We start from the raw sequence: 50,396 nt of genomic DNA on the forward strand, positions 1-50,396 counted from the left end.
GCGAAAGCTCGTAACGCAGTAATGAAAACATTGAAACGAACCCGAAGGGCCGCGCTTCTTGGTTATTTTGACTGTGTTGTAGGTTATTTGTGAAGAATGACTAAACGACATAGCCTCCGCCTTGTTAAAATAGCCAATAAACTGCGGCAAAAACAATGTTGAAAGCTCAACAGCCCTCAATCATTAGAGCAATCATCCATCTAGCACAACCACAACAGACAGCTGCATCACACCCACGCAACAACAAAACCTCATACCAGCCACACCATTCACACACCTAGAGCTCATATGTGATGAACTGGTTAACAGCCTTGTTATTCATTCATCTCAAAAAATTGACGTAAATCAAAGTTACTCTCGAAATCAACCAATACTTTCAGGTAAGTTTAAGCTTTCTACCGCCAAGCTTAACTGAGTATTAAATGCATACTCCTTAGACTCCTAACTCTTTATAAACAATGACTTTAATATCTAGTTAACATCTAAGAGTAAGGTGGTGGGTATAACTCACACTTACTCTATCTATTTTATTGCCTACTACCTCTTTTGGGTAAGATCGTGTTGAGGAAGCTCCTCACGCTGTAAGAGGTAAAAACCTCACAGCAGATAAAAACTATGCAGGGAATAAAATGATGATAAATAAATATAAACTCGCTACCGCTGTAAAATCAGCAATCGGCATTGGCGCACTTTCTTTCGTGCTCGCTGGCTGTGGCAGTGATGGTAAAGATGGCGAAGATGGCAATAATGGTGAAATTGCAGTACATATTGACAGTGTTACTGCAGTCAAAACTGAAGTTGACCTAGCAAGTTACGACGATGCAAGTGGCACGCTAACTGTAGAATTTAACCTAACTAACCTAAACGGCGTCGCCGTGACTGGTCTTGAAGATTTAACCGACCCTCTACGCCTTAGCTTTGGCCGAATGGGAACGAAAGCAGAAGCTTTCTTGCCTTATGATATTATCGACTCAGAGGGTAATAGCACAACGGTTGATTCTCGTGGCGATGGCGAACGTGAAATTTGGTTATCTTACCGAAATAAACAGAATGATGACCTAGTCACAGGTACTGATAACTGGCGTCCAAACCGTAACTGTCCTGAAGGTCAGCAGTGTTTAGAATATCTTGGCAGCGGTAAATACCGTATTACAGCACCTGATGTCATTGACACTAAGAGCTTAGATTACGGATATGATTCTGCGCAGGTTCAAGGCATTTACTTAATGACTTATGGCGCTGGCGCTAACAAAGTTAAAAATGTCGAAGCTTATTACTGGGAGCCAGCAACAGAGCGCCCTGTTAGCTCACCAAAATCAGTATTAGAAAGTCAAACATGTACCAGTTGTCACGTCGGCGAAGAACACATTCGTCACGGGAACTACGGTAACACCGCTGACGGCTGTCTTTTCTGTCATACCGATTACACTCAATACGCTGGAACAGGTACTGATGATGAAGGTAATGAAATCAACTTTACCATTGATGGTTCAATCAAAGGCCTTGCCCACGCCATTCATACTGGTGCAACTGAAGGTGACCGCCGCTCAGTTGGTAAGTTTGACGCCGTTATCGCCAATGCTGAAAAGAACCCTGTATTTGGTTATAAATATGACCGTGCAGCGCAAGTCGATGAAGAAGGTAACCCGTTAAAACCGCTTAATTACCCGGCTGTGACTGCAAGCTGTGAAAGTTGTCACGTCCAGTACACTGAAACTGAAGAGACATTACCAGAAGACGTAACTGTTCATGCGCTTGACTGGTTTAAAGATATGGATGCAGATAGCTGTCAGTCATGCCATGGTGATTACCACTACGGCGGCCGAACGACTACAGATGAGACTGGTGTTTCATATGTTGGTTGTGTAGCTTGTCACACTTCAAATGATGGTAATACCCGCGGTGGTGCTTTCCGTCACTTTGCTGGTCACGAAAAAGATAGCCGTGAGTCAGCGATTGAAGCCGGCAAACTTATCGAGACTCAATACAGCAATATCGTTTGGAATTCAGATGTCAGTGAACTGAGCTTTACCGTTAACCTAATGTTAGGCGAACAAGCAGTTACCAGCGCACATGTTTCTCAAGTATCTATTTATGCCAACGCCATTGATTCTGCTGCACCAGATGCTTTCCTTGCATCACGCCCTAGCGCAGAAGTAACAGCGAATGCAGATGGAAGCTTTGGTGTTGTAGTTGATGCTACGGGATCTAGCTACACGTTACCTGCATTAGCAGAAGCGATTGATAATGGTGCCGACCTTGCCTTATCAGCAAGTTTCAGCGCTTGTTTCACCAATAAAACATCGACTCTGCTTGAGCTCTCTGAAGGAGAATGTTCAGGTATTTTGAGTGCAAACGCGGCCAAAACTGAGTTCTTGAAGTTAGACGGTACTGCTGGTGCTGAACGTGCGAGCGCAGTTAACTATGAAAATTGTGCAAGTTGCCACAATAATGACATGGTTGTTCGTTCAAGTGGATTCCACTATCGTAATGCCGATCTTCATACCTGTGCCCAGTGTCATGAAGCCGGTGATTACAACAGCATGATTGTCCGAGTTCACGGTACATTTGGCAAAGCACACGGTCGCGAAGACGTTCAGGCTTTAGTTGATACTAAGACCTGTACAGCGTGTCACGATGATGCAAACTACAGCTTAGAAAATGCACGTTCGACGCCAATGCGCTGGAACCGTAAAGATGAAACATTCTCAAGCCCACAAGCTGGTGTTTGTGCATCTTGTCACGTATCAGAGAGCTATCAAGACAGCCCACAAGTTGAATCAGCTAAATCTCACATTGAAAACATGGGCGGCATCGTCGCTGGTACCTATGAAGACGCACAAATGGCCAACGAGACTTGTCTAACCTGTCACAATGCAGACAAAGTAGCAGAAAACCATAAACTAAAATAAGTGGTTTAATAGTCGGCTTTGTCGATTATGACTACTACCTTTTAGTCATCATTTAGTGTTTAAACGCCTAAGCGAGAAGTTTATCTTCTCGCTTTTTTCGTTTTAAATAAAAATGAAACCAATCGACAAACGCGCTAAAGATTTAAAACTAATTAACGCCGTCAACACAGTCGCTTACCAAAGAACAGTAACGCTGCACTATCGCAACAAATAACCCACATTTCAGGCGAATTTTAAAATGGAATCTTAAGTGATCGTTAAAATAGTCCTAAAAACACACTTTTCTCTCTACCTCTAAAGAAATAGTCTGACCTTAATCACATAAAGCATCTAAAACACCTGCTAAAAATTACGCTGTTAGTTAGCCTTAGAGATGGAAATAAAATTCCACACACTAAATAAGGGTAAATGAGATTTGTTCTCAAATTGAATCCCTTTTTGGTGATGATTAAAAACTATTGCAGGGACAAAAATGATGAAATTTTTCAACTTAAGCGCGACTTCAAAAGCGCTACTTACAGCAGGGGTGCTTTCGTTAGCAGTTTCCGGTTGTAGTGGTGACGATGGCAAAAATGGCGAAGATGGTGAGAATGGTGTTGTCGGCGTAAATATCGACACAGCTAAAAGCGTAAATGCTATCTTCACAGACGCTACCGTCGATGCAGGAACAGTAACAGTTAATTTTAAGCTTCAAAATGACAACGGTGTCGCTGTTCTTGGTTTAACAAAGGAGCATGATTTACGCTTTGGTATTGCCCAGCTAGCTCAAGAAACTCGTATGTTTGGTGAAGGTGACGATGCTGTAGAGTTTAATCGTGGGTTTCAATGGCAAGCTTACATAAATGCAGAGAAAACACCAAATCCGGACTGGGTACCTGAAGGTGAGTCCGATATCAATCCTTCTAACCAATTCCAAGCTGATGTAGAAAAAGCATCTAGCTGTGATACTTGTTTTGTAGACAACGGTGATGGTAGTTATACGTATACTTTCCAACAAAACATTGCGGAAGTAACTGAACCAGTAACAGTAGCTTACAACGCAGAAAATACGCAACGCGCAACGCTTGAATTAGAACTTCCAGGTTTTGCCGCCAATGGACACTTTGATTGGCAGCCATCTACAGGTATGACTGACGGAATCCAAACACGTGACGTTGTAGCTATCGAAACATGCTACACCTGTCATCAGCCTGAAAGTTTAGAGTTCCATGGCGGCCGTCGTATCGATCTAGAAAATTGTGCATCTTGCCATACATCAACATCTGGTGACCCAGAAAGTGGGAACAGCGTTGACTTTACTTATATGATCCATGCTATTCATAAGGGTGATGCCCGCACAACTTATGCTCCAGATGCTCCAGGCGCAGATGAGAATGGTAATATTCCTGCACCATATAAAGTTATTGGCTATGGTGGTGGCGTACATAACTATGGAAAAGTAATGTATCCACAAAAGCCGGCTGCAGATTGTTCTGCTTGTCACGTTACAGGCGATGATGCACCAGCGAATTCAGATCTATTCCTTTCTAACCAAAGTAATACTGCATGTATAGCGTGTCATACTACTATGCCAAAAGCATATCATGACCCAAGCAATGAAAATTGCATGTCTTGCCACGTCGAAGATGGATATGCACGAAGCGGTGCTGAAGCTCACGATGATGCAACTAAAGCTTATAACCTAAGCAAAGAATATTCAGCCACATTCAGCAATATCAAACCTGCGGGCCAAGGCCTAAGCTTTGACGTTCAACTACTTGATGAAGCTGGTAGCCCAATTGCTAAAGAGTTCATTTACCAAAAAGGTTATTCAAACCCATACATCGTGATCTCTTGGGATATCGATGCTGATTACCCAGCTTATACTACAGGCAGTAAGTACTCAGAACGTCGTATTAGCTTATATGATACGTCACAAGCGACATATGATTCAGCTAGCAAGACATTCAACGTTACTAGCCAAAATATCGTGTTGCCGACTGACATTAACGGTAAAAGCTTTGAGCTGCTACCAGTAGTGAAAACATGCTTTAAGAAAGGCGGCTATGGTCGACCAGTTGTTGAAGCAATGTCTTGCTACGATGATGAGGGTTCGATTGCCAGCAATGCAAAAGCTGCCTACATTCAAGATGAGCCTATGCGCTTTATTTGGAACAATGGCCAGTCAGAAGAGCCTGCAGTTGCACGTCGTGCCATTGTAGAAGACGCTAAATGCGATAGCTGTCATGGTGCAGAGTTCTATCACGATTCTAACGGTGTTAATTGCCAAGCATGTCATACCTCAGATAAATCACTTAAAGACGTTACAAATGATGCTGGTGAAGTTGTTGGTACTAAGCCAACTAGCTTCGCTTATAAAGCACATCACGCTGACGGTCATTACTTGAAGTATTCTGGTGTTCAATCTGGCACAGTCTTAAAGACTGATTGTGCGACTTGCCACACTGATGATGGTATTACTTTAGGTCGAGCTACTGATAGAGTATGGACATACCCGTCTAACCCATCGGAAGCAAAATCTGCAACAATATTTGTATCTTCAGATGCAGGAACTTGTTTAAGCTGTCATCAAAAGTACCTAAGTGATGCGGGTAAATCTCACATTGTTACTAACGGTGGTATCTTAGACGGTACTGATGCGGCAGATGTGCGCAATAGAGCGAAAGAAGCTTGTGCGACTTGTCACTCACCAGGACAAATCAAAGAGCTACACGGCAACTAATCAAGATTGTGTGTAACTAAAAAGGGAGGCGTTGCCTCCCTTTTTTATTGAGAATTATTTCCAACTCACGAATACAAATTTTCTTACATATTTTGTACATTTAACGTTATTTTAAGCTTCAGAAACGTCGTTTAACCGCCCCACCTAATACCTCTTTAGAAATAGAAAGATCCGCATCACACATTAGCACCTAGGCTGCTGATTTTAGCCCTACATTACGTTAGCCTTTCATTGGGGAATCTTATTTCCAGCATTGACTTAAGCGGCTATTAAAAAATTACAGTCGGTCTACTGAATCGGGCCACACGTTTAAGACAATGCCAAACCTATGCAGGGAAAAAATGATGAACGTAAAAAAATCTAAAATTGCGCTGCTGTTAGCAGCAGGCGCTGTATCAATGGCCTTAACCGGCTGTGGTGGCGATGATGGTACTGACGGCAACCCAGGCAACCCTGGTGGTCCAGCAGCTGAATACATCAATACGCTGAATCTTAAAGTTACTGACGTAACCTACACTGATGGCCAACCAACAATTAAAGTGTTTGCCACTAACGAAGAAGATCTTCCAGTTATTGGTTTACAAGACCTAGGTGTTGTTGCCGCACAGCTAACTCCTCAAGGCGCAACAGGTGCAGGTAACAGTGCACAGTGGACCCGCACAGCTCGCGCTTCTGGCGTTGAAAGCTACACAGATAATAAAGACGGTTCATACACATTTTCGCTTGAACTTGATGAATACAATGCGGACATGACTCAGCGTTTTAACGTATACGCTGGTGGTAAAGGTTCAACACTTGCTGATGGAGCAACAACTGTTCCGCGCCGTGAAATCGTTGCAGACTTTGACGGCCAAGGCTATGAAGCCAAGTACACTAAAGACATCGTGTCTCATGAAACTTGTACTAACTGTCATGCTGAAGGTGAGCCACTCACCACTCGCCATAGCAGCTACTACACACAAGGAACCTGTGCAACTTGTCACAGCAGTTCAATGTCGACTGAATCTCAGTGGAACCACTTAATCCACAATATTCATAACACAGCGAAAACATTCGAAGACAAGTACGGTAAAGAATATACCGGTGAAGCAGCTGAAGCACTTATTCAGAATAACTGTAAATCTTGTCACGTTGAGCCAGAAGCTGATAGCGGTGAGCTAGCTGAATGGGGCAACTGGTCACGTATTCCAACAATGGAAACTTGTACTAGCTGTCACACTGGTATCGATTTTGAAGCAGGTAAAGGTCACTCTCAGCAAGCTGATAACTCCAACTGTATTGCATGTCATAACTCAAGCTGGACTGAAGAGCTACACACTGAAGGCTTTGCTCAAAAGAAAGCCGTAATAGATCAAATTGGTATGACAGCAACCTTAACGGGTGTGGCTGAAGACCAGAGTGCTGAACTTTCTATCACATTCACCGATGCAACAGGTGCAGCAATAGATGCCAACAGCATTTTGCCTAAAATCAAGCGTGTCGAGAGCATCACCAATGTAGGCCCAAATTTCCCAGTCATGGGTTATAGCGCAGACCTTGCAAACGGTATCAAGAAAAAAGTTAGTATCGATCTAGTGAAAGATGGCGCACTCAATGGTGCTGAAATCGTTGATGGCTCACTTGTCATAAATACCGGTGAACTATCTTTTGGTGCTGAAGGTACAGATGCAGATACGGCATTTAGCTTTATCGGGCTTCAAATGTGTAACGAAGGTACCGAATTGGTTGATTGTGCAGACGGTGTTGAAGTTACCACTATGAAAGCCGAATTAGCACACGGTACTCTATCAGGTGAAGCTCCAAGCGTACGCCACACTGATTCAGTGAACTTCAAGTCTTGTGAAAGCTGCCACAGCACTGATTGGCCGTTAAACAGCCATACCAAGTACCATACCGGATTTGTTATGACCGAACAGCTTGGTCGTGAAAATGCTGAAGGTGAAATGGTCGTTGGCGTTGACGGTTGCGTATCTTGCCACAATCAAACGGGTACTTTCCCAGGTGCACAGGGTGCTTTCGAAACTAAAGTTCACTTTAGACATAGCGAAGAAGGTGTAGTCAAAGATTGTACTCAGTGCCATAACGATCTTAACTTGGATGCGTTTAAATCTAAAGGAGCAATCGCTCTCGCTGGCAATTATACAACGCCAATCACTGCAACATGCTCATCTTGCCATGGTTTAGATAACATCAAAGTCCATGCTGAAGGCCAAGGTGCAAAAGTTAATGTTAGTTACAGTGAAGCGACTGACGCGGCTCAACTAGAAACATGTTTCTACTGCCACGCACCAACTCCAGCGGATCACACTGCGGTTAAGATGTAATTTGTGCAGCTCTTCTCAATGACTTAAGTCATTAAGAGTGTTGAAAATAGGGGGAGTCCTCTCCCCCGCTTTCACAAAAACTGTGCAAATTTAGGAAATCGATTATGAAGATCACCAAGAAATTAAAAACCTTACTTCCTGCGATAGTCGCCTCGGCGGTACTTTCACTTGGCTTTGCTCAAACAGCAGTAGCGTCAAAGTGGGATGCCAAGATGAGCCCTGATGAAGTTGAAGCCACACTAGACAAGAAATTCGCCGAAGGACAATATTCTCCTAAAGGTGCTGATTCTTGCCTTATGTGTCACCGTAAATCAGAAAAAGTCATGGACATCTTCAATGGTGTTCACGGTTCTGTTGACTCAAGCAAGAGCCCAATGGCAGGCCTTCAATGTGAAGCATGTCATGGCCCAATGGGTAAACATAACCGCGGCGGCAATGAGCCAATGATTGCCTTTGGTCCAGACTCTACACTAGCTGCTGAAAAGCAAAACAGTGTATGTATGAGCTGTCACAAAGATGACAAGCGTATGGATTGGAATGGCGGACACCATGACAATGCCGATATCGCTTGTGCTTCTTGTCACTCAGTTCACACAGCCAAAGATCCAGTGTTATCTAAAAATACTGAGATGGAAGTCTGTACTAGCTGTCATACCAAGCAAAAAGCTGACATGAACAAGCGCTCTAGCCACCCAATGAAATGGGCACAAATGGTATGTAGCGATTGTCATAACCCACATGGAACAATGAGCGATTCAGATCTTGTTAAACCTAGCGTTAACGATACCTGTTACTCATGTCACGCAGAGAAACGTGGCCCAAAATTGTGGGAGCATGCACCCGTCACTGAGAACTGTGTTACTTGTCACAACCCTCATGGCAGCGTGAACGAAGGCATGCTAAAAACTCGTGCTCCGCAATTGTGTCAGCAGTGTCATGCCTCACCTCATAGCGGTCAGCCTCAGTTTGGTAACACAGATCAAGGATCGACTGTTGGCGGTAACGCCTTTACAGGTGGTCGAAGCTGTCTAAATTGCCATAACCAGATCCATGGTTCAAACCATCCATCTGGCAAGCTGTTCCAGCGCTAAGGAGACGAGAAGATGAAATTCAAACTAAATTTGGTCACCATCGCCCTTCTTGCTAGTGCCGGTGCTGTTCTACCCGGCGCTGCTATGGCAGCTGATGGCTACGGTATTCAAAACGCGAATACCGATAAAGTAAAGTTCGAAAAATGGGACTGTAAACGTTGTGCAGTTGAAACAGGTTACAGCGGCTCTATCGGTGTTGGCGTTGGTTACAACGACAGCAATGATATCCACTCAGCTAACGCATTTGCTGCAGAGGATGAGTTTGCTGGTAAAGTAGATGCTGACCTTAAATACGCAGGTAAAAGTGGTTACCAGGCATCTATAGAAGCTGATAATTTAGGTATGGAAAATGGCCGCGCTGACATCAATGTCGGTAAAGCTGGTCAATACAACCTAAACCTTAACTATCGCCAAATCGCTACCTACAAAACAGATAGCGCCATGAGTCCATACCAAGGGGTTGGGAGTGATGACCTTACCCTTCCTGGTGATTGGGTTCATGCTGGCAGCACCCAAGACATGACCAACTTAAACGCAAGCCTTAATCCACTTGAGCTTTCGCTTAAGCGTAAAAGAGCGGGTTTAGGTATTGAGTATCAAGGTGAGTCTTTATGGAGCACGCATATCAACTATATGCGTGAAGATAAGACCGGCCTTAAGCAAGCTTCTGGTAGCTTCTACAATCAATCAATGATGATTGCAGAACCTGTTGACTACACGACTGATACTTTAGATGCTGGCGTTCGTTTTAGTGGTGACAACTGGTTTACCGCCCTAAACTACAACGGCTCAATGTTTAAAAACGCTTATAGCGAATTGTCTTACGACAACGCGTTTAGCCCAACCTTTGGTGCGCAAACCACAGGTTATATGTCACTGGATCCTGACAACGAAGCCCACACGGTATCCTTAATGGGTCAATATGTGGCTGGCAAAACCATCATGAACGGTCGCGTTCATTATGGTCAAATGACCCAAGACCAAGATTTCAATACTTCTGGTTACGGTTATCAAATGCCTTCTGAATCGCTTGACGGTAAAGTTGAAACCACTGGTGCAACCCTTAAGGTTGTATCTCGTATCAATCGCCAGCTCCGCTTAAATGCCAGCTACGATTACAACGATCGTGACAACCAAACCAACGTTCAAGAGTGGACGCAGATCAGCATCGACTCAACAACGGGTCAAGCGGCTTACAACACGCCTTACGACATCACCACACACAAAGCTAAACTAGGTGCAGACTACCGTCTTGCGCGTGGCCATAAACTTGAAGGTGGATTTGACTACCGTAAAGATGAGCGCAGCTATCAAGACCGCGAAACCACAGAAGAAAGCACAGTATGGGCGAAGTACCGTATCAGCGCATTCGACAAGTGGGACATGTGGGTTAAAGGTAGCTACGGCGAACGCGACGGTTCTGAGTATCAAGCATCAGAATGGACGTCTGGTGAGTCAAATGACTTACTACGCAAGTACAACCTAGCCGATAGAAAGCGTACTCAAGTTGAAGCTCGTGTTACTCACAGCCCAATTGAAACGTTAACCATCGACTTTGGTGCTCGCTACGCACTTGATGACTACAGCGAAACTCAGATCGGTTTAACTGAATCGAAAGATATCAGCTACGATGCAAGTGTGAGCTACCTACTCACTGAAGACATGACTTTGACAGCATTCTACAACCGTCAAAACATCGATTCAGAGCAAGCTGGCAGCAGCAACCTCTCTACGCCAAACTGGTTTGGCGTAGTAGAAGATCAAGTTGACGTCATAGGCGCAGGGTATAGCTATAACAACCTGATGGAAAAGAAACTGCGTTTAGGCGTTGATTACACTTACTCAGATTCTAATAGTAATACCCAAGTTACCCAGGGGATCACTGGCGACTACGGCGACTACTATGCCAAAGTTCATAACGTCAATGTTTACGCACTTTACCGTGCAACAGACAAAATGGACGTACGCATAGACTACAAGATGGAAAAGTACAAAGATAACGACGCTGGCAATGACATTGCGCCAGACGGGATTTGGAACGTGTTAAGTTTTGGCAGCAACAGCCATGACTACAACGCGCACCTAATCATGCTAAGCATGAGCTACCGTTTATAGTTGTTAGCTTCTCTAAAAACCCGCCGAGTGCGGGTTTTTTTATATCCAAATACAACTGACGTTCCGATCCAGCTCTAGATCTCACCAAATACTCCGCTTTCATCTTGAAGTTCCTGCCACTTTAAGCCAAGGTAAGCCATCTATCATTGACTATGACATCTGATGAAACCCATCCCCGATTCTATAAAACCTTTACTGTTTCTTTCCGTTTTCGCGCCCATGCCAGCATTGGCCTTTCAATCCGATACCACCAATATTTTAATGTTGGCGATTTCGTTAGGTGGCTTTTGCTTTTTCAATTTATTACTGACGGGTCTGTTTTACTTTACTGGCAAATATCAAAGTAACCGTTTTGCGAAATTGCATACGCTTATCTCGTTTATTCCAGCAGTCATTACCTTTGTTATAGCCATGGTTTATATCGAAGGTGCTGGCGCTATTTCGCTTAATCTTGGGGTTATCATTGTAAGCATTGCGCTGAGCTTACTGCCGATTCAGCTGAGCCATCATGCCAAAGCTCCCACCGAGAAGACCCCATTAATATTGGCTATAGTGGCGTTATTAATGATGCTTGTTGGCTATTACGCTGCGCCGCTAACCATATTTGCTATCGCCATCGCCCATGTTGCCGTGCTGAGCCGTGGTAGTATTGGCGTAAAATTACTGAGCTACGCTACACTCATTGCAGGATACAGCTACTTAGGATACTGGGCTTATCAAATTGCGCTACATAGCTAATTGCAACCAAACTAAGCTGAAAGTGAATAATGCCAAAAGACAACCGTCTCGATAATTTGCTTAATCAAGTACAGCAATGTCAGCTGTGCAGTGAACATTTGCCGTTTGCAGCCAAGCCCATTATACAGCTTGGCAGCAATGCGAAAATATTGATTGCAGGGCAAGCTCCAGGGCAAAAAACACATCACAAAGGTCACCCTTTTGACGATGCCAGTGGAGAGCGCCTCAGGAGTTGGTTGGGGGTCACTCGCGAACAGTTCTATAACCCTGAACTGTTTGCCATTCTACCTATGGGGTTTTGCTTTCCGGGCAGTTACTCCGCTGCTGATAAGAAAAGCGGTGATAAACCACCGCGTCATGAATGTGCAGCCACTTGGCGCCAGCCAATTCTCAATGAACTTAAGCACATTGAACTCACTTTACTGGTTGGCCAATATGCCATTGAGTGGCATCTAAAACAAAAGCTAACTGTCACGAAAGCGGTTGAACAGTGGCAAGAGTTATGGCCAAAGATATTGGTTATGCCCCACCCCAGCCCAAGAAACAATATCTGGCTAAAAAGACACTCAGAGTTTGAAAGGCTGATTATTCCTAAGTTGCAAAATAGGATCACAGAGCTCATTAAGATGTAATCAGCTTTTAAGGTAATATGTCATTGCCACAAGGACAACTATGTACTTTTTAGATGGCGCACTTGCCAAGCAAATAGTCAACCGAACCATGAAGATTATTGGTCATAATATCAATGTGATGAATAAGCATGGCGTAATCCTTGGTTCAGGAGAACCCCAGCGTATTGGTGAAATACATGAGGGTGCGCTACTGGCAATTAGCCAGCAGAGAACCGTTGAAATAAGTCATGCGAGTGAAGGAACGTTACACGGCGTCAAAGCTGGCATAAACCTGCCACTGCACTATAAAGGTGACATCATCGGCGTTATTGGTATCACCGGTGAGCCTACCGAACTTGGTCATTATGGTGAGTTATTAAAAATGACCGCCGAGATCATTGTTGAACAAGCAAACTCAATTGAGCAAGCACAGTGGCAGTATCGCCAAAAAGAGGAGCTTATTATTGATCTCATCAAATCTGACGGCCCTTTTAGTGCTCACCAACAAAACTGGGCATCTCAGTTAAATATCGATCTAGACACTCCGCGGGTTGCAGCCATTATTCAAGTACAGACTGATGATGAAGAAACCTCAGCGAACTCAATGTTAAAACAAATTCTTCACTTGTTAGAAAACCCATCCCGCGGCAACTTAGTCGCCATGACGTCAATGACCGAACTGGTGATCTTAAAGCCTGCATTTCTTGACGGTAAGGCGTGGGATGCTGAACTTGAAAGCCAGCGTATAGATCAACTGATAGCACGTTTACCCATAGAGTTAAGAAGCAGGCTTAAAATATCCCTTGGGCACTTTTTCCCAAAACCACAAGAGATTAACCGCTCTTATCAAACAGCGCTAGAAACCCTGTCTATAGGTAGCCAAATGCAACCTGATTTGAGTAAATACCTTTATGAAGATTTTTCGCTATTGGTACTTTTGTCATCACTAAAGGGCAACTGGCGTGGAAAGGAGTTAATCAGCCCCTATCAATCTTTAATTGATGCCGATAAAAACGGTCAACTCAGCAAAACCTTAAGCTGTTATTTGCAGCATTTTGGTGATCAGCAACAATGTGCCAACGCGCTATTTATTCACCGCAATACACTGCGCTATCGTCTTGATAAAATTGAGACGGTTACCGGAGTCAACATGCAACAACTGGATGGATTACTGCAACTATACTTAGGTCAGGTATTGTTGACACAGTAATAAAAAGCAAACGTTCGTTAAAGTCAGCCTCTTCAATACCATATCGTGCTTGAAAATACACGAGGTAGCATATGGCTCATTCTCGGCTAGAAAAAGGTTTTACACTGATTGAATTAGTGACGGTTATTATCGTACTTGGCATTCTCTCGGTTATCGCAGCACCTAAGTTTTTGAACTTACGAGCAGATGCCAAAATAGCTGATCTGCAAGCTATTGAAGGAGCCATGAAAAGTGCACTTTCTCTGGTTTATAGTAAAGCTGCAATTGAAGGGGAGGAGGTCGAAACTGGCAGCATCACTCATGCCGGAGTAGATATACCACTTTATAACGGTTATCCCGCCGTTAATGGTGGTGATAGTTTCGATGAGCTCAATGAACAAGTACAGGCTTGGCTAGACATTGACTCGGTTTCATTGACCACAATCAAAAAAGACAACAGCGCAGCGCCGCTATTTATTGATAAATCATCGCCTAATAACCAAATCTATATCTTTTTTTCAGAAGATTTAGCTGATAAAAGTGTGAGCTTTAACTGCCATATTCTCTATCAGAACAAAGTTACAAATAGCCAGTATGAAGTATTTGTCAGAACTGATGATTGTTAAATAGACTTGTCCAACAGCCATTCTCAAACATAAATTTGTGCATAAGCACAAATAACAGCTGATATTGTTGGGACATTCAGTGCTTTATGCCAAAGCAATCTCTGTGACTGATCCCCATAATAATCTAGCCTGAAATTCTATGACCTCTCATTAATAAGAGCGATTGTTATATTTGGCTTAAAACCCTACACCTAACTAAAAATACCCCAACAGGGAAACGCTATGAGCCTCATACTGATCTTATTGGCTGTAATTGCATTTATTGTAATTGCTACCTCAAAATTCAAGCTCCACCCCTTCTTAACGCTAATTCTCGCCTCCTTTATGGCGGCATTTGCCTATGGCCTTCCAAGTGCCGATATTGCAAAAACCATCACCTCCGGTTTTGGTGGCATATTAGGTTACATCGGTCTGGTGATTGTGCTTGGTACTATCATAGGTACTATTCTTGAGAAAAGCGGCGCCGCTATCACTATGGCCGATGTGGTCATCAAGGTACTAGGCAAGCGTTTTCCAACCTTAACCATGTCTATTATCGGTTATATCGTTTCGATTCCGGTGTTTTGTGACTCAGGCTTTGTGATTTTGAACTCACTGAAGCAATCGATGGCCAACCGCATGAAAGTTTCGAGTGTCTCGATGAGTGTGGCCTTAGCAACTGGCCTTTATGCCACTCACACCTTTGTACCACCAACGCCTGGGCCTATTGCGGCGGCGGGCAACTTAGGTCTTGAATCGAACCTAGGTTTAGTCATTTTTGTTGGTGTATTTGTAGCCGCTATTGCAGCGCTAGCTGGTACGCTGTGGGCTAACCGCTTTGCTAACGTTCAACCAGACGGCGAAGGCGCAGAAGAACTGCTTAATCAAACTGAAGATTATGAGAAACTAAAGCAAACCTACGGCAAACTGCCTAGCCCAACCCGCGCATTTGCACCAATCTTTGTGCCGATTTTACTTATCTGTTTTGGCTCAATTGCTAACTTCCCATCGGCGCCGTTAGGTAACGGCGTACTATTCGATGTATTGGCATTTCTCGGTCAGCCGGTTAATGCTCTGATGATTGGTCTTTTCCTATCATTGTCTCTACTTAAAAGCAGCGACAAAGTTAAAGAGTTTAGTGAGCGCATTAGCCAGGGGCTAGTTGTTGCGGCACCAATTCTACTGATTACTGGTGCTGGTGGTGCATTTGGCGCAGTCCTTAAAGCAACAGAAATTGGTGCATTCCTAGGGACTTCGCTATCGGCACTCGGAATAGGCATCTTTATGCCGTTTATCGTCGCTGCCGCGCTCAAATCTGCGCAAGGTTCCTCGACGGTAGCGCTAGTGGCGACCTCTGCACTTGTTGCGCCAATGCTAGGTGATATCGGGCTTGCAAGCGACATGGGCCGCGTACTGACGGTTATGGCTATTGGTGCAGGTGCAATGACAGTCTCACACGCGAACGACAGCTTCTTCTGGGTAGTGACTCAGTTTAGCCGCATGAGCGTTAAACAAGCCTATAAAGCACAAACAATGGCAACACTGGTTCAAGGCCTTACCGCCATGACTTTAGTGTACATTTTAAGCTTAGTCTTGCTATAAGCGCACTGTTAACGGCGAGCACTCCCGCTCGCCTTTACCCTGCACATACCACTCATTAAGATTACCATTACAACGCTAAGCTTTATCTCACCAGTTTCAGCGATGAGTTAAAAATAGGAACACTGCATGAAAATTGTGATTGCCCCCGATTCATTTAAAGAGAGCCTAACCGCAATGGAAGTGGCTAACGAAATTGAGCGAGGATTTCGCACAGTATTGCCTAATGCTGAGTATGTAAAAATGCCTGTAGCCGATGGCGGTGAAGGCACGGTACAGTCAATGATTGATGCCACAAACGGCAGCCTGATTTGGACAACGGTAACGGGACCTGCTGGCGACAAAGTGAATGCCTTTTATGGCATTTTAGGCGACAGTTACCACGGCAGTGAGAAAACTGCAGTCATCGAAATGGCGGCCGCTTCAGGCTTGCATTTAGTCACTGGTGAGCAGCGTAATCCACTTTTTACCACCAGCTACGGCACGGGTGAGTTGATTGTTGATGCGCTTAATCGTGGTATCAAACATATCATCATTGGACTGGGCGGCAGCGCAACCAATGACGGCGGCGCAGGAATGGCGCAGGCACTAGGGGCGCACCTTTTAGATGCCGATGATAAGCCTATCGCACCCGGCGGTGCGGCGCTGGCAACTTTGCAGCAGATTAACCTTACAGACCTGCACCCTTTACTTACACAATGTCGCTTTGAAGTCGCTTGCGACGTCAACAACCCACTTTGTGGCGACCATGGCGCTTCGGCGATCTTTGGTCCACAAAAAGGGGCAACGAGCGAGATGGTTGAGCAGCTCGACACAGCGCTAAATCACTACGCTGATGTGATTGCAAAAGCGGGGGTTAAAGATAACCGTCACTTAAGCGGCGTTGGTGCAGCTGGCGGTATGGGCTTAGGTGTGATGGCATTTCTTGATGCCCAACTAAAACCTGGAATAGACATCGTGATGCACACCGTTCATCTTGCAAGCCATATTAAAGGAGCGAGTTTAGTTATCACAGGTGAAGGACGACTAGACAGCCAAACTTTGCATGGTAAAACGCCAATGGGAGTTGCTGGCGTTGCCAATAGTCTCAACGTACCAGTGGTTGCGATAGCGGGTTGTGTCAGTGACGACGCCAATATATTGCTAGAACATGGTTTTAGCGCACTATTTTCAATAACGCCACGAGCTCTGCCGTTAGCCGAAGTGCTGGCGAATGCTAAAAGCAATCTATACACCTGCAGTAGAAACGTGGCTGCACTATACAGTCTATCGGCTAGAAACTAGTATTACCGCCTTAAGCTTGTAATCAATTCAAAAACTAAAGGCGCTTAGGCGTCTTTTTGTTTATTGCAACGTCACTTAAACAGCTAACCACAACCCCAAAGCACTTTTCTACTTGATGCGCTATAAAGCTTACAGTAAAGTTAGCCACCAACTTAAAGACTGATCCAACGCACAAAAATAGTGTGATAAGTAGAGATAGTTAGCCAATGACACCAAGACGAGCCACCGCTTCTGAAGAGGCACTACTGAGAATTTTTACCGTTCCAGAAGCCCCCGATTCAACCCTTAGTGTTATTGAGCAAAATATCTCACAGAACTTAATGGGCTTTTTGCAGGAAAGTGTAGTCGCGGTTGAGAAACCTCTCACCGAGATTGAGCTAGACTTCCAGCAACATCAAATTCCAGCCGCGCCGCAATTTGTCTCAGATTACGCCGACGACATGATGCAAACGCTTGTCGCCCACTCTGTGCATACCTCTGCGCCGAGCTTTATTGGCCACATGACATCAGCGCTGCCCTACTTTGTACTGCCGCTATCAAAAATGATGGTCGGTTTAAACCAAAATCTGGTCAAAATAGAAACATCAAAAGCCTTTACACCGTTAGAGCGCCAAGTGTTAGGCATGATGCATCACCTCATTTATGCTGAAAATGACGACTTCTATCAAAGCTGGATGCACAGCGCTAACGTCTCTTTAGGCGCATTTTGCTCTGGTGGCACCGTTGCTAACATTACCGCTCTTTGGACTGCCCGTAACCAACTGTTAAAAGCTGATGGCAGTTACCGCGGCGTCGCAGCGCAAGGGGTAATAAAGGGCCTACGACATTACGGTTATGACGACTTAGCCATTCTAGTGTCTGAGCGTGGCCACTACTCTTTAGGCAAAACAGCCGACCTACTCGGCATTGGCCGCGAAAATATCATCCAAGTGCCCACAGCAGAAGACAACAAAGTCGACGTATCAAAAATGCGGGACTTAGCCAATCAATTGGCCGCCGACAACATCAAAGTGATGGCGATTGTAGGCGTTGCAGGCACCACCGAAACCGGCAATATCGACCCACTAAATGAACTCGCTGACTTAGCGGGCGAGCTTAATTGCCATTTTCATGTTGATGCAGCATGGGGCGGCGCCAGCCTGTTATCTGAAAAGTATCGTCACCTCCTTGCAGGTATAGAACGCGCAGACTCTGTCACCATTGATGCTCACAAACAGATGTATGTACCTATGGGCGCAGGCATGGTGATCTTTAAAGATCCCACTTTCGCTAATGCGATTAAACACCACGCCGAGTATATTCTCAGAAAAGGCTCGAAAGATTTAGGCAGCCAAACCTTAGAGGGCTCACGCCCCGGCATGGCAATGCTAGTCCATGCATGCTTAAAAGTGATTGGTCGTGACGGCTATGAAATACTGATCAATAACAGTTTGGAAAAAGCCCGTTATTTTGCTGATTTGATCAATCAACATCAAGAGTTTGAACTGGTGTCAAAACCAGAGCTTTGCCTGTTAACCTACCGCTATGTGCCGCAGACCGTGCAAATCGCAATGGCCAATGCACGAGCAAATAATGACGTAGAAAAACTAACAGAGTTTAACGCACTGCTGGATGGATTAACTAAGTTTGTGCAGAAACGTCAGCGAGAACAAGGCACATCTTTTGTTTCTCGCACGCGGATTAACCCTGAAAACGCGCAAATGATGGACATCAAAGCGGTGGTATTTAGAGTGGTACTAGCCAATCCACTAACGACGCCAGAGATCTTGCAGCAAGTGCTTGCTGAGCAAACAGTTATAGCTTCTCAAGAGCAGCGGTTTTTACCGCAACTTTTGACGCTAGCAGCGCTGTAACGCTTAAGCTAAATAACACACTGCACGTGCATTTTAGTCAGCATCTAGCCTAGCGGTGATAAATAGATCCGTCACCTCACCAATCGGGCTTAACTGCTGTTTACGCTTTAGTGCCAATAGCTTAAAACCACGTCGACTCAATGCAGGCACTAACTGCTCTGCATGGTGAAAATAGGTATAAACCTTATCACCATCACTTGAAGTGTCCTCGCGTACTTTTGGGCACTCCCCTTCCATCGTACTTAAATACAAAACCCCCTGAGGATTCAGCCTTTCAGCCGCGGCATCGATAAGTGCAATCGCCTCATCTCTATCAAGGTAAGGCAAACAAAAGCCACACATTATTGCATCGAACCTTTCTGTAACCTTGCTTAAGTGGCGGCTGTCTAACTGCAACACTTCAATTTTAGGGTTGTTTTTCTTAGCAAGCAGCAACATATTGGGCGCGAGATCCGTCGCCAATATCGACAAATTTGGCTTCTCAGATAACAGCATTTTAGTGATATTTCCTGGCCCACAAGCCAGCTCTAACACACGGGCATCATCAGTTGGCAGATGGTTGATAAATGAATCAAAAGTATCAGCATACATCGCAAGATCCATGTATTTGTCTTCATACCTTTGCGCTAATTTATCAAAAGTATTTACCGATATTTGATTATTATCCATTGCCTATTCCCTAGCACTTGGTGCTTTAAATGAATTCCAATATTGATGTTGTTGATTATTTAATCATCTACACTAGCGTTCAATTAGCTGTTCTACAACAGCTAATTCAAGCAAGGTTCAATTACGAGTTAACTATGCTATTAACTCGCAAGTGCGTTCTAGCATTATAAGCTAACGTAGTTTGGCAACTTCGACAGGGAATAAGTGTTTTCTATTGGCTTCGTAAACCGTTTTCCCAGAGTTGGGTTAGGGTCTAGCACGTTTATGCCCCAAAGCGAGTTTCGCAGTTCAGAAGGTAAATAGGGTGAGTAAAACTTTATCCATAGAAAATCTAACCTGAAAAAGTGTGATAATCTAAAAAGGTTATGCCTGTCTTATCTTTTTTCAGCGCCTTCTAACGTGGATTCAATCACACCGCGTAAGCCGCCATTCCTGCTTGAGACTATAAGATTAAACTCTGCCAACAACGAGGTGAGCTGGTTACTCATCGCCGTTTTTTGTTTGATAGCAAGTTCTCGTAACCTCATAACGGATTGCAGTTGCTGCTGCTCGACTGTTTTACCTGTGATGAAATTGACCTCGGGTAACAGTGCGGCTTGAACAATCGCTAAAGCATCATTTCTATCTGTTTTTTGATTCTGCCTGACAGCTGAGACTAACTTTGCTGAGATTAACTTAGCCTCATGAGCAAATGATATTGCTTTTTGTTTCCAATAATTAGACATTCCACAAGCTTCGAATATGATAGTTACGGGGACTGAGTTGGCCAGCCAGTCGATAAATTCATTCGGTGTCATTTCAGTACTTGAGCGCATCTTGCTATTGGTGAAGACACAAACTTGAATTACATTTTTAGACAGACCAACGCCAACAATAGTACCTTTCATTTTGGACTCCAAAATCTCGTGAGAATTGAGATATACCGTAACCGATTAGAGTGGGGAGTCCAATTATCTACACTGAATTAGACAAGCATAATTCTGGTGATTCGGAGTTATGGCTATAAGGCTAGTTTATTATCTGTCGCTAATTCGCTCCGCTCCCTTTATGTATGCAAAAACCGCTGTAATCCTGTACAGGTATAATGAGCTTGATGAATCAGACAGATTTATCGATGCTAGAAAGTGAAATAATTGCATCGATAAATTTTTAACATCTGAAATAGCAATTCCTTATCATACAGTTAGATTTCCGTTTTAATCTTACAAGAGACCCGATAAATGTTCTGCATTACTTTTCAGGGGTAGTACATTCCACTTTTGTTAACATTTGCAAGATTAACTCCTTTACTTCAATGAGGTACGTTGCTAGTTTTGACGTAAGTCAATAATAGAGCAGGGATTTATCCGAGACGCAGGATAATAAGCTGTTAGGCTTGTCAAATTATAATCAAACTAAGGAGTTAAAATGATTTTTCGATTAATCGGTGTTTTTCTTGGGTTATCAGTTTCTGCAATGAGCGTTCATGCGGAAGAAAATTTGATTGTTAGTATGGCAAAGGAAAACGGAGTTAAACGTTGCATACCCCAGTTAGAAACAGTTTCTAACTTTATCATAGATAAAAAATCTCATGGAACTCATGCTGCGTGGAATAGTGATGGTGCCGATAACCGAATGTACTCTTCGATATCATCGAAGGGATACGCGGATGGTGATTCTCACGTATCCGTTGTTGCAAGTATCAATTCAGAAGGGAAATGTGATGCGTATTATGTTGAAACCTTTGCGTTAGCAAAATCTTGCATGGCTTCAAGAGAAACAACATATAAAGATATGGAGTATGTCGGAACAATAAATAGTAAAACTATAGTATTAAAAAATACAGGAGGTGCTAATTATTACCTTTCTGCACAAGGAGCTTCCGATAATATATGCTTGGTTTCTAAAAGAGAAACCATTTACCAATAAGCCTAATCGGGTAGCCAGAGGTCTCTAGTCACCAGCCCCTACACCACACTGCATGCGGCTCCGCACAGGACGGTTCCCAAAGACTTTTGTGATTAATGTAATTGTAATTAGGGTCAGTGTAAAATTTATCAGGACAGGGCAGGTTGTACGGTTCAAAGAGGGATTTTTGGATAAGTGTAAGATACTTTTTATAATCAACATAAGGCCAATTAGAGCTAACGTTCTAACCCTTTTTTGTCCAAAAACGAGTTTGCGACTAAAGTAGACTTACTCGTTATTCATCTGATTTGGGCTGTGCAAGCTTCTAAATCATGGATGATTTAGCAGAGCCTATAGGGATATATTCACGGCGACTTACAAAAGCATAATGCAGCTAAATGACGCTTGGCTGCTTAACCTCGATACTGATCTTTAGACTCCTCAGGCTACCTCATAGCGGTGCAAAAATGGTTAATCACTTAGGTTGAACGCCACTAATATTGCAATCAATACCGTCTATTCCAATAAAAAGCCACCTTGCGGTGGCTTGTCAATTTTAAAATGGCGATTAAGCTATTTAGGCAAATCTGCTTGATGGGCGTTAATAAATGCGTCCATATTCGCCTGTGCTCTTTGTTGTGCACTGGCTAGCGTGTCGTTTGCATTCATAGTCTCGACCACTTCGTAGTAACACTTAATCTTTGGTTCAGTGCCTGATGGCCTCACAATCACTCTGGCATGGTTATCGAGGCGGTAGATAAGCACATCGCTGGCGGGCAGATTAATGGCTTCTTCACTGCCATCGGCAAAAAGGCGCTTGCCTACACTAATGTCATCGGTTGATACCACTTTATGCCCTGCGATTGCTTGCGGCGGGTTATCACGCAGATAAGCGCCAATATTCGGTGTGGTCGGCTTTAATGCGATACTCACTTGGCTATTAAGATGGAAACCATGCTGGCGATAGATGAGCTCCAATCTGTCCCAAATCGTTTGCCCTTGACTGGCAAGTTCTGCAGTGAGCTGCGCGAATCCAACCAACGCCGATAAACCATCTTTATCCCACACCATAGTGCCAAGGGTGTACCCGAGTGCTTCTTCATAGGCAAATAAGAACTGATTAGCATCTGTTTGCTCGCTCATTCCCACATTGGTTAACCATTTAAAGCCGGTGAGCGTGGTTGTGCAAGTCGCATCCATACTGGCGGCCACTTTTGATAATAGGCTTGATGACACAATCGTTGTGCAAGTTAAACGCTGGTTGTCACTGGCATGTGATAGCAAGTAATGACCAAACAAGACGCCGACTTGATCGCCTGTGAGCATTTGATAGTTGATTTGATCGTTGTCATCAGCGGTGCGCACAGCAACCGCGAATCGGTCGGCATCAGGATCGTTAGCACAGGCCAACATCGCGTTATGTTTTTTCGCCTCTGCAATAACTAAATCCATCGCCCCTTTCTCTTCAGGGTTTGGAAAGTTCACCGTGGGAAAGTCACCATCGGGCTGTGACTGCGCCGCTACCGAGTATACGTTGTCAAAGCCAGCATCTTGCAGCACGTTTAACGCCATCTCATTACCCACGCCATGCATAGCAGTATAAGCGAGGCTGACTTGTGCGGGCTCAGTGTAATTTTGTAACACTGGCGACTGATGCACCCCATCACGATAAGCTTGGTAAAAGTCATCCCCTAAGATCTGTAAATGGCCAGCCATTAAGGCCTCATCTAACGTGGGCAGCTTTATCTGCTCGGTGGCCGCTTTTTCAATACATGCAGCAATCCCGCTATCATGGGGGGGAATAATTTGCGCGCCATTACCCCAATACACTTTATAGCCGTTATATTGCGGTGGATTATGGCTCGCGGTCACCACAATGCCCGCTCCTGCACCAAGGTGCAGCACACCAAATGCCACCAGCGGCGTGGCTGCTATCTGCTTTGTCAGGTACACTTTAATACCCAGTCCACACAATACACTGGCTGCATCTTCAGCAAACTGTTGTGAGTCGTGGCGGCCATCATAACCAATGACTACACCGCGAGTGGCAATATCACTCACTTGTGCCTGTAGATATGCGCCGAGACCAGCAGAAGTTTGCTGCACCACTAAACGATTCATTCGAGTTGGCCCTGCGCCAACTACGCCACGAAGGCCTGCTGTACCAAATGCCAAACGCCCAGCAAAGCGCGCGGCTATGGCTTCATTGTCATTAGCGTCAAGCAAAGCCTGTAGCTCTGCGCGCATTAATGGATCGGGATCATTGTTGAGCCAGTTTTGCACTCTAAACTTTAACTGCGTATCCATGATTCACTCCAGTTTTTACCCGCTAAATAGCCGCACTGATTAATACCAGTGTCGGTTACTGCAATTGAAAACGATTAAGATCCACATTAAGCCTAGCTCATAGCGAGAACAAGATAATTTGCATTAAAATTTTTACATCTAGCCAAACGCCTTAATCCTGTATGTTCAGCTACCAACGTTCTTTACAAAACCGTTGCCTCGACACGCTCGTATTAAACACATTGATAGATAGAGGTCGCAGCGCTTGCAGTAGTTAGTGTAAAATAGCTGGCCAATCTTTAAAGACTACGTAATCAAGCCATGAGCCTGCAAAAAACTGAATGCCATATCAAAGTCATCGATCCTCAAATTGATGCTGTCAGCCTGTTAGCTAAGCAAACAGGTCTGAGCAAACAGTTAATCAAGCAGGCGATGCAAAAAGGCGCGGTTTGGCTCACTCACGGTAAACAAACCAACCGTTTAAGACGAGCAAAAAAAGCGCTTAATCAAGGTGATGAGTTGCATCTTTATTACAATCAAGCAGTATTAGATGAGCAAATTGAAGCTGCTGAGTTACTATTTGATGAAGGACAATATAGCGTCTGGTATAAGCCATTTGGAATGCGCTGCCAAGGGTCAAAATGGAGCGACCACACCACGATTAATCGTTTTGCTGAGACACGTCTAACGCCAGCTCGTAGTGCTTATATTATCCATAGACTCGATCTCGCTGCCACCGGATTGATTGTGCTGGGTCATAGTAAAAAGATCACTGCAGCCATTGCCAAATTGTTTGAAACTCGCGCTTTAGATAAATACTATCAAGTGATCGTCGAGGGTGAATTTCCAGATTCAAAAGTCACTATCGATAGTGATGTCGATGGCAAATCAGCGCTATCTCACGCCCACAGGCTTGAATACAATAGCGAATTAAATCAGTCTAAAGTGCAGGTGAAAATCGAGTCAGGTCGTAAACATCAAATACGGGTGCATATGGCAAGTGTTGGTCATCCTGTTATTGGTGACAGACTGCACGGTAATGGCAATGAATCGACGCCCAATTTACAGCTCACCTCATGTTACTTAAACTTTATCTGCCCAGTCACCCATCAAGATAAGGTGTTTGAGCTACCACAAGCTTATCGACCTCACTTTAAAACAAGTTGATAAAACTATTTAGCAAACAAGCTGATACTGCTGAGGCCAACGCTAGCAAGTAGTATTCTTTGCGTCCTCACAAGCAAAAAAGCTGACTTTTAATAGATAACTGTTAATAGTTACCGGTTAATAGTTACCTGTTAATAAGCAATAGTGTAATCTGCGGTGGGAAGGCTGAGTTACCTTCCACCGGCTAAATCTATAAATGACCCTGTCACATAAGAAGCCGCATCTGATAATAACCATGCGATAGCTTCAGCAACCTCTTCAGGGGTCCCACCCCGCTGCAGCGGTATTTGTGGACTTAACCTTTCAACGCGATTGGGCTCGCCGCCATCGGCATGCATATCGGTATGAATAAAACCTGGTCTAACGCCGTTAACCCGAATCCCGTCGGCTGCCACTTCAAGCGACAAACCTTTAGTCAATGAATCCATCGCCCCTTTTGATGCGGCATAATCGACATACTCATTGGGTGCGCCGCTTCTAGACGCTGCCGAGGAGACATTAACGATAGCGCTGCCCGCTTGCATTGTTTTAATGGCTTCTCGGCAACATAAGAAACAGCTACTGACATTGGTATTCATCACGCGATTAAACCGCGCTAGACTCATGTCGACCAGCTTTGACTGAGTAAACAACACGCCAACGTTATTCACTAAGTGCGTCACTATGCCCAGTTGCTGCGCCGTTTCAGCAAAGAGCCTGACAACATCCACCTCTTTTGATACATCAGCTTGAATGGCAATAGCGTGTCCACCCGCTGACTTTATATCGGTGACAACCTGCTCTGCAGCTTGTAATTGCTTATGGTAATTCACGCACACACTATAGCCTTGCGCGCCCAATAACTTAGCGGTTGCAGCGCCAATGCCTCTGCTCGCGCCAGTCACTATCACCACTTTATGTTGACTGGTACTAATATTGGTATTGGTATTGGTATTGGTATTGGTATTGGTATGAGTCATCAGCGCTCCTCGGTGTCAGCCAAAGCAAGTACATTTGCTGGCATTACGGCTTTTGACATCATGCTGTAAGCCTGAGGTTTGCCATCGATACGAAACATATCTGCAATTTCAGCGCACTTGCTAAAGCCTGTGCGCTCATAGAGCCGGCATGCTATTTGGTTATTAGATAATACCCATAAGTCGATACACTCAATATCAGTATGGGTTGCCGTCCAGTTAAAAATGGACTCAATAAGCGCATAACCGAGTCCTTTACCACGAGCAGTAGCATCAACCCCCATACCCAATAAAGCTCGGTGAGCGGTGTGCCCTTCAGCATGAGCGCGTATATCGATATGACCAACGATATTACCGTCAATCAATGCCAATAACATTTTACGCCAACCTTGCTCACCTAATTTAGTCGCAATCCCGTGATTGAAACGAGATTTCATGGCATCGCTCAAGTGAGACTCAGTCCGAGACATAGGCTGAAATACCGGGGCACCGTCGACACCGTTTTCAGCAAGTTGACGCGAGAGGTAGCTAAAAAATGCTTGCATGTCCTTTTGATCAGCTAATCTAATTTGCAAGGTGTTACTCCCTAGATACACATTCCATTTAATCTTTTTATTACGGTTAATGACTGTTCATTGATGACACTGATGTGTTAATTAACTGCGGCCTGGCTCAAAGCCATCATATCGGGGCAGAGCAGCATCCAACTCATCCCAGTTGGCTTTAGAGCTCACAAAGTTGTGCGATATTGGCCGCTCAGAAATATCGGATTCAATAATACCCAGTCGAACCCTTACTCGGCTAGCGTCCTCAGCATTGGTGCTATATATCGGCGAGCCACAATGCTGACAAAAATGACGCTGACGGCCAGGTTTAAATGAGAAGCGACTTAATGAACTCGCGCCCTTGGTAATGGCAAAGTCACTTGCCGCAACAAAACCATTGGTTGCATAAGCAGTGCCGCTATTTTTACGACAAAGTGAACAGTGGCAGTGAATGATCTCGCTAATCTCGCCACTAATTTTAACGTTAACTTCACCGCACAAACATTGTCCTGAGTACATACTCTTTTCTTATCCTTAATAAACGAGTTTAAATATCTGTTGGTTATTTTGCTTGCTGTAGCGCGGTAATATCGGCACCAACTATCGCCTCTAAGTTGGCCGTAATCTTCTCTGCAGTCCAATCCCACCAAGCAATATCGACCAGTTGCTTAATAATGTCTTGTTCAAATCTAAGCTTAATGAGTTCAGCGGGATTACCGCCTACCACGCCATATGCAGGCACATCTTTAGTCACTACCGACTTACTGGCGATAATGGCGCCATGACCAACCGTTACCCCAGGCATAATCGTCGCGTCGTAGCCAATCCACACATCATGGCCAATGTGTGTATCACCTTTAAAAGGTAAATCGCCCGCTTTTGGCATCACCTTTTCCCAACCGTTGGAGAAGATTTGAAACGGATAGCTAGAAAAGCCAGACACCTTATGGTTAGCGCCATTCATGATGAATTTAACGTCTTTAGCAATTGCACAAAACTTGCCGATAATCAGTTTATCGCCAATAAAGGGGAAGTGATAAAGCACGTTATTCTCGAAATTCTCAGGGCCATCAGGGTCGTCATAGTAGGTGTAATCACCGACAATAATGTTATCGCCCTTTATGTAGTTTTTTAAATATCCCACTTGCGGGAAGCCTTTCATCGGCGATTTATCATCGGGATTTGGACCAAACATAATGACTCCTGTTTTCTACTGTTTAACCGTTATCAATGGCGCACATTGGTAAGTAATATGCGTTAAGTTGTGCGACTAAAAACAATGTCTTGCTTTGTATCTAACCACATCGGGTATTGTGTCATCACCTTACTAAACATTCGGCTCTGTAAGTAGCTATTTAGCCACTGCCTTAGCTTTGGATAAGGGGCTTGCAAATACCATTGCCGCTCTACTCGACCAAATTGACGAATAAAAGGCACCAGAGCTAAGTCGGCTAAGCTTGGCTTGTCAGACATTAGATATTGATGCCGAGTTAATCGCGACTCAAGCTCAACAAGGTAGCGCTCACATTGCTGCCTATCTTCCGTGAGCGATGGTTCATGGTAGCGCTTTGAACTGCGATACTTTTCTAAATGGCCTTTAAACTCATTATCAAATAAGTTAATTAATTTCAGCATGTCATCCAATGCTGCTGGGGTTGAAGCGTCGAGATAATGTTGTGGATCGGACTGCTTAAAAGCCCACAACATCACCGCCAAGCTCTCATCTATCACCTTTTCGTCAGTGGTCACGAGAACAGGCACCGTTCCCTTAGGTGAAGCCTGTAGCATTTCTGCTGGTTTATCGCTAAGCACTAGGTCTCGTAGGTGTACTTGCTGGCCTGAGGCGTAAATCGCCATTCTAGCCCGCATTGCATAGGGGCAGTTTCTTAAGGAATAGAGTACAGGTAATGTCATGATTTCACTCATTGTTGCTCTGGCTTCTCAATTAGCAAATGCGAATAATTTACTTTAACGATATTCATTAGCAAAATATACGGGTAACATCCCCCCATTAAATTTCTAACAACAAGTGGTAACCATGGATCCAAAGATAGAATTATTAGCACCAGGCGGAGATATTGATGCGATTAAAGCGGCAATTATTGCTGGAGCCGACGCAGTTTATTGCGGCTTAGACACCTTTAATGCGCGCAACCGTGCAGCTAATATTTCCTTTGACGAACTGGTTGGCATCATTCGCCTCGCTCACCAATATCAGTGCGAGATATTTCTCACATTGAACATTGTCATTTTAGAAAATGAATTTAAAACCCTTGCCAAGCTTCTGAGCAAACTGGTTAATACCACCTTAGATGGTGTGATTGTGCAAGACATTGGTATGTTCCAGCTAATTAAAAAGCACTTCCCTACGTTAGATGTGCATGCCTCAACTCAGTTAACCACTCATAACGCTGGTCAGATCCCGTTTCTTAAAAAGCTTGGCGCATCGCGAGTTAACCTTTCAAGAGAGCTTAATTTACGTGAAATTACTGCGCTAACGGCAACCGGTCGTGAACATGACATCACCACCGAGGTGTTTGTTCATGGTTCGCTTTGCATCGCTTTCTCGGGTCTATGCTATTCAACCTCTGCCAGTGTCGGTAATTCAGGCAACCGTGGTCGCTGCAGCCAAGCCTGCCGTGAAGAGTACGAAACGACTGAGTCTGGGCACAACTTTCCGCTAAATATTAAAGATAACTCGGCCTTTTTCGATCTACCCGCATTAATAGAAGCAGGCGTACACTCTTTTAAAGTGGAAGGTCGTATCAAAGGTGCAAGTTACGTTCACACCGTTATTGATAGCTTCCGTAAACAGATAGATGGTTACCTGAAAACCGGTGAACTACTTGAAGATGGCGAGCGCCTTTATAAAGTGTTCAACCGTGATTTAACCAACTCTTTTCTAAAGGGTGACTTAAATCAATCGATGTTTATCGATAACCCACGTGATAATTCAAAGAATCATCTCAAAGACAAACTGACTCAAAACGGCACTCAGTCTATTTCCGTGGTGCAAATTCATGATGCAGAGCAAACACTGCAACAGGAAAAAAGCCAAATCCAAGCAACAGTCGATGACAAGATTAAACACTTAAGTATCGCTAAATTGCCACTCACGTTGGCATTCTCTGGTCAAATAGGCGAGCCGCTATCAATCACAGTAAGCACTGAGGATTTTGTTGTCGGCCAAACTCAGTTAGTCGACAAAGTCTTTACTGCTCAATCTCATAGCTTACTCAGTAGCAGTGATGATGCCAGCATCGATATTGGCGCGATTGAAAAACGTTTCAAGAGCTTAAACAATGCAGAATTTGAACTAACACTGCAAACTGACGCGCTAGCGCCCGGCTTAAGTGTGCCATTTAAAGAGTTAACTGCGCTTAAAAAGCAGATCTTACGCACACTTAACCACGGCAAAGCGGTATTACCTGCTGTAGAGTTACCTAAGTTAGCCAGACACCCAAAGCCTGCAGGTGACCCCCCTAAATTATCATTGCTTATCTGTGATGAAGCCGATATTGCCCTTGCCGACATCACAGAGGCAGACATTTACTTCAAGCTACCTGACGCCTATAAGCGTGGCTGCACTAAATATGTCAGCTTCTTTAAGCAAAACCCAAGACTGATCCCTTGGTTTCCATCGGTATTAATTGGTAAAGACTACGACGCTGCATTGAACATTTTGGAGCAAGTACAACCGCCGTTAATTGTGACCAATAACACCGGTATTGCTAATCGCGCCTATGAGTTAGGGATAAAATGGATCGCCGGGCCGTTTTTAAATACTACCAACTCCTACGCGCTACTGGCGATGCAGGAGCAGTTTGATTGCCACGGGGCATTTATCTCCAACGAGATAAATCAGAGCCAGATAAAGCACATTGCCCGCCCTGCAAACTTCAAGATGATGTATAGCATCTATCACCCTATCTTGTTGATGGCCAGCAGACAGTGTTTTTTCCAGCAAAGTGTCGGCTGTGAAAAACCGCGTATCGACAATGGTTGTATGCTCTCTTGTGATAAATCCACCAGCATCACTAACCTTAAAGGTGATGAATTTGCCATTGATAAACAAAAGGCTGGTTACCCAAGTATCTACAATCAAGATCAGTTCTTAAATACTGAGATTATTAACGATTTGGCTCACCTGTTTGACGGCTTTATGGTTGATCTCACCAACATTGGTGCTGGCGACAAACCTTCTCCAGATAAAGCGCAGTTAATTAGCCAGTTTGAACAACTGCTTGCTGGCAGTGACAGCGCAATTGCTACGCTTGATATCATGGTGACGCAATCAACAGTATTGCAGTACCACAACGGGTTATAGATTAACCCTAGATAGTGCCTGACTCACTGTCGGGCACTCGTCCTTAAACTGCTGAGAGTGAGGAGTTAATCATCAGATCACCTCAAACTAACCAGCAAAATCTCAGTTGCTAGTCGGCTATAACAGTAAGCTAAACTTTCTAAACCAATACCACTTCACACGATAATATCCCCCTTTCTATCATGATTAATTTCAGCTAGCGACAGGCTAATAACTAGTAATAAGCATCTAAAAATACATAAAAAAATAGATATTGGCTTATAAAATAACCAAAAGTTGTAAACAGAAAGTTAGCAAATTGAATAAAATATGTAATATTTGATCAGCTTTTGACCAATTTGATTAAAAGCTAATCGCCTTTCTCTTCGTGGTTGGACTTTAAGGAGACGAGGCATTGTCAATAACAACGATGTCATGGTTTCAAAATCTAATTAGGAAGGAATAACATGAAAAAGAAATACCCCGTTACGCGCTATAGTGCATTGGCTTTAATGACACTGCTCGCAGGAAGCACCAGTGTATATGCAGCCTCAACCGGTACATCCAATATTGAAGTGCAAAGCTCGTTTTTAGACAACATGGTTACTCGCGCCGACTTTATCTTTAAAGGCTCGCTAATCGACATTAGTGAAGGACTCTCAGTTGAAGATATCCCCTATACCTTTGTGACCTATGATATTAGCGAGGTAATAAGCGGTAATTATGCTGGCAATAGTATTACGCTTAAGTTTGTCGGTGGCGAGTTTCCCAATGGCAATATACTCACCGCGACTAACACTCCAGAAGTCACACTTGGTGAAGAAGCCATACTTATGGTGCAACAGAGCCAAAACACTGGTTGTGACTTGGTCGAATGCGAACATGGACGCTTTGTTATACAGCAAGGAAAAGTGATCGCCGCAAACGAATCAGCTGTCATCATCGATGATAATGGCGGCGTAGACTATATCTCAGCTAAAGCACAGCAAAACGGTGAGTATAAGTCTAGCTTGGCTAAGTCAAATGTAGCCAAGTTTTCCAACCACCTTAAAGGCCTGGTCAGCATCAAACCCTTTACTGTAAACAGCGTGCAATTGAGTGTTACCGATACAGATAGAAAAGCATCTTTTAACGCCTATCCAGCGTTAACTCGTGCCTCAGCTGCGCCTGCTGTACCGCAATCAGCAACAACACAAAAAAATGCTTTTACCGCTACGTCTCAAACACCAACGGCAAGTGCACAAGATCAATGGGAAGTCGAACAGCTAGAAAAAAACGCGGGCAATCCCGTGCTTAATTCGCGTAACCCCTATAACCAAAACTGATCAAAGTGCCTAATAAATTTGCCTACACTCTATTTAAGGAAGAACAATGAGACTCAACAAACTAGCAGTCAGACTTTGTGTTGCGACACTTTTAACGTTATCAAGTAGCCAAGTCATGGCGAGTAAATTTTGGACCGATTGCAACAACAATACCCCACGTAAATGGCCTGGCAGTGGCTTTACCTTTAATGCAAACCCTGCCGGATTTGGTGGAAACTACACTTTTTGGCGCACCTCTTTTGCCACTGCACTTGGTCGCTTCAACGATACCCCAGTTAACTTAACCATCAACGTACGTTTGGATGATGATACTAGTGTCGCTGTCGGTAATGGCGAGAGTGAAATCTGGTGGGACAACTCCGGCAACTCCGCCGTAGGTTACAACATTACCAGTCCTTGTGGCACAACCATTGAGGGCGACATCGTTTTTCACAATACTGTTTCCTATGACGATAGCATGGAGAATAAATCAAACTTTTGGAATTACGGTGGCAACAATCGCACCTTTGAAACAACGGCTTTACACGAAGTGGGACACACTGTCGGCCTCGCTCATGAAAATCGTTATTACAACATCATGGGATCCGACTACACACATGTGCATACCACAGGTGAAAATGCATTAAGATCATACCTAGGTGAAGATGCTGTCAATGGCTTGATCTCACTTTACGGTGGCAGCAACAGAGAAGACCTTTCGGTGGCGGCATGGCGCCATATCGGCTCTTCTGGAGAATACAGTACTCACGGCCGAACTCGTTTATTTAATAGCAACGGCACTGAGTTAAACTCGAGTAATGCATCTACAAGTTGTACTGGTTCCTATTGTGAATTGCGTTATAACGTTGACCTTGGTCAGACAATTCAATACGAAATGACCCTTGAAAACAATGGCCGCAATAGTCAATCTGTAGCCTTGGGCTACTACATATCTACCAACGCAACAATCACCAACACAGATACGCTGATTAGAACTGACAATGTCACGGTGACTCGTAACACTCCTGATACCGTCATAAAAACCATTACTATACCGAGTAATCTTACCCCTAATACCGACTACTACCTTGGGGTGCTCATCGATAGTAACGATACGGTTTCTGAATGGACGGAACAAAATAACACCAGTTACATGCACATTCGTACAGGCTCAGCATCGCAAAATCAAGCCCCCACAGCTGAAGCAAATGGTCCCTACAATGGTTCCATTAATAGCCCTATCGGGTTCTCTAGTTCGGGATCTAACGATTCAGATGGCAGTATAGCGTCATACAATTGGAACTTTGGTGACGGCAGTAGTAGTAATAGCGCAACCCCTAGTCACAGCTATTCAACTGCTGGCTCATATACAGCGGTGCTTACTGTTACCGATAATCTAGGTGCTAGTTCAATAGATTCGGCAACTGTAACGATTACCGGTAACAGCGGCGGAACACTTGAGAATGCCTGTGCTACAGAAGGTCCGACGTCAGCACAGAACCTAACCAGTGGTGACGCGATTTGTGTACCCAATACTTCATCAACCAATTACCCCCAGTATTACTACATCTATGTCAATGCAGGCACAAATAGCATTACCATTGAAAGTGATCACGGCACAGGCAACGCAGATGTCTATTACAAAGCGAGTAATTGGGCAACCGCTTCTAGTTATGATCAACGCTCGAGCAACGCTGGAAATACCGAGTCGATAACCGTAGCGAATCCAGGGACTGGCTGGCAATATATCTCAATTATAGGGGCTAGAACGGGGATGACCCTTAAAGTTACACTTAACTAGGGCCTGTTGAACATTCATGGTTGTTTTTACAGCAATTTATTGGCCATTTTGGCATGGTAGAGGCTATGTCGTGTAGTCATTCTCCACAAATAGCCTTTAACGCAGAAAAAATGGCCAAGAAATGCTGTCCTTTGGATTCGTTTCATTGCTTCTATTCGCTTATGACTAGAATGCATTAGGAGCGCTTCACATAGCTGGCTAAGCGTCATCGCTCAAGCCCTGCACTAAGCCAGAGTAGTCAACCCTACTCTGGCTTTTTCAGAACATCACCGTACCTTTGTAAACAAGTTAAGCCTATTCTGTCTAAGTCGCAATTAAGCACCTTGTTTTATCCTCATATTCCTCATAGAGTAATCAGATAGTTATACCTCTTTCGGACAATCAGTAAAGGTAGCCATTTTTGTGGACAAGATAACGCTAGTCATCGACTTCTTTCTGGAGCACAAGCTCCTATTAACCGTGCTAATCATCATGCTTATCTCGCTAGTGAAGCGTTTTATCATTTCGCGGATTAGAGGCGACGTCGCATTCCTGTCTGATGTACAACGTAAATGGATGTCACGCACCAAAAACAGCACCTTTTTTATCATCGTCATGATCTTATTCATGCTATGGCAAACCGAAATCAGCAAGTTTGCCCTGTCAGTTACCGCGATTGCTATCGCATTTGTAGTCGCTTCTAAAGAGATTATTCTTTGTTTTACCGGTTCGATTCAGCGTGCAAGTTCTCGTTCATTTGTGATCGGCGATTGGATTGAAGTTGGTAAGATTTGCGGTGAAGTCATAGAGCACAACCTAATGGCGACTGTGATTCAAGAGATCGACTTGCATCATGGTCAGTACCATTTCACTGGAAAAACAGCGACCTTGCCTAACAGCATGTTTTTCACCTATGCCGTAAAAAATCTAAACTTTATGAAGCGCTATGTTTATCATAGTTTTAATATCACAGTGGTTGAGTTTGTTAACCTCTACCCGCTATTTCCGGCGCTTACCAGTCAAATAGAACAACATTGCGAAGACTTTAATGAAGTCGCAAAGCGGTACAACAATATCATTGAAAAACACGCAGGCGTCGACTTGCCTGGCAGCGAACCCCATATTCATGTCAACAGTGGTCCTGCGGGCGAACAGATAGTGCATATCATGATTTTCTGCCCGACAGAGAGAGCCATTCATCTTGAGCAACAGATAAGAGAAGATTTCATGGTTGCCTACCATCAAGCTTTTGGCCCAAAAGCACCACAAACAGAATCATCAACGACTGCTGAATAAGCCTTATTACTATTGGCATCTTATGCCATAAAGGTATAGTGGTCAGTCTTTATACTTACAAAATAGCTGAAAACGACTGATTTACTCAGTTCGTGCAGCTGTGTCTAAGGGTAGCAAGGGATCCAGTTCCCGCTGATAAAATACTTAAAAGATAGAACAAAGGAATGTATATGAAATACTTACTACTTGTCGTGTTAGCGATGATGACAATATCAACAACGAGTTTCGCTAAGAGTAAGAATGTGTACGCTGATGTGCTAGTCACTAATATCAGCCCAGCCGATGATGCTCTTTGGAAACGCAAAGAAACAGCTCCCCCTCTATATCCAATAGCACTGGCGCGTTCTGGGCTACAGGGTTGCACCGTGTTATCTTTTGATATTTCAGAATCCGGTAAAGCTAAGAATATAGAGGCGATTCAATCAATACCGCACAAAAACCTCGGAAAATATTCTAGAAAAATGCTAAAGAAGTGGAAATGGATTCCAGTTACAACAGCGGGTGAAGCTAAGACAGAAAAAAGAACATTACGACTCGACTTCTGTCTGGGTGATCAATCACCCGAACAAACACTGCAAAGGTGCCAACAACAAACTCAACTTGCCTGTAATAGTAATTAAAAATATCAAATCAACATAAGCACACCAAGTCTTGTCGCGCTCCCTTTAAAGCTACGCATCTAAAAGGGAGCAAAGCTAACGTTTCCAATATATCCCTTGATTAAAGTCCATTAAACGCCCACTGAACCCAGCATCTTCATGTAGAACAGGTATACTATTGTTTATACATTCTATTTATCATCAACATCGAGTACCTAATGGAAGCTGAGCTACTTGAAATTCGAAATTTCATTCGCCAATACCCACCGTTTGATCAGCTGCCAGAAGAGGCATTAATCGACGTATCGAAAAGTGTCGAGATCTCCTATTTCCGAGCAGATAACATGATCATCGAATTTGGTGATGAGATCCATGACTTGTTTATGATCCGCAGTGGTGTTGTTGAAATATATCGTCGTACTGGCGAGCTCTATAACCGCCTTGACCAGGGCGGACTATTTGGCCAGATGGGGCTACTAACCCGTAATAAGGTTCGCTTTCCTGCAAAGTCTGTAAAAGACACTTTGCTGTACTGCATTCCTGAAAGTGTCTTTGGTGAGCTTTGTGAACAATACGACGCCTTTGCAGACTTTGTAGAAGTTGAAGGCAGTATTCGATTACAGCAGGCCGTTGAAGATAATAGTGACGATGCCAACTCACTGACCACCTCTAAAGTAAAGACCTTACTCAGTGGTGCGCCAGTCATGCTGCCGATTAATACCACTGTTCAAGGTGTGGCTAGCATTATGTCAGAGGAGAATGTCTCGGCTGCGATTATTCATGATCCTAACCTTGCTGATGAGGGCGGTAACAGCTTTGTTGGCATAATTACTCAGCGAGATCTTTGCGCTAAAGTGATTGCTGAAGGCTTAGATGTTGATACGCCTGTAGTTGAAGTGATGTCTACTGAACTAATCTCTTTAGATCACAACGCCTATATTTTCGAAGCTATGCTGTTAATGCTTAGGTACAATGTCCATCACCTACCGATATTAAAAAACAAACAGCCTATTGGCTTAATAGAAGTCACCGACATTATTCGTTATGAGTCTCAAAACAGTTTATTGATTGTCAGTAGTATATTTCAGCAAAACAGTATTGATGACCTCATCGTGCTATCCAGTCAGCTCAAGGATTGCTTTGTGCGCATGGTCAATGAAGATGCCAACTCACACATGGTTGGACGCGCGATGTCTGAGATAGGCAGAAGCTTTAAGCAACGTTTGTTAGAATTAGCCGAAGAAAAGCTCGGCCCTCCTCCAGTCCCATACTGCTTCTTGGCTTTAGGCTCGATGGCTCGTGATGAACAGCTGATTGTAACCGATCAAGATAATGCGATTATTCTCGATAACGACTATCAAGAATCGCTTCATGGTGACTACTTTAGAGAGCTTGCCACCTTTGTTTGTGATGGATTAGCCGCCTGCGGCTACACCTATTGTACCGGTGATATCATGGCCACCAACCCTGAATATCGAAAAACACAGTCGCAATGGGAAGAGTGTTTCGCCGATTGGATTGAAAACCCAAATCCACAAGCTTTGCTAAATAGCTCAATATTTTTCGACCTTTACGGTGTCTACGGCAGGCCTAAATGGGCTGAACAGTTAAACGCCTTTATCTTGAGAAAAGCGAAGAAGAATAACCGCTTTTTAGCCTGCCTTGCTAGAAATGCGATTAACCGCACGCCACCACTGGGGTTCTTCAAAGATTTTGTAATGGAAAAAGATGGTAGACACAACAACTCAATTAACCTAAAAAGGCGTGGCACGGCACCATTAGCTGATCTTATTCGTGTGCATGCGCTAGCTATAGGCTCTCAGTCACAAAATTCTTTTGATCGGTTAGAAGACATCATTGAGGCTGGCATTTTACCACCATTGAAGGGCAAAGACCTGCAGCATGCAATGGAGTTCATCTCCTTAGTGCGTATCCGCCATCAGGCACTCGATATTGAATCAGAACAGGAACCTGATAACAATATTGAACCTGAAAATATGTCCGACTTTGAAAGGCGAAATCTAAAAGATGCCTTTTTGGTACTAAGCAGCGCACAAAACTTTTTAAAGTTCCGCTACAGTGCCAACAGCATGCAGGGGTAAATGATGCAAAATTTCACCAACCAAGAGGTGTTGAACTGGAAAGCATTTCTGCAAATTAAAGCGCAAGAAAGTAAAGATAGTCGCCTGACCCATTTTTACAATGTCAGCACCTATCATGGTGAAACTGAGCTGAAAGATATTGAATTTGTCGCCTTAGACTTTGAAACAACCGGGCTCGATGCCAATGAAAATAGCATCATCAGTATTGGTTTAGTACCATTCACTTTGCGCCGTATTGCCTGTCGCCAAGCTAAACATTGGTTCATTACTCCAGAAGATAAGCTCAAGGAAGATTCAGTTATCATCCACGGGATCACCCATTCCGACCTGAAAGGCGCGCCGGATCTGCTGCGTATATTAGAGCAACTCTTAGACGAGCTAGCGGGTAAGATAGTTGTGGTACATTATCGCAGAATTGAACGGGACTTTTTTGATGCCGCTTTGCGAAGCTTAATCAATGAAGGCATTGTTTTCCCTGTTGTTGATACCATGCAAATTGAAGCTGATGTTCAACAGGCCAAACCAAAGCGCTTTCTAGATTGGTTTAAAAAAGGTCGCCCCGAATCAATTCGCCTAGCCAATAGCCGTACTCGCTATAACCTGCCACTCTACCCGCCACACGATGCTCTGACCGATGCTATTGCCACGGCTGAGTTACTGCAAGCGCAGATCTATCATCACTTCAGCCCTGAGACTCCTATCAAAAAGCTTTGGCTATAATACCAATTGCATTAAAATTTTGACTATTCAGCGGGTCAAATACTCAACACAATGGGTATAATAACTCGATATTAAGCCTATAAAAAAAGACCGTGTGATTAATCACACGGTCTTTTTCATCAATCTTCGTTCAGATTAACGAAAGCGTTTCTCTGTACGTAGTCCCAAGATCAAACTGACACACATTACCAACAAAATAATGGTGAATGGTAAGGCGGTTGAAATGGCGCCAGCTTGTAAGGCTTCAATGGCTTCTGTACCACCAACCCAAACAAGACCTGCAGCAATTGCTCCTTCAATAAAGGCCCAAAATACACGCTGAGGCACTGGAGCATCGACTTTACCACCGGAAGTAATACTATCAATCACTAGTGAGCCAGAGTCCGATGAGGTCACAAAAAAGACCAATACCAATACAACAGCAAGCAAAGACAAGATATTACCCATTGGCAAAGCATCAAACATCTGGAACATTGCTAATGGTACTTCTGTTAAGCCCTTCTCGCCTAAGGTACCTATTTTATTAGTGATTTGATCAATCGCAACACCACCAAACACAGACATCCACAGCGTGGTCACTACAGTAGGAACAATCAGAACTGCCGTCATAAATTCACGTATTGTACGTCCACGTGAAATACGTGCGATAAACATGCCCACAAAAGGAGACCATGAGATCCACCAAGCCCAGTAGAATACCGTCCAGCCATGCATCCAAGCTTCATCTTCTCGGCCGCTTGGGTTACTCAATGGAATGATATTTTCAATGTATCCCATAACCGTTGTCGGAATGGTGCCCATAGAGACAGCGAATGTCACCAAGGCGACAAACAGCACTAAGGCTGCAGCCAATAGCATATTGACATTACTGATGATTTTTACGCCACCATCAATACCACGAATAACCGATACAACAGCCAGCAAGGTCACAATAAAGATAATTGCTATTTGCAACATTAAGCCGTTATCCATGCCGAACACATGATGGAAACCACTTGCTGCTTGCTGAGCGCCAAGCCCTAGCGATGTTGCTAAACCAAACAGGGTTGCAAGCACCGCTAGAATATCAACAACATGTCCAGGCCAACCCCAAGTGCGATCACCTAAAATAGGGTAAAACACCGAGCGCATTGAGAGCGGCAAGCCTTTGTTGTAAGCAAAAAATGCTAACGACAATGACACAACACCATAGATAGCCCATGGGTGTAGTCCCCAATGGTACATGGTCGCACCAAGTGCTAATTTCGCAGCTTCTGGCGTATTTGGAGTGACATTCAGCGGAGTTTCATACCAACCGGTAAAGTAAGCAGCAGGCTCTGCTACGCCCCAAAACATAAGACCAATACCCATGCCAGCAGCGAATAACATCGCAACCCAAGACATCATCGAGTAATCCGTTTTGGCTTCATCGCCACCTAAGCGAATTTTACCAAACGGGGAGACAATCATGGCTAAACAGAACACCACAAAAATATTGGCAGACCACATAAACAAACCATCAAAAGCGCCAATGATTTTCCACTTTATGCCGTCTAATGCAGCTTTAGAGGTTTCAGGATCAACCACTAATATTGCAATTAAAAACAGTCCAATTAAGGAAGCGCTGATCCCGAAAACAGGGTTGTGAACATCGAATCCCCACTTTTGAATGTTATCTTGCCCGACTGTGTAATCGGTATTATCAATACTATATTTATCTTTTTTAATATTCATTGATCCTCGTTTAGAACGAATTTCATTCGAAAAATGTGGGTTTATTTTACTTTATTTGACGATAACTTGCAGCTTATTGCTTCCTAACAAACGCGTCACATGTCACTTTACAGACTATAGCTTAGCAGTTGTGAGTTAATTGATTTAGTTTGATTTAGTTTGAAATACCAAAATATTTTACTTTAAGACATGTTAAATCGGTGTATATACCCTAAGTCATACTTAGCTAAACCGACAAGTATGCCTATCTGTAATACTTAAATTGCGGATTAGGTAGTCTTAACAACAAACCGTTGAACGACCAACCCAGCTTGAGTGATTTCAGAATCAAGCTTTCCGCCGCACGCTTTTATCATATTCGCTGAAGCGAGGTTGTGTTTATGACAATGAATATGAATAGACGACACATTCATCTGGGCTAGATAGTGAATAGACATTTTCATCAGCTGTACTCCAATGCCCTTACCTCGGTGTGAAGGCCTTATGCCTAAACCAATATGACCGCCACAGTATTTGATTGCATCATTGAGCCGGTGCCGAATATTAGTGACTCCGACAATCTGTTCATTATCCACTAACCACAGTGTGGAACTTTGAACATAACCATCGGGTAGGTTCCTACCTTGGGCAAAGTCATTCAGTCGAGTAAGCAATTGCTCAAAATCATCGGACTCGAAATCGAGGGGAAACGGATAACGCTCTTCATCGCCCAACTCTTTAATGTATTCTCGATAACTCTGTTCATAAGCGGCTGATGGGATAACAAGCTTCAATAGAACCTCCGAGATTAGGCTTAGTTAAATGTACAAATATTTGATAATCACATTGGACTGCTAGCAGCTGCAGCCATAATTTCTTGTTGAGCAATATCTTTAAAAACAATTTCTGACACTGCTAATGTATTTTTACCTTGGTAGATTGCAACATCTCTAGCCCCTGCCCCTAACGCCATTTCACGCAGCGCTCTAATTTCAATCATGGTTAAACCGCCCTCTGTTTTTTCCATGGGATGAACAATGACCACTGGCGCCGAAATGGTGAATTTTTTGCCGCTCAGTTTTTGCATTATCTGTTTCAGCAAAAGCTCAGCAATAAAAAAATCAGCTAACAGAGCTCTGGGATGGGAGAAAGGATTGACAGCATCAGCATAGGTTTGGTTACCAAATGCGACAACGTCCATTTTGCCATTTTTTAAGCTGTTAAACTGCAGTAGCGGCTGCTCATCAAACACATTATTGCTATCAATATCGACGACTCTAATGCGGTTTTCCCATATTTGAACATATAAAGTAGTGCCGAACTTATTGATAAAATGGCTAAACATAAATCAATCCTTTGCTGCAACGAGACTCTCTACAATATCGACTGGCACCATTTTCATAACTCTCTTAGCAAAAATAAGATCTGCCGATAGTGGCTACTTTGGTGACCACTTAATTTGAAATTCAATCTCTTCTTCATCGTCACTGCGCTCATGTTCAACCGTGTACTCCGCGCGAACAGGCACGTAAACTCGCTCACCCGCTATCTGTATTTCAAACTTATCACCAGTCTCTAATGCGTCGGCTAGACGCCTTAATTTGGCTGCAAATTCTGCGTTTGTGTAACCTTTTTCAATATCTCTTTTAGGTTTAACAGTCATTATTGTTCCCCTTATCTATGTTAGCTAATTCAGCATTCAATCTAGTTTCTTCCATAACTCTTGCTCTTTTAATTCACCCTTTTCAACCCGCTGAGTTTGCCACTCATCGCCATTGTTCTCATAAGTGAAAGCAAAAGGTTTATCAGGTGCAACACCAAAGGAGTTTAGCTGTGGATATTCAACATAATCGGTATCACTATAGGTATAGCTGCCAGTTCCGGCAGCCCAAAACTCTTGCTTAGGTTTATCAAGAGAGCCAACATTCTTCATGGTGGTAAAACTAAAGTGGTTGGCTGAGATAACTTTAATAGCACTTAATTTCAAGTCACCGTAATGTATCCACTTGCCTTTGCCATCAAGGTACTTGCCAGACACAAGTTGCCAACTGCCAACAAAAGGGTTATACGCCGCCGCTAGAGGTACGCTAAAAGACAAAGTTGCTACCGTAATAACAGTAAGTAGAGTGCTTAATATATTTATTCGCATCACTTCTCCTTTTCAAGCTCTACTCAAATAGTGACTATGCATATAAGGTATCAAATTAATTAAATATCATAGCAAAGCTAGTACTCTGCTAAAAGTAAATCAACCGGTTAACCCCAAAGCTATATTTATGCTCTGACATCAAACTGATAACTAAACTACTGGCAGTAAAATACTCACCTGAGCCCCCGTACCGTTTAAGTTGTTTCTTATGTTCAAATCGCCACCATTATTCATCAATAATTGTCGACATAAAACCAAACCGATACCGCTACCCTTGGCTTTAGTCGTATAGAATGGCACAAACAGATTGTCCATATTACTAATACCACATCCTTGATCTGAAACTTCGATAATCGCCTTATCATCTACTCGACGCCAGCTAATACTAATGATCCCTAGCTCATTGTTACACATAGATTCTTGGGCATTTTTAATCAAATTAACCAGTACTTGTTCTACTTGAATTTTATCAGCATAAACCACTAATAATTCGCCAATAAGTTGAATTTTGACACCCTTAAATAAACTTGCGATCGAGGGAACCAAGATAGCCAGATCAATCTGTTGCTTTTCCGCTGCGGGGATCCTTGATAGCTGCTGGTAGCTGTTAATAAACGCATTGAGTGAATCAGCCCTCTCTTTAATAATCCCTAAGCCGCCTTTCAGGTCGCTGTCATGTATGTTGTCAGTATTACGACTAATTTGACGCAGCAAAGTATCACTAATCGATGTTATAGGCGCCAAAGAGTTGTTGATTTCATGGCTCAATACTCTAAGTAATTTTTGCCAGGCTAACCGTTCCTCTTCTCTTAATAGATTTTGTATATCGGTGATGAAAATCAATTGTTGCTTGAGTCCATTTTGAAAATATTCATCTTTACGCAGCAATACTCGCTTTTTTGATTGTTCTTTTTCAAAAGGTTTGAGCTCAAATTCCAACACCTTACCACTGCAAGGCAAGACAGATGGAATAATGCCGAGCTTTTTAAGAGGCCAGCCCTCCATATCAAAACATGGATAACCAAATAGTCTCTCTGCTGCTGGATTGACTAAAGTTATATTATGATGCTCATCAGCAGCTATTATGGCTACGTCTATTTGAGAGATGACCTTATGCAGTAAAATATGCTTCTCTCTACTGACAATGTTTTGCTGGGCCATCATCTCAGCGAGCAGGTTAAGTGCACGATTAAACTGACTAAATCTACCACTATGAGTCAAATCTCGTACCCGCATCGAGTAATCCCCACTAGTAAGGGCTTCCAAAATGTTCGTTGAAGTAGCAAGTTGACACACCAAACGACGGCGCAAATATAAAGCAATGACGAACACCATGAGCATCACAAAAAGCAGTAATAATAGATCGAATATATTAGTGCGCTGGCTGCGATATAAAATAAATGTTAGCCAGCAACTAGGCAGAAGCCCTGCTGTTAATGTTAAAACAAAAGTTATACTTTCCAATGAGATACGTCGCATTCGGTCAGTCATACTACTTAAAGTGATACTTTTCGAGGCGTCGGTAATATGAACTACGACTTAGGCCTAAAGAAGTTGATGTCTCTTGAGGCTTATGGTCATGCTTTTGTAGCCGTTGGCTAATTATATGTTTCTCTATTTCATCTAAAGTCGCACTTTCAAAATTAAACTGACAAGCGGTATTTGACGCTTCATGATCTACTAACCCAAGATCTTCAACGCTTATGAGCTCTGCTTGACGCAAAAATATAGCACGCTCAACCATATGGCTCAGCTCCCGGATATTGCCCGGCCAATGATAACTCATCAATGCTGCCGTCGCTTCCTCATCAAAACCTAAAGATTCTAAATGGTATTTTTTACCGAACTTTATCAAGAAGTAATGAGCCAATGGCATGATATCCGCTACTCTTTCTTTTAATGCTGGTACACGTATTTCAACCGTATTTAAGCGGTACAGTAAATCTTGCCGAAAACGACCTTCAGCTATCAGTTCATCCAACGGGGCATTAGTGGCTGAAATGATGCGTACATTGACTTGCTGTGTTTTGGAGCTACCGACTTTTTCGAATGAATGTGATTCTAGTACCCGCAGTAGTTTTCCTTGCTGCGACAATGGAATATTGCCAATTTCATCAAGAAAGAGTGTGCCTGATTGAGCAAGCTCAAAACGCCCAACACGAGTATTTTTTGCGTCGGTAAATGCGCCTTTAACGTGACCAAACATCTCAGTTTCAAACAAACTTTCACTAATCGCTCCCATGTTAACCGCAATAAAAGCGCATGGGTTTCTCGATGAATAAGCATGTACATGCTCTGCAAGCATACTTTTTCCAGTACCATTATCGCCGGTAAGTAAAATATTCATGTCACTAGCAGCGAGTTTTTCTAATTGAGACATAACCAGACTCATCTCTGCAGACTCCGCAATAATGGCCGAATTAGCAGAGGATACCTCTCGCATTAATAAGGTGTTTTGCTCAATTAATTGACCGCCTTTCTTTTCACTTTCAGCCAGACGGATCTGCGTTAACAGTACTCTTAGTAGACGATCGTTGTCCCAAGGCTTCTGCACGAAATCATCAGCACCTTGCAACGTCGCTTGCACGGCAATATCAACACCTGCATAGCCAGTCATGACAACAATAGGCAACGAATTATCAACGGCTTTTACGGCTTTAATCAGCGCCAGACCTTCAAAGCCTGAAGTGGTATCTTGTTGATAATTCATATCAATTAAAGCAAGTGAGAATTCTCTTTGCTTTATCGCATCCAGTAAACCTTGGGGGGAAGTGACAGCTTGAATATCATACCCTTCAGGCCGTAACAATAATTTTAAAGCCGCAATAACATGTGTGTCATCATCGGCAATAACAATAGAATGCTTCATTGCACTTAAGTTTGCTCCATCTTATATAAATATCACTTTATCGTATTAAGTTAGGCTCCTCTTTACTAGAGAAAACCTAACCCAATAACTGTCCAATGTTATCTACTTTATTGAACTGATTAAAGTTAATTATGGTAGAGCGCTTCACTAGGCTCCATTAGCACCGCTTTTCTGGTGGGGAAAAACGTCGCAAGTATGACGATAATAGCAATAAGTAATGGCACCCCAACAAACCCAAATAGGTAGCTCTGAGTGTCTAATAGCATCGCGTCTTCCATCAAGTGAGTGATCCATAATGCAACACTAGCCCCTATCGCCAATCCTACGACCAACTGCATGATGGCTTTATCCATAAATAGCTTTAACACTTTTCGATCTGTTGCGCCTAATGCCTTACGCACGCCAATTTCTTGCGTTTTCTGGATAACACTATTTGCAGCGACGGCATAAATCCCGCTAGCAGCCAAAAATACTGCCACTAGCCCACAAAATAGAAATATCCGACTCACTGCTGACACTAATAGCATAGGCTGATTTATCAAACGTTTATAGCTTTGTATGTGGTAAACACCAACATTGGCGTCAATGTGACTTGCTACATCTAGTAGGGACTTTATCGCAAGTGACTCACTGCCAGAGTAATGCATGGCTAACGCCATTTGAGTACGACCATCACTATCGATTGGACGGTAAAGTGTATATCGTGCACTCGCTGTATCCATTGTTGAACCGTGGTAGCTGTCAGAGACCACCCCCACAATCGTCTGCCAATCACGGTGTCCCGATGACCATACTCTACGGATCCGGCTACCTACGGCATTACCATCAGGGAAAAAATCTGCTGCGATAGATTCATTTACGATCACATTGCCCATGGCTGTTTCAAGATCACGTTGGTCGAAGTCCCGGCCTTCTATAAGTTTCATGCCCACCGCGCGCCATGCATCACGAGATACACTTTCGGTGTTAGCCCTAGGGTTCTCATTATAAATTAGCGCTTCTTTACCTTGGATTTCATAGAAGCTAGTTCCAGCGCCAGTGCCTGGAAGCTGACTCATAAAAGAGATCGCTTCTACATTAGGTAACTGCTCTAAGCGTGCTTTCAAATTGTAATAAAAGGCGGTGCGTTTTTGCCGGTCTTCACTTTCATAGCCTTGTCTCTCAGGGTAACTTTCAAGTGGCAACTCAAGATGAGCAGTCAAACGCTTTTGTGTCTCTACACCATAGTCAGCGCTACTCGCAGAATAACTACTTGATAACAAGATAGTTGCTATCACAAGCACCACACACGAAAGCAATATTTCAGTGACGACTAACATTTGAGTCATTTTACCCGCAAATCGACCCAATGCACCGCGTGTGCCGTCTCTCAGCACTGAATTAAAATCACAAGATAGCGCACGCCATGCTGGAATTACCCCGGTTAGCCCAATAACGATGAGTGTCGACAAAACCAATAGTATTAAACCTTCATTGGACAACGACAGGTTCCACCAGAATGGTTTTTCCCCATTAATGGCATACATATCGAGCAAGAAATCATTAGTTAATAACATTGCGCCCTGCACGATCCCGACTGCCAATACTGCGCCCAAAATACAAATGATCACGCTTTCCATGAGCATCTGTAATAACAACCGTAGTCTTGGCACACCAAGAGCCACTCTAATAGCAATCTCTTTGAATCGTTCATTGACTCGACCAAGAAGTAGATTTCCTATATTGATGCAGGCTAACAGTAGAATAAGAAAAACCATCACTAACATTGATATAAATACATTGTAATATTGAGTAATATCCGTATTAGCTTGTTTAAATGGTAATGCCCGTAGATAACCACCATCGCTTCCCTGTCGCCACAACATATCATCAGGCAAACCGCCGATAATAAGCCGATCCAAGACTGATAGTTCCTGGTTAAATTCATTTAAATCAACTTCTTGTTTCAAACGCCCATATGCATAAAGACTCGTTCTTGAACGCAGTGTTGGCGCCATATGAATATGAGGCTGTGGCAACCATACCTGTGCACTGCTTGGAAATGAAAAGCCTATTGGCATAACTCCAATAACACGAGTAGGCAATGCATCAACTCGGATGATACGACCTACAATGTTTTGATCTTTATTAAAGTACTCCCGCCACACCTTTTCACTTATAACAGTAACAGCTTCAGCCCCTTCAAAATGATCTTCCGGCGCAAATCCACGTCCTATAATCGGCTGCACACCTGCGAACTCGAATATATTCCATTCAGTCAATGCTGCATTATATTTCTGAGTATTAGTACTTAAGTCCATACTCCCAATCAAAGTAGTCCCTTGCTGGTAAACACCAAACCCTTGCAATGACTTAGTTGATTCTCTGAGCAACTGAAAATCTAGAGGGTCAACACCACGACGATACGAATGAGATTCATCGAACCGTGCTTCTATCGAGATAATAGGTTGTTCACCATTAAGCCGTAGCGGATTAAACACCAGATTTGCTAACAGCGTGTAGGTGTATAAAGTCAAGGCTAATCCTATTGCCACAATTAACACTGAGGTTATTGTAAATATCGGTTTCTTTAGCAATAGCCGAAAGGCATATTTTAAATCGAGTCTAAATGACATAGCGCTTCCTTAAGGTTTCGATTTCTATCTAGCTGTTAAGCCGCCATTTATATAGCGATTGCAGAAAGTGGCCTAGTCTGCTGATCTGAGACAATTTTGCCATCGTAAACTTCAATAATACGCTGAGCTCTTTCTGCAGAACGTGGATCATGGGTCACCATGCAGATTGTCGCTCCTTCATCATGTAATTGATCCAATATCGTCATTACCGCTTTTGCATTCTTGGAATCCAGATTCCCAGTCGGTTCATCGGCCAAAATAACCGCAGGCTCTCCGGCTATTGCACGAGCAACAGCCACGCGTTGTTGCTGCCCACCAGAGAGTTGCGAAGGGAAATGCTTAGCTCGATGAAGCATATCCACCTTCTCTAAAGCTTTTCTGACCTTAGCATCAATCTGTTGCTGATTTAGGTCGCCACGGTAACTTAAAGGCAGCTGTACATTTTCTGCGACAGTCAGATCACTTATCAAATTAAATGATTGAAAAACAAATCCAATGTCCTTATTCCTAATCCGCGCTCGCTGATCTCGAGTTAAGTCAGAAACATCATGCCCCGCCAGCTGATAACAACCTGTTGATGAAGTATCTAACAGACCGATAAGTGATAATAACGTTGATTTCCCACAGCCTGAGGGGCCTGTGATAGAAAGGAACTCGCCCTTATTTATCGTCAAATTAATATGGCTTAAGGCAAGTGTTTCTACCTCATCAGTTAAAAATGATTTACAGATCCCTGTTAGTTTTACCATGTGTTGTTTATCCATTTTCATCACCTAATTAATTAAAACTTTGCTGTGTTCTTTCCAAGACGAAGCGTCTGAGACTATGATCGTTTCGCCCTGCTTGAGACCAGCTTCTATCTGGGCGTAGCGAGCAGATACAAGGCCAAACTTGACCTTTTTCTTCAATGCGAAATTCCCCGTTTCATCCACAAGATAAATATCTTGCAGCGTATTACTTTTCACGAAAATGGGTCGTTTCACGTATAGAGCGTCTGTAATATGAGCAACCTCTATCACACCATCAACGGTTAGATCTGGTCTTGCTTCCGCTGGTAACTTTCCAGTCAGAGTAACATCTACTTTTACACTGCTGTTTATTACCGCAAGATCAATACGATTCACCACTCCAGTGATTTGGTTGCTGCGCGTATCTATCGTCACTTTCTGCCCTAGGGCCACATCCTTTATCTGCTTTTCAGGGATCTGTAACTCCGCAATATAACGATCATTTCGAGCCAACTTTGCTAAGCTTGCTCCTACGTTTACTTGTTGACCCAATTGAATCGACATTTCCTGCACAACACTATCCATGGTCGCCCTCACATTAAGGTTGTCCACTTGCACTTGAGATCTTTGAACTACTCGATGCATTCTCTTTAATCGTGCTTGTAATGCCACTTTTTGCGCCGCTAAATTTTGCTGCTGTTTAGCTAACCTTCTCTGCTCTAACTGCCAACGCTTTTTCGACTGCTCTACATCAATTTTGATTTCTGCAAGGGCGATTTTAGAAACAATATTGACGCCCTGCTCTAAGAGCTTGTTATGTGCCTTTAGCGTTAACATCGCTCTTTCCCAATTGAGTTTTTCATTAACCACAGCGGCTTCTAAGTCCAATAAAGCGGATTCCATGGCGACAATTTCCGCCTTAGTTTGCGCTGTAAGTGCTTCGAGTTCCCACTTATCCTCTTCTAATTGCTGAACAAGTAACGGATTACTAAGTTCTAGTAATAGATCTCCTTGCTGCACCACGGCTCCAGCTTTCGCATAAATACGCTCTACTCTGCCGGCCGTATCAGTAGCGATCCAACGGATATCTTCAGGTACTAGCACCCCATTACCACGAATATTAATTTCCATGTCGCCACGTTGAACCCGATCAGCAAGAATACTGCCCTCGTTAACCCTAAAAGACGCATCATTGCGATTAACGAATAAACCAATGACAAGCAATAAACACGTTACAGCTAAAATTAGCCAGTTTGAGCGACTTTTAAATAACGGCTGTTTTTTTTGCCTTACAATATCCATATCATACCTATACAACTCATATTTCCATCAGTACTAGCATTTTTCAGGCCAAAAAAAATACCCACTAATAATCAGTAGCTTACATTAAAGCCTTGACTGGATAAATCGACACTGTCTCGATATCGATACACACTCCAGCGAACAAAGTCTCGAATTCGAGACATTAGCCGTCGCGGAATATGTGCCACATAAAGAAATTAACGCGGTCAAATTATCGGATTACAATACGGGGTTAAACTGTGGATAGCGTAGTCATGCAGAAGTCAATGTCCACGCACGTTTAGCGCAGGCTAGCTAGCGACGGCTGAACTTTTGAGTTTAGTTTTTGTTCGATTCTTTAGCGTAAGCAATAATGCTTCTATTACAAGGCTTGAGCGATGA

At 43.5% G+C, this 50,396-nt stretch carries 38 protein-coding genes and 1 pseudogene; 21 read left to right on the forward strand and 18 right to left on the reverse strand.

The window, feature by feature from the left end; all coding sequences use genetic code 11:
* Positions 1 to 629: 629 nt before the first annotated feature.
* From AB4238_RS02170 to panP, 12 genes are all read left to right on the forward strand, one after another.
* Positions 630 to 2,912 (forward strand): multiheme c-type cytochrome, encoded by a 2,283-nt coding sequence (locus tag AB4238_RS02170; protein ID WP_372030919.1) that lies wholly within the window; start codon positions 630 to 632, stop codon positions 2,910 to 2,912.
* 472 nt (positions 2,913 to 3,384) lie between these two features.
* Positions 3,385 to 5,634, forward strand: a complete 2,250-nt coding sequence (locus AB4238_RS02175) for an OmcA/MtrC family decaheme c-type cytochrome (protein ID WP_372030920.1) — start codon at positions 3,385 to 3,387, stop codon at positions 5,632 to 5,634.
* 341 nt (positions 5,635 to 5,975) lie between these two features.
* Positions 5,976 to 7,958 (forward strand): OmcA/MtrC family decaheme c-type cytochrome, encoded by a 1,983-nt coding sequence (locus AB4238_RS02180; RefSeq protein WP_372030921.1) that lies wholly within the window; start codon positions 5,976 to 5,978, stop codon positions 7,956 to 7,958.
* Between the two features lie 104 nt (positions 7,959 to 8,062).
* Complete coding sequence (locus tag AB4238_RS02185) at positions 8,063 to 9,049, forward strand: DmsE family decaheme c-type cytochrome (RefSeq protein WP_372030923.1); 987 nt, start codon at positions 8,063 to 8,065, stop codon at positions 9,047 to 9,049.
* Positions 9,050 to 9,061: 12 nt separating this feature from the next.
* Entirely contained in the window at positions 9,062 to 11,164 is a 2,103-nt protein-coding gene (locus AB4238_RS02190; protein WP_372030925.1) for an MtrB/PioB family decaheme-associated outer membrane protein, read from the forward strand.
* Between the two features lie 162 nt (positions 11,165 to 11,326).
* Positions 11,327 to 11,902: a hypothetical protein gene (locus AB4238_RS02195; protein WP_372030927.1), complete on the forward strand. Its 576-nt coding sequence runs from the start codon at positions 11,327 to 11,329 to the stop codon at positions 11,900 to 11,902.
* Positions 11,903 to 11,931: 29 nt separating this feature from the next.
* Positions 11,932 to 12,534 carry a uracil-DNA glycosylase family protein gene (locus AB4238_RS02200; protein WP_372030928.1) on the forward strand — a complete coding sequence of 201 codons (603 nt, stop codon included), beginning with the start codon at positions 11,932 to 11,934 and terminating at the stop codon, positions 12,532 to 12,534.
* Positions 12,535 to 12,574: 40 nt separating this feature from the next.
* Positions 12,575 to 13,723: a sugar diacid recognition domain-containing protein gene (locus AB4238_RS02205; RefSeq protein WP_372030930.1), complete on the forward strand. Its 1,149-nt coding sequence runs from the start codon at positions 12,575 to 12,577 to the stop codon at positions 13,721 to 13,723.
* Between the two features lie 71 nt (positions 13,724 to 13,794).
* Complete coding sequence (locus tag AB4238_RS02210) at positions 13,795 to 14,328, forward strand: type II secretion system protein (RefSeq protein WP_372030931.1); 534 nt, start codon at positions 13,795 to 13,797, stop codon at positions 14,326 to 14,328.
* Positions 14,329 to 14,550: 222 nt separating this feature from the next.
* Positions 14,551 to 15,909 (forward strand): GntP family permease, encoded by a 1,359-nt coding sequence (locus tag AB4238_RS02215; RefSeq protein ID WP_372030933.1) that lies wholly within the window; start codon positions 14,551 to 14,553, stop codon positions 15,907 to 15,909.
* Positions 15,910 to 16,035: 126 nt separating this feature from the next.
* Positions 16,036 to 17,190 (forward strand): glycerate kinase, encoded by a 1,155-nt coding sequence (locus AB4238_RS02220; RefSeq protein ID WP_372030934.1) that lies wholly within the window; start codon positions 16,036 to 16,038, stop codon positions 17,188 to 17,190.
* 206 nt (positions 17,191 to 17,396) lie between these two features.
* Positions 17,397 to 19,043, forward strand: coding sequence for a pyridoxal-dependent aspartate 1-decarboxylase PanP (gene panP, locus AB4238_RS02225; RefSeq protein ID WP_372030935.1), 1,647 nt, complete (start codon positions 17,397 to 17,399; stop codon positions 19,041 to 19,043).
* A 33-nt stretch (positions 19,044 to 19,076) separates the two neighbouring features.
* Here the strand turns inward: panP and AB4238_RS02230 are convergent, their stop codons facing one another.
* Both AB4238_RS02230 and AB4238_RS02235 read right to left on the reverse strand, forming a co-directional pair.
* On the reverse strand, positions 19,077 to 19,712 hold the full coding sequence (locus AB4238_RS02230; RefSeq protein WP_220736713.1) for a trans-aconitate 2-methyltransferase: 636 nt from the start codon (positions 19,710 to 19,712) through the stop codon (positions 19,077 to 19,079).
* Between the two features lie 383 nt (positions 19,713 to 20,095).
* A pseudogene (locus AB4238_RS02235) lies at positions 20,096 to 20,599 on the reverse strand (transposase); the annotation flags it as partial.
* Positions 20,600 to 21,119: 520 nt separating this feature from the next.
* On the opposite strand from AB4238_RS02235, the gene AB4238_RS02240 reads away from it, so the two are divergent.
* The gene (locus AB4238_RS02240; RefSeq protein WP_372030937.1) at positions 21,120 to 21,620 is read left to right on the forward strand and encodes a hypothetical protein; all 501 of its coding nucleotides are present in this window, start codon (positions 21,120 to 21,122) and stop codon (positions 21,618 to 21,620) included.
* 552 nt (positions 21,621 to 22,172) lie between these two features.
* Here AB4238_RS02240 and AB4238_RS02245 read toward each other — a convergent pair.
* Positions 22,173 to 23,906 (reverse strand): phospho-sugar mutase, encoded by a 1,734-nt coding sequence (locus AB4238_RS02245; RefSeq protein ID WP_372030939.1) that lies wholly within the window; start codon positions 23,904 to 23,906, stop codon positions 22,173 to 22,175.
* 300 nt (positions 23,907 to 24,206) lie between these two features.
* Between AB4238_RS02245 and AB4238_RS02250 the strand changes: the two genes are divergently transcribed.
* A complete protein-coding gene (locus AB4238_RS02250; RefSeq protein ID WP_372030941.1) occupies positions 24,207 to 25,052 on the forward strand; it encodes a pseudouridine synthase in 846 nt (281 codons plus the stop codon).
* Positions 25,053 to 25,222: 170 nt separating this feature from the next.
* Here AB4238_RS02250 and AB4238_RS02255 read toward each other — a convergent pair whose 3' ends face one another.
* The 5 genes from AB4238_RS02255 to AB4238_RS02275 all read right to left on the reverse strand — a co-directional run bounded on the left by AB4238_RS02255 (position 25,223) and on the right by AB4238_RS02275 (position 28,479).
* Positions 25,223 to 26,011, reverse strand: a complete 789-nt coding sequence (locus AB4238_RS02255; protein WP_372030943.1) for an SDR family oxidoreductase — start codon at positions 26,009 to 26,011, stop codon at positions 25,223 to 25,225.
* A complete protein-coding gene (locus AB4238_RS02260; RefSeq protein WP_372030944.1) occupies positions 26,011 to 26,583 on the reverse strand; it encodes an N-acetyltransferase family protein in 573 nt (190 codons plus the stop codon). The genes AB4238_RS02255 and AB4238_RS02260 overlap by 1 nt, the downstream gene beginning before the upstream one ends.
* Positions 26,584 to 26,664: 81 nt before the next feature.
* On the reverse strand, positions 26,665 to 27,072 hold the full coding sequence (locus AB4238_RS02265; protein WP_372030946.1) for a GFA family protein: 408 nt from the start codon (positions 27,070 to 27,072) through the stop codon (positions 26,665 to 26,667).
* Positions 27,073 to 27,115: 43 nt separating this feature from the next.
* Positions 27,116 to 27,748: a Vat family streptogramin A O-acetyltransferase gene (locus AB4238_RS02270; protein ID WP_372030948.1), complete on the reverse strand. Its 633-nt coding sequence runs from the start codon at positions 27,746 to 27,748 to the stop codon at positions 27,116 to 27,118.
* 62 nt (positions 27,749 to 27,810) lie between these two features.
* Positions 27,811 to 28,479, reverse strand: a complete 669-nt coding sequence (locus AB4238_RS02275; protein WP_372030950.1) for a glutathione S-transferase — start codon at positions 28,477 to 28,479, stop codon at positions 27,811 to 27,813.
* 112 nt (positions 28,480 to 28,591) lie between these two features.
* On the opposite strand from AB4238_RS02275, the gene AB4238_RS02280 reads away from it, so the two are divergent.
* The 7 genes from AB4238_RS02280 (at position 28,592) to AB4238_RS02310 (ending at position 38,660) form a co-directional block, all read left to right on the forward strand.
* The gene (locus AB4238_RS02280) at positions 28,592 to 30,880 is read left to right on the forward strand and encodes a peptidase U32 family protein (protein WP_372030951.1); all 2,289 of its coding nucleotides are present in this window, start codon (positions 28,592 to 28,594) and stop codon (positions 30,878 to 30,880) included.
* Positions 30,881 to 31,326: 446 nt separating this feature from the next.
* Complete coding sequence (locus AB4238_RS02285; protein WP_372030953.1) at positions 31,327 to 32,184, forward strand: hypothetical protein; 858 nt, start codon at positions 31,327 to 31,329, stop codon at positions 32,182 to 32,184.
* 46 nt (positions 32,185 to 32,230) lie between these two features.
* Complete coding sequence (locus AB4238_RS02290) at positions 32,231 to 33,964, forward strand: PKD domain-containing protein (protein ID WP_372030955.1); 1,734 nt, start codon at positions 32,231 to 32,233, stop codon at positions 33,962 to 33,964.
* A 402-nt stretch (positions 33,965 to 34,366) separates the two neighbouring features.
* A complete protein-coding gene (locus AB4238_RS02295; protein ID WP_372030956.1) occupies positions 34,367 to 35,239 on the forward strand; it encodes a mechanosensitive ion channel family protein in 873 nt (290 codons plus the stop codon).
* 170 nt (positions 35,240 to 35,409) lie between these two features.
* Positions 35,410 to 35,859 (forward strand): energy transducer TonB, encoded by a 450-nt coding sequence (locus AB4238_RS02300; RefSeq protein WP_372030958.1) that lies wholly within the window; start codon positions 35,410 to 35,412, stop codon positions 35,857 to 35,859.
* Between the two features lie 197 nt (positions 35,860 to 36,056).
* On the forward strand, positions 36,057 to 37,940 hold the full coding sequence (locus tag AB4238_RS02305) for a DUF294 nucleotidyltransferase-like domain-containing protein (RefSeq protein ID WP_372030959.1): 1,884 nt from the start codon (positions 36,057 to 36,059) through the stop codon (positions 37,938 to 37,940).
* Between the two features lie 3 nt (positions 37,941 to 37,943).
* Positions 37,944 to 38,660 (forward strand): 3'-5' exonuclease, encoded by a 717-nt coding sequence (locus AB4238_RS02310; protein WP_372030973.1) that lies wholly within the window; start codon positions 37,944 to 37,946, stop codon positions 38,658 to 38,660.
* A gap of 135 nt (positions 38,661 to 38,795) precedes the next feature.
* Here AB4238_RS02310 and AB4238_RS02315 read toward each other — a convergent pair whose 3' ends face one another.
* The 10 genes from AB4238_RS02315 to AB4238_RS02360 all read right to left on the reverse strand — a co-directional run bounded on the left by AB4238_RS02315 (position 38,796) and on the right by AB4238_RS02360 (position 50,015).
* A complete protein-coding gene (locus AB4238_RS02315; protein WP_248973732.1) occupies positions 38,796 to 40,373 on the reverse strand; it encodes a BCCT family transporter in 1,578 nt (525 codons plus the stop codon).
* Positions 40,374 to 40,642: 269 nt separating this feature from the next.
* Complete coding sequence (locus AB4238_RS02320; protein ID WP_372030961.1) at positions 40,643 to 41,146, reverse strand: GNAT family N-acetyltransferase; 504 nt, start codon at positions 41,144 to 41,146, stop codon at positions 40,643 to 40,645.
* 47 nt (positions 41,147 to 41,193) lie between these two features.
* Positions 41,194 to 41,697 carry a rod shape-determining protein gene (locus tag AB4238_RS02325; RefSeq protein ID WP_372030963.1) on the reverse strand — a complete coding sequence of 168 codons (504 nt, stop codon included), beginning with the start codon at positions 41,695 to 41,697 and terminating at the stop codon, positions 41,194 to 41,196.
* Between the two features lie 93 nt (positions 41,698 to 41,790).
* Positions 41,791 to 42,015, reverse strand: coding sequence for an amphi-Trp domain-containing protein (locus tag AB4238_RS02330; RefSeq protein ID WP_371995067.1), 225 nt, complete (start codon positions 42,013 to 42,015; stop codon positions 41,791 to 41,793).
* A 36-nt stretch (positions 42,016 to 42,051) separates the two neighbouring features.
* A complete protein-coding gene (locus AB4238_RS02335; protein ID WP_372030965.1) occupies positions 42,052 to 42,501 on the reverse strand; it encodes a hypothetical protein in 450 nt (149 codons plus the stop codon).
* Between the two features lie 150 nt (positions 42,502 to 42,651).
* Positions 42,652 to 43,737, reverse strand: coding sequence for a PAS domain-containing sensor histidine kinase (locus tag AB4238_RS02340; RefSeq protein ID WP_372030966.1), 1,086 nt, complete (start codon positions 43,735 to 43,737; stop codon positions 42,652 to 42,654).
* A gap of 256 nt (positions 43,738 to 43,993) precedes the next feature.
* Entirely contained in the window at positions 43,994 to 45,370 is a 1,377-nt protein-coding gene (locus AB4238_RS02345) for a sigma-54-dependent transcriptional regulator (protein WP_372030967.1), read from the reverse strand.
* A 125-nt stretch (positions 45,371 to 45,495) separates the two neighbouring features.
* The gene (locus AB4238_RS02350; RefSeq protein ID WP_372030968.1) at positions 45,496 to 47,985 is read right to left on the reverse strand and encodes an ABC transporter permease; all 2,490 of its coding nucleotides are present in this window, start codon (positions 47,983 to 47,985) and stop codon (positions 45,496 to 45,498) included.
* A 47-nt stretch (positions 47,986 to 48,032) separates the two neighbouring features.
* The gene (locus tag AB4238_RS02355; RefSeq protein WP_372030969.1) at positions 48,033 to 48,749 is read right to left on the reverse strand and encodes an ABC transporter ATP-binding protein; all 717 of its coding nucleotides are present in this window, start codon (positions 48,747 to 48,749) and stop codon (positions 48,033 to 48,035) included.
* Positions 48,750 to 48,758: 9 nt separating this feature from the next.
* Positions 48,759 to 50,015, reverse strand: a complete 1,257-nt coding sequence (locus AB4238_RS02360; RefSeq protein ID WP_372030971.1) for an efflux RND transporter periplasmic adaptor subunit — start codon at positions 50,013 to 50,015, stop codon at positions 48,759 to 48,761.
* Between the last annotated feature and the right edge of the window lie 381 nt (positions 50,016 to 50,396).

This window comes from Shewanella sp. 10N.286.45.A1 (assembly GCF_041470405.1).
Classification (GTDB): Bacteria; Pseudomonadota; Gammaproteobacteria; order Enterobacterales; family Shewanellaceae; genus Shewanella.

Coding starts and splice junctions, on each gene's coding strand:
- AB4238_RS02305 (WP_372030959.1), top strand. CDS start 36,057: ATGGAAGCTGAGCTACTTGAAATTCGAAATTTCATTCGCCAATACCCA.
- AB4238_RS02290 (WP_372030955.1), top strand. CDS start 32,231: ATGAGACTCAACAAACTAGCAGTCAGACTTTGTGTTGCGACACTTTTA.
- AB4238_RS02190 (WP_372030925.1), top strand. CDS start 9,062: ATGAAATTCAAACTAAATTTGGTCACCATCGCCCTTCTTGCTAGTGCC.
- AB4238_RS02340 (WP_372030966.1), bottom strand. CDS start 43,737: ATGCGGGTACGAGATTTGACTCATAGTGGTAGATTTAGTCAGTTTAAT.
- AB4238_RS02355 (WP_372030969.1), bottom strand. CDS start 48,749: ATGGATAAACAACACATGGTAAAACTAACAGGGATCTGTAAATCATTT.
- AB4238_RS02175 (WP_372030920.1), top strand. CDS start 3,385: ATGATGAAATTTTTCAACTTAAGCGCGACTTCAAAAGCGCTACTTACA.
- AB4238_RS02335 (WP_372030965.1), bottom strand. CDS start 42,501: ATGCGAATAAATATATTAAGCACTCTACTTACTGTTATTACGGTAGCA.
- AB4238_RS02265 (WP_372030946.1), bottom strand. CDS start 27,072: ATGTACTCAGGACAATGTTTGTGCGGTGAAGTTAACGTTAAAATTAGT.
- AB4238_RS02205 (WP_372030930.1), top strand. CDS start 12,575: ATGTACTTTTTAGATGGCGCACTTGCCAAGCAAATAGTCAACCGAACC.
- AB4238_RS02325 (WP_372030963.1), bottom strand. CDS start 41,697: ATGTTTAGCCATTTTATCAATAAGTTCGGCACTACTTTATATGTTCAA.
- AB4238_RS02315 (WP_248973732.1), bottom strand. CDS start 40,373: ATGAATATTAAAAAAGATAAATATAGTATTGATAATACCGATTACACA.
- AB4238_RS02195 (WP_372030927.1), top strand. CDS start 11,327: ATGAAACCCATCCCCGATTCTATAAAACCTTTACTGTTTCTTTCCGTT.
- AB4238_RS02360 (WP_372030971.1), bottom strand. CDS start 50,015: ATGGATATTGTAAGGCAAAAAAAACAGCCGTTATTTAAAAGTCGCTCA.
- AB4238_RS02255 (WP_372030943.1), bottom strand. CDS start 26,011: ATGACTCATACCAATACCAATACCAATACCAATACCAATACCAATATT.
- AB4238_RS02200 (WP_372030928.1), top strand. CDS start 11,932: ATGCCAAAAGACAACCGTCTCGATAATTTGCTTAATCAAGTACAGCAA.
- AB4238_RS02345 (WP_372030967.1), bottom strand. CDS start 45,370: ATGAAGCATTCTATTGTTATTGCCGATGATGACACACATGTTATTGCG.
- AB4238_RS02180 (WP_372030921.1), top strand. CDS start 5,976: ATGATGAACGTAAAAAAATCTAAAATTGCGCTGCTGTTAGCAGCAGGC.
- panP (WP_372030935.1), top strand. CDS start 17,397: ATGACACCAAGACGAGCCACCGCTTCTGAAGAGGCACTACTGAGAATT.
- AB4238_RS02285 (WP_372030953.1), top strand. CDS start 31,327: ATGAAAAAGAAATACCCCGTTACGCGCTATAGTGCATTGGCTTTAATG.
- AB4238_RS02185 (WP_372030923.1), top strand. CDS start 8,063: ATGAAGATCACCAAGAAATTAAAAACCTTACTTCCTGCGATAGTCGCC.
- AB4238_RS02170 (WP_372030919.1), top strand. CDS start 630: ATGATGATAAATAAATATAAACTCGCTACCGCTGTAAAATCAGCAATC.
- AB4238_RS02270 (WP_372030948.1), bottom strand. CDS start 27,748: ATGTTTGGTCCAAATCCCGATGATAAATCGCCGATGAAAGGCTTCCCG.
- AB4238_RS02330 (WP_371995067.1), bottom strand. CDS start 42,015: ATGACTGTTAAACCTAAAAGAGATATTGAAAAAGGTTACACAAACGCA.
- AB4238_RS02230 (WP_220736713.1), bottom strand. CDS start 19,712: ATGGATAATAATCAAATATCGGTAAATACTTTTGATAAATTAGCGCAA.
- AB4238_RS02280 (WP_372030951.1), top strand. CDS start 28,592: ATGGATCCAAAGATAGAATTATTAGCACCAGGCGGAGATATTGATGCG.
- AB4238_RS02210 (WP_372030931.1), top strand. CDS start 13,795: ATGGCTCATTCTCGGCTAGAAAAAGGTTTTACACTGATTGAATTAGTG.
- AB4238_RS02240 (WP_372030937.1), top strand. CDS start 21,120: ATGATTTTTCGATTAATCGGTGTTTTTCTTGGGTTATCAGTTTCTGCA.
- AB4238_RS02245 (WP_372030939.1), bottom strand. CDS start 23,906: ATGGATACGCAGTTAAAGTTTAGAGTGCAAAACTGGCTCAACAATGAT.
- AB4238_RS02350 (WP_372030968.1), bottom strand. CDS start 47,985: ATGTCATTTAGACTCGATTTAAAATATGCCTTTCGGCTATTGCTAAAG.
- AB4238_RS02300 (WP_372030958.1), top strand. CDS start 35,410: ATGAAATACTTACTACTTGTCGTGTTAGCGATGATGACAATATCAACA.
- AB4238_RS02220 (WP_372030934.1), top strand. CDS start 16,036: ATGAAAATTGTGATTGCCCCCGATTCATTTAAAGAGAGCCTAACCGCA.
- AB4238_RS02250 (WP_372030941.1), top strand. CDS start 24,207: ATGAGCCTGCAAAAAACTGAATGCCATATCAAAGTCATCGATCCTCAA.
- AB4238_RS02310 (WP_372030973.1), top strand. CDS start 37,944: ATGCAAAATTTCACCAACCAAGAGGTGTTGAACTGGAAAGCATTTCTG.
- AB4238_RS02275 (WP_372030950.1), bottom strand. CDS start 28,479: ATGAGTGAAATCATGACATTACCTGTACTCTATTCCTTAAGAAACTGC.
- AB4238_RS02215 (WP_372030933.1), top strand. CDS start 14,551: ATGAGCCTCATACTGATCTTATTGGCTGTAATTGCATTTATTGTAATT.